We start from the raw sequence: 57,293 nt of genomic DNA, 5'->3' as shown, positions 1-57,293 counted from the left end.
GCAAGGGGGCTGTACCTGCTCAACGGTCTTGGCGATCATCTTTGGCCCAGCCTGGCGCTGGCCGCTTCGGAACACCAGGAAGGCGCCTACAAAACCACTGGGGATGATAGCCATCCCGCCTTCATGAACGTGCGCCAACATTACCGCGCTATCCCCATGGCCGGCGGCGCTGGCACGCTGCCAACCTATTCCTACGTACAGGTGCTGTCCGCGCCGCCGGCTCCCGGACTGTTTGAAGGCAAAACCGTGTTTGTCGGCGCCACGGCTCCCGGCTTTGGCGACATCCTGCCAACCCCGTTCTCTGGTCTCAATCGCCCCATGCCCGGGGTGGAGTTCCATGCCAACAGTTACTCGGCGCTGGTCAACGGGGATCTGATCAAGCCCCTGCCGACCACTCTGTCCCTGGCCATCGCAGTCAGCACTATTGCGATGCTGGCACTGCTCCTGCCCAGAATGCGCCCGACAAGAACATTATGCCTGTGCATTGCCGTCATAGCCGCACTCATCATCGGGCATATGGGGCTGCTTCTCGGAGCAAGGCTGTGGCTGCCCATTTCCCACGCGGTTCTGATGCCCTTATTTGCCTTCCCGGTCTCCAGCGCCCTGCGACTGGCGATGACCAACCGCTTCCTCAACAGGCAACTGGACGATCTGGCCCGGGGGCCGCAGGTGGCCCTGCCAGAACCCTCACGGCGACACCCCACCCAGTTACTGGAGCATTTCCAGGCGCTGCTGCAACCGCAAGGCTGGTGGCTGTCAGAGGGCAAAGAGGTCCACTCCGCCCGGCAGCTGACGGAAAGCGACATCCCCCCTCTGGAACAGGGACGCTGGATTCACACCGACAACCAGAGCTGGATCAGCCTCCGGCGCAGTGGCAGGGACTACACCCTCGGCCTGTTGCTGCCCAACGACCTCAGCCGGGAAGCCATACAGCGCTATCTGCGCAGACTCACCCTGGACTCGGAAGGCAAGGGCCTGAAGCCGGAGAAACCGAGGGAAAACATATCGGCGCGAATCGAGCGGGTCAGGCTTGCAACGGACCGCATGAACAACATCCAGCAGTTTATCCGCCGCAGCTTCGAGCGGATGCCCGACGGCATCATTGTGACCGACGAACTCGGCGTGATCCGATTCGCCAACGGCCATATTGAGGAGTGGTTCCAGGAGCCCATGCCAAGCCTGAGCGGGCTTCCCCTCGCTCGACTGCTGGAGGGGCATGATCCGCGGGAAACCCCACCCTGGCACGAAACCGTCTCGGAAACCCTCACAATGAGCCAGAGCCGAACTGTCGACCTGCACATCCGGAACAAGGATTTCCTGATCCATTTTGCCCCTTTTGCGCTGCCCGAAAGCCAGCAGAATGGCATCATCGCCAACATTTCAGACATTTCCGAGTTACGGGAACAGCAACGACAACACCGCGAGGCCATCGACTTCATCTCCCACGACGTCAGATCACCCCTGGTTTCACAACTGGCGCTCATCGAACAACTGAAACGCAACCCGGGGCACATTGAACCGGCGCAGCTTGAGCAATTGGGCCGGTTGGCACGCCGCAGCTATCACCTGGCGGAAGAGTTTGTGCAACTGGCGCGGGCCGAGCAGCTCACCGAAACCCGCTTCTACGAATGCGAATTCCTGGCTATCGTCGAGAACGCCCGGGACAGCGTCAGCGAGCAGGCTGCGGAAAAAGGCATCCAGTTAATATTACAGGGAACCGAAGATCTCTGGCTAAGGGGCAATGCCGAGCTCCTGGAGCGGGCCGTAATCAACCTGCTGACCAATGCGGTTCAGTACAGCCCCAGAGGCTCTACAGTCAACATTCAGGTTTTCCTTGCCGGTCACCAGGCGTGCCTGACAGTGAGCGATGAGGGCAGCGGTATCGCCCCGGAAGAGCTGCCACACCTGTTTGACCGGTATCGCCGGCAAAAAAGCAGCGAACTGTCCGGAAATCACGGCACCGGGCTTGGGCTGTCTTTCGTCAATGTGGTGGTGGAAAAGCATCGGGGGGAAATCGCGGTATTCTCGGAAGTCGGGGAAGGCTCGGCATTCACACTCAAATTGCCGGTAGCCAATCCCCTTGAACATTCCTGAGACTTCAAAACGCCGGAATCAGCCCTGGATCTTCTTGCTGACGGGCTGGGAGGGCGCGCTGACAAGCCCTTCAACATCCTCTACCTGAATACTGAAATACCAGGTGCCATTGTCCAGGTTGGTGACCGTGTACTCCATGGTGTCGGCACTGTCGATACGTACCGTTTCGGTCAGGTTGGCGGGGTCCTGCCCATAGCGGATGATGTAACCGCTCAGCTCACCCATGGCAAGAGAGTCGTTATTAACACGGGTCATCGGGGCATTCCAGCTCAAATCAGCGGTTCTGTCCCCATATTCACCGACCACATTAGCGGCGGTACTACCATCTGAACCCTGGGAGTCGTTTTTCACCGAATCACCACCCCCACCGGAAGAGCTGCCCCCACAACCTGTCAGGATAACTCCAATACATAACGCGGCAATCCATGCCTTTGACATTTTAATGACGCGCTTCATAAGCTATTCACACCAATATTTTGTCGAATAAGTGAAATTGTATAAAACGCGTGCAAGTATCAATGCGAAGGGTGTCAACTCCCTAATTACGAAATTGTCAATTTTTCGACAGAATTTGGTAATGACTTGAGGAAAGGCACTGATATTTCGGGCAATTTTTTGCCTGATCAGCGAAAATCTGATGGGCGGGTGGTGGAAAAAAGTATTAGAAAATGTGACAGGGAGTAATCAAAACAACGACAGGAAAGTTACACCTGCTCATACTCCCGAACCAGCTCCTGCAGAAAATAAAGACCGGCGGAACTCAGAAAGCAGCGACCAGCACCGGAACGAAACAGCAGATTGCGTTTATCGAGATAATCCAACGCTTCGGGAAAGCCTTTTTCAAAGCGCGCGGCCCTCAGAATTTCCTGATATTCCTCATCGCCCGCCAATGCGGTGAGGTCTTGCTCGTTCAATCCGGCATCGGGGCGACCGAGGTATTCCAGATCCCGACCGCTGCGCGCGAAATAACGCCCGATCAGCAGCAGTATCACCTGCACCCGGAAGGCGTTTTCGTCGTGCTCCTCACTCTCGTCGTCGCTGCTTTCCTTGAGAAAGAAGAACGCACCGGTTTCATTGAACACCAGCTCGCTGCCGAGATGCTCATAAAAGGTGCGGAAGTGGGCAAGATGGTTGTACAGCAGATTGTATAGCGGATTGGCCCGCAGCTCGGAGCGGTTGCTGTCCCAGACATCACGCACAATCACCCGGCCAGCCTGGAATTCGCGGTAGATAGCGGTGCTTTGAGCAGGCAGGATCTGGTCGAACGTGCTCGAAGCTTGTGTAGTGTCTAAAGATTCGGTGGTTTCCATGGCGTCAGAGAATTCAGGCATGGTGTTGCTCTTCTTGGTTGACGGGCTCATCTGTTTCCAGACGACGCCTGCGGTAGACAAACTGTTCGCTGCCAGATGATTGATCCAGGGTTCGGAAACGGTTGGTGGTGACCACCTGCAGGCCGTTCGGTGGCGAGTTTACCAGCCGGTTCAGAGCCGCCAGCAAATCCGGAAAGCGGTAGCCGGGGATAAAGCCGTCCAGGCGGCCGTGCAGCTCCCGCACCAGATCGGTGGTGGGCCGCAGTTCCAGGGTTTCCAGCCATTGATACAGCTGGTTGATACGCTGAACATCAATGCGTGTGTGGCGACCGCTGCCATCCACTTCCTGCAGAACCGGCACCTCGGCCTTACGGCGAAGATCGCTCAGTCGCAGTTCCAGTTCGCTGAACAGCAACTGGTAGTAGCTGGACGAATTACCGAAGGCGTAGTGTTTCGGGCTCTGCTGGGCCCGCAGGCCCACCAGGAAGCCGGTACTGCGGGCAAAATCCCCGCCTTCCAGCCACTTTCGGCGCAGGCTGAGGGTCTCGGTTTCGCCCTTGAGTTCCTGCAGCTTGCCGTAGAAATGCTCCATGGCATTGTACTGGACCATGCCCTGGCGAGTCTTGCGCAGAAAGTGCTCCACTTCCTGGGCCACCGCCTGAATGGGTTTGTACAGGGCATTCAGGCTGATGGAGGAACGGAACAACTGGTCCGCCAGGCTGTGGTCGCCATGGTTTTCCAACAGCCGGACCATGGCTTCCAGGGTCTCAAACAGGTTGCTGCCATCGGGCAATCGCGTGTCGGGGTTCAGGAACACCAGGGTCGGTTTGATGTGGCGCTCGTAAAGCGTAACGATCTGCTCAAACAGATTCTGGCGGAATTCCAGGTATTTCTCCGGCGCCCGGCTGGCGTCGCCGGACAGGTCTGCAAGCTGGGCGCTGATGGTCTGCATACGCAGGACATTCTGGCGCAACAGGCCGATGAGCTGGCTGACCCGCTCGTTCAGGTCGTCCCGCAGTTCGGTGTAATCCGGGTCGGCGTCGCTGAAGCTGCTGGTTTCCAGCCGATTGCGCACATCCCGCAGGGTAACCAGATGGCCCCGTAGGCGGGCATCGGTCAGTTCCTGGTACAGCGACGCATTACAGGCCCGCATCAGGTTGATCAGGGCATCCTGGAACACCAGCCGACGCTCGCCTTCGGCCTTGATGATGTCGATCACCAGACCGCTGCGGAACAGATTGTCGGTGTTCAACGCCAGACGCACCCTGTCCCGGTCCGCTTTGCCAAGGGCGCTGGTGTAGTCCATCACCTCGGCCACCAGGTCGCTTTCCCGGATATATCGGCTCTCGTTCCGGTCCATCCGTTCGATCATCCTGAACAGGATCTTCGGGTGCTCGAACAGAAGCCGGGTGGTGTCCAGGGTGCTGAAGCGTTTACTCATCCACCGGCTCCAGCAGACTATTCTGGGTCTGATCGCCCCAATGGCTCACGGCTTCACCATTGGTAAAACCCTCGGCGCCACCCCAGAACACCAGGGTGCGCTGCGGGCTGTAGGGGCGTGCCGTGCGCATCTGCCCCACCTCCAGGTGCCGGCCGATCAGATAGATCACCTCCGCGCTGGCACTGTGGGTGGCGGCGGAGAACAGATTGAAGCCCTGCCTGCGCAACCGATCCAGCAGCGATGGCATCTGGCTGATGTCCACGCTTGCCAGCTCGTCCAGCACCATGGGAAACGACAGATGCACGCCCGGATACAACACCCGTTTTAGCAGCCGGTATACCAGTTCCAGATTAATAAGCGCCGTGGTGGAGGTGGACTGGCCCTTCTTATCCAGGTTAGCGGCGTTTTCCTTGCGGGTACGGTAGGAAATACCGGTGATCACCTTGTCCATGGTCAGGTGCTTGCTACCGCCCTGCTCCCCGAAAAAGTCCGCCACAAACACCCGCAAACGATCATAGAACGCGTCCGACTGCAGCTGGTTGCCATAAGGGTCAATGTTGTTGGCTTCTTCCACCAGATTGCGAAATTTCGGATCGGTATGGATATCCACGCGGATTTCCACCAGATCGTTGATGCGCACGCCATCCAGCTCTCGGTTGAGCTGTGCTTCAAAACGGGCAATGTGCTCGTGGTTGGATTTCAGGGCCTGTCGGTAGCTGGCGACTGTCTCGTTATGAATCCCAACCTGCTGCTCCAGCACATTCCAGCGCTCAACCATGCCAGCAAACAGGTCCGACAGACTTTTGAAAGTCTCACGAATAACCGATGACGCCGGACTGTCCTTCTGCAACTCGCCCTCGGCATCTTCATGGATGCCCAGGTAGACGAACTGGCGCAGGTGGTCGAGGATACTGCGACGGCGATCTTCCAGGTCGTCCAGCTGGGTTTGCAGGTCGTCAAAGGCGGCGGCGGAGACCTGTTCAATGGCCAGTGACTGCTCGACCTCCACCACTTTCAGGTGCGGGAAACGGTGTTCCACGGTGCCCACGCTACGGCTAAGGCCCGCCAGTTCCCGCTCCCGTTCTTCGATACGCTCTTTCTCGGTTTTGGCCCTGGCGGCTTTCTGCTGCACGGCATCCTGCTTCTCCTGCTCCAACCGGGCCTGCTCTTCCAGTTTGGCCAGTTGCTCTTCCGCCGCCTGTTTTTCCTCGGTGGCATCCCGCAGGGTGGTGGCCGCCGCCGGGTATCGGCTCAGGGTGTCCAGGTCTTTCTCGATGGCGCGGATTTCCTTTTCCGTGCGCTCGATCAGTCGGGGCCGGTCATGTTCCTGGTTCGCGGTGTCCGCCAGCTCGGACCGTTCCTTTTCCAGGCCGTGAAGTTCGCCTTCAATATACTGGCGCTGTTCGGCGAAGTTGGTCTGCCGGGGCGGCTGGGCCGGGTATTCGGCATCGAACCAGTCAAAGCCTTTATCATTGGGCACAAACAGCCGGGCAAACGCTTCAATGGCCGCCTTGCTATCGGCGTCCAGATCCTGGCCCGGGCTGGCCATGATCAAACGGGGGTCCACCGAGCGCAGCGGCGCGGCGGTGGCTTCGTCCAACTGGTTTTGCAGTTGCCAATGCTGCTTGCTTTCCCGATCTTTCAGGGATTCGAGTTTGCGTTCAAGTTCCTGCTTCTTCTTCTGGATCCGTTCCAGCCGGATCTCCGCCTGAGCGGCACTTTTCAGGGCAGCCAGATGCTCTTTCTTGCCTTCCAGTTCCTCTTTCTGGATGTCCTCGATTTCCTGCAGGGTCATCTCACCGTACTGGGACACCAACAGTTTGCCGTCTTTCTGGTTTTGCTCCGCCTGCTTGATGCGCCGCTCTGCCGAACGGATCTCGCCTTTCAGGCCACTGGCGTCCTGCTCCAGTTTTTTCAGGGTCTGCAGTACATGGCGCAGCGTGTCGTTCTGTTCATTGAACGCATCCACCGCGCCTTTGCGCCTGGCGCCAATGTCCTGCAAGGCATTCGTCACGCCATCCCGGAAAGCTGCAAAATCGTGCTGACTGCGAAGCAGAGTCTGGTACGCCTGATAATCCCGGTATAGCTTTTCAAACCGCGGGCGCTCTTTCTCGATTCGCGTCAGCTGGATTTGTTGCTGCTTTAACTGATCATGCCTATTGAGGAAGTCGTCGATGTTGAAATCGAAGGCATCGTCCGCAAACTTCTTGTCCGCTTCAATGATACTGGCGACCGCATTGGCCATGGCCTGATCGTCCGCCTTCATTTCGAACAACAGCAGGATCAGCGTGCGCAGAGACTGCACCCGACGCTCGTCAGACTCCCCCAGGGGCAATACGGAATAGCGCACCGCATCCGCGTTCATCAGCTCGCTGCTGTAGAGCATGTGCTTGAGCCTGGCCGGGTCGCTCACCAGCCGGGTTTCTTTGGAGAGCTTTTTCAGAGCCTCTGACAGGCGGCTGAACGACAGCTCCGGCACTGCCTGGCCAATGCCGTCCTCATCCTCGCCATTCCAGAACAAAGGCCGCAGCTGGTCGTAGCCTACCGGCACAAAAGCCCGTCCGTAACTGAGCTGGCTGGCGTTGTCCCGGTAGAGAATCTGGCAATGCACACCGGCCGGATTCTCGGCTTCCATAATCAGAAAACTGAACTGGCTGGGAAAGTAATGCTGGTAGCTTTCTTCGTTGGTATAAAAGCTGCCGGCACTGGCATTGCGGAAAGCAAATTTCTTGCGGCTGTTCTTGAAATTGTTCTCCGGTAACAGGAACAGACGCAGGGAATTCAACAGGCTGGACTTGCCCAGGTTGCCCGGACCCAGAATCAGGCCGTGGTTGTCTACCGGAATTTCCACGTAGCAGAAGCCGGCGGAATCCACCAGCACAAGACGGCGGATGCCGAAAGTAAAATTGCTTGGGCTCGCCTGGAGTTCACTCATCCAGAACCATCTCCTGTTCCATGAATTTTCCGGTGGCTCGAAAAGCCTCTGCCAGGGACACAAATCCAAGTGCTTCAGCCAGTGACAGCGCCCTGGTAAACCGCTCAGTGCTGTCCGGCACCTTGCAGAAACGGTCTAGCCAGGGCTGCCAGTCGGTCGGCTGCACGAACCAGGCTTTGTCATTAAGAGAGGCAGCCATCGTCGAGAACATTTGCAGACCACCCGCATCATAATCGAATGCGCAGAATACGTCTTCGTAGCCCCTCAACCAATCAAGAACCGCACCCCGGGTAATCCGGTTGCCACCACCCAACACCACATCACACTCCGCCAACGCCAGACGCTTGCCCAGCGCCTCACTGGCAAATTTCAGCATCTGTCGATATTGATAGAAATTACGCTCGTTCTCCACCACCAGCACAGAGCGTGCGCGGTGAAAACCAATGTCGACGGAATCGTTTCCGATGACCACCACATCTGGCCGGCTGGACGTCAATCCCTGATGGTAAGCCAGAAGAAAGCTGACGTCGGTGCCATGGCGGTGGGAGTTGCCCTTTTTCGCGGCATCCACCCGGCTTGCCGGGGCCTCCGCCGTATTCTGCAACTGCGCGAAAGCAGTTTCATCGAGGACGGTGACAACCCACCGGTTTGTTTGCACCTTTTCCGTCGCAAATATTTCCCGATGCCGGTGGCGAAACTGGTCCGGGAGTTTCTTCAGGAAGGCTTCGTAGTTAATGGGCTGGCCATGGAGGATTTTTTGGAGGTAGTTGTTCAAGGGGACACCAGAATCACTCTGAATATTGTTTTTCGACACATGTTTTGGGGTTAGTGTACCGTTATCAGGCGCCTATTGTACCGGGGCTTGCCCGACCGACGCAGCATCCATCTTCTGGCTTCTTCTGGTTAGTGATTTCGGTCCTATCAAAACCGCGCTCGGTAGTTTTGGGGCAACAACTGCACATGCTGTTCAATCGCCCCAGGCAAGATGAAAAATTTCGGGGCCGTGGTAAATTCGTAAACCCGGTACAGGCGGAATGCGTCTGAGAAGTCATTGGAAAATGCCCGCTCGTTCTCGCTGATGAAAAACGGCAGATACTTGCCAGAGTTGGTCGCCTTAACCTCCAAGAAGCGCTCTTGATCCCTCGAGGCATCAAAAGACCGGATATCGAAACCCAACCCATCACCCCGGTCCTTGCTCGACCACTCAACCTCTGCCGCCAAGTCAGGCCGACCTTGTGCGGTAAGCCTCTGCCGCTCCATACGAAGAACGAATTCCTCGGCGCGCTCCCCCAACTGGCGATTGCGTCGCTCACGCTCTGAGAAGTCGATACGTGTCGCCAAGTAATTGGGCCGGCCCTCGGCGACATGAGGAATGCGCTCTGGCGGTTCTGGATCAAACACCGCATCCCAGGCCCAATCCTGATTTTCGGGTTCATCGACAACCTTATCAGCAACGAGATTTACGTCGTCGACGACCTCCTGATGGCCAGCAAGATAAGACAGAACCACCTGTTTGAGCTGGTGCTGATAGTTGAAAGCGGGCTTATAGCCGGGGATGTATGGGAGCCCCAACTCCAATAACACAGCACTGACGTTCTGGTGTTTGTATTCGATCGATCCCTCGGAGCGGTTATTCAATCGCGGCTGCAGCGCCCTGCGATGCGACGCTTTGCTGTAAGGCGCTCCGACGAGATGTTTCTCCAGCATCGTCACGTAATCATTGACTAAAAACTCGCATTCCAACCAGTCCCAACCACCACGTTCCGGTAGTGGGGATTGTTCCGATCCGAAGGAGACGCCAATGACTGAAAACGCTCGCTGAAATGGCGCTTGAGATCATCGTCAAAATAAAACCGGTTGTTCGTAACTTCGCCCGACTCTACGAGATCCATGACCGCCTGCAACATGGCCACTTTGTGAGGGCTCTTATTAGCACCACCACTGTTCACTCGAAGCGTTGAAAAACGCTTCTCGTAATCAAGCAAACTCACCGGCCACTCCAGTAATCTGCCTTCTCCGGGATGACCCATCGCACGCCACCACGAGGATCTTGCTGGTCGCCGGCATATCTCGGTATCAAATGACAATGCATGTGCATTACCGTCTGCCCCGCCGCAGCTCCACAGTTCATTCCAATATTGTAGCCATCCGGCTGATAACGCTCTTCAAGCCACTGCTTGCCTTGCTCGACCAACTTCATAATGGCTTGTTGTTCAGCCGAGGTAAGGTCAAACCAGTCCGCGGCATGCCGGTTGGGGACAATTAACAAATGACCTTGGGAAACTGGAAAGCCATCCAGGCGGATATGAGCCAACGCATTGGACGGCATTGAACCTTGTTCTGATGCTTCATTGGCGGCGCAAAATGGGCAGTTCTGTTTCATCGGGAACTTCCAGTTACAGATTACGAGGGGGAAGCATGGGGCTGAGGTAGGCTCTGGCCAGCTCAAAGGTTAGCGCTGCCGGTAAATCCGGGGCTGGAATTATGTCCATGGCGGCCTCTCGGTCGAAGGACCATTGGAACGGCCTCTTGTTTTCATCCACCAGCAGCGGGAAGTCTGTACTTAGCTTTTCCAGATCTCTCTGGATGGATCGCATAGTGACTGAGAAGCCGTGGTCTTCGAGCAGTTCTGCCAGTTCAGTGGTGGTGATGGACTTGGGGAAGCGTGGCACCATTCGGAGCATGGTGAGGTAACGGACGGCAGTGTTGGACATAGGTAATCGGCAGCCAAGCAAACATGTAAAAGGAAATGTAGCAACAAACCGTCAATTTACGTCGCAAAACAGGCAAACACAAAAAGAAGGAAATCCGAGTCAACTTAAATCAGAACAGACCCTCGTTCTTACCCGCCACCAGATTCGGTACATGGCCATCGCTCAGCTCAAAACGAGCCGGCCCACGGCAGCGAAAATGCACCCAGGCCGGTTCCCACATCAAAAGTCGGAGAAGCATCATGGCTTTCAAAGTAAGGGTAATTAACGGGCGGAACGGTTCCCAACAACTCCTTGAAGAATCCGCGAGACAAACTGTTGGGGGAACAGCGAGGAAACGGGAACCAGTTTATTCAATCCGGGCAGCGCCACCCGCTGCTTTTTCTCAATGGCCCGAATTCCGCACTCGGCAACTTGCGCTGCGTCCATCGCAACTAGGTCGGCGAGAGAGCTGATGGAGCCACGGCTGTGCTGTTCTGACGATAAACCCATGGCATCGTATATCTTGGTGCGGGTTATTCCGGGACACAGCATTCCTACATAGATCCCATGAGGCGCCAGTTCATCGGCCAAGGCATGAGTAAAGGCGATCACATAGTGTTTACTACCGGCGTAGGCCGCCAGTTTCGGGACGGGCACATAACCACCAATGGAGGCGACATTAAGGATGTGCCCCTGCACCCCTGCCTCTATCATCCGCCTGGCAATCACTGCCACCAATTCAGTGACAACCTGAATGTTGAGAGTCAGGGCTTTGCGCACGCTCTTTGTGTCGAGTTCCGTGTGGTTGCCCAACAAGCCAGTACCGGCATTGTTCACCAGCACTTCTACGCTGAATCCCTGGTCATCAAGTTGCTGCATCAACGTTTCAACGGCGTCGTCAGCCGTAAGGTCCATCTGGATGGGAATGAATTCACCAGGGCCATTACCCAATTCTGCCTTCAATGACTCAAGTTCATCCGGGTCCAGGGTCGCGGTTGCAACTCTTGCCCCCATCGCGTGGAGCAAAACGACCATTTCACGCCCGATGCCACTGCCACCGCCGGTTACCAATACCTGCCTTTGATTCCAGTCCATACCTTTCGTTACCTCTCTTCATTGCCTTGATTGGCTGCTTGCTGTCTGAACTGGGAAGGAGTCATCCCGTGGCAGGCCTTGAACCACCTTATAAAAGACTGGCTTTCGGTGTACTGCAGACGATGCGCAATAGCTTCGATGCTCTCATTGCTTTCCAGAAGAAGCTTCCTCGCCATCTCCTCACGTAATTCACCCAACAATGCTCGATAGCTGCCACCCTCATCGTTCAACCGGCGCAGGAGATGACGACTGCTCATACCCAGGGCATCTGCCAACGCAGATCGGGAAGGCTTCCCACGCATCACCATCGTTTTCAGAATTGCGCGGGCATTCCCGAGAAAATCAGGTTCTGTTTGTTTACTTTCGAGGGAACGGGCATGACTCTCCAGGACATCCCGCATTGCACTATTGGAATGCAGCAACGGTGCGTCCAGAGCCGCCAGTGGAAATACCAGCGCATTTGTTGGCTGACCAAAATGCACGGGACAACGAAATACCCGCTCATATTCCCTGAGTTGGTCAGCGATTTCTGGTGCCCTGCGCTGGAGGAGCACGCAATCAAAATCCCAGTGGGTTATGTTTGGCAGGTGCACCCTCACCGTGGCGAGACTACCCAGCATGTAATCCACCGCTTGCGACCGAAACACTGGGTTGGTTGTGGCCAAATTCCAGGCCCAGGCAACTTGTCCGGGCCTGAATTCAAACGAGGTGCTTCCGACACTGCTTACCAGGTGCTCATACCGCATGCACATCTCAATCACTTCGCGAAGCGTTCCACAGGCCCGCACTATATAGCCGGCCACGCCGAAACTTTCGGGCTGGGTGAACTCCGCCAGATGAAGGCCGAGGAGATCATCACCGGTATCCTTAACACCCGCATTGAGTACGTGTTCAAGGTACCGCATTGGTACCATCTGGTTTGGGTCAGTCAGGGTCTCAGGACTCAGCCCGGCCTCCATTAACAGGGCGTTGTAGGATAATCCGAACTGCTCGGCGAGGATCAGAAGATTCCTCAAGAGACCCGCCAGCACTAGCCCCCCGTCGTCGTTGACGCCACCATCCTCGATGTCTGATTGCATGCCGTGACCGCTCTTCCCAATCATTGGAACCCGGATTAGAGTCAGATCCATCAAGCCAATGTTGTGTACATTCCGTGCACAATACTGGACACGCGGGCAAACTGACCATCACATCTTGGGACCACCAATAAACATTTTAGGACATGCTCGGGATCACATCTGTCCAGGCTGAAGGCCAGAGGAACAACCTTCCTATCCCAGCAACGGATCTCGAAGCCACCTTTGGTGCTGCGTCGAAAAGAATTTCTGCCACCCCAAACGCAAAAAAGGCAGACCAGTAAGTACTGATCTGCCTTTCTTTTATGTGGTAGCGGGGAGCAGGCGCGAAAGAGCGCCTGCGGCGGCAGCATCTCTGCGCGAAGCGCAAAAAAGAGTGCCGACTCAAAAAGCCCCCGCTTGAAAGCAATAAGGCCAGCGTAAGCTGGCCTTATTTCAATAGTGGTAGCGGGGGCTGGATTCGAACCAACGACCTTCGGGTTATGAGCCCGACGAGCTACCAGACTGCTCCACCCCGCATCAAACTGGTTGTTTATCGGGGAACCCCCGAATCAACGTGCGCGTATCTTAAGGATTAGCCCCGTACCTGTCAATCGATATTTTCAAACAGATCGCCTGGATAAGTGAGACTCTCCTGCGGTGCCTGCTCAAACATGCCCACCTTATCGATTGCCTCCTGCACGGGCCGGAACGAGCGTCGATGGTGAACAGTGGCGCCGAGGCGATTCAACGCCTCCAGGTGAACCGGTGTGGGATAGCCTTTGTGCCTGGCAAGTTCGTAACCGGGGAACTGTTTGTCCAGTTCGGCCATCTCGCGGTCGCGTACCACCTTTGCGATGATGGATGCCGCGCTGATGGCCTCGACACGGCTATCCCCTTTAACGACCGGCTCAGACGGCCAGCGCCATTTCGGGCAGCGGTTTCCATCAACAAGTACATACTCCGGCTCAACAGCCAGGCCAGCGACCGCCCTTTCCATCGCCACCATGGTGGCCTGGTAGATGTTCAGGCGATCGATCTCATCCGCCTCGGCACGCCCGAGACTCCATGCGGCCGCCTTCTCAACAATTTCTTCGTACAGAGCTTCTCTGCGCTTCTCTGTCAGCTTTTTGGAGTCCGCGAGCCCCGCTATCGGGCGTTCCGGATCCAGGATCACCGCTGCAGTTACAACCGCTCCAATCAATGGCCCCCGCCCGACTTCATCGACACCCGCAAGACGCGAGCCGGAGTAATGACACTGGAACGGGGGTAATGGGGGTTTACTCAAGATGATTGCTCCAGCAGTTCGGAGATGGCGTCCGCCGCTTTTTCATCCGCATTCTGGCGGAGTTGCAGATGCAGCTCAGTGAATGCCTCGGTCAGGCGGGTTCGTTCATCCTCGTTCTCGAGGCGCTCCAGCACTGCGGCTCCCAGAGCCTCGGGGGTGGCGTCGTCCTGAAGCAGCTCCGGCACCAGCGGCTCACGGGCCAACAGATTGGGGAGGGCGACATGGGGCACCTTGACCAGGTGGGATAGCAGCTTGTAACTGAGGTTGCTCAGCCGGTAGCCGACCACCATCGGCTTCTTCAGCAACATGGCTTCGAGGGTCGCGGTGCCCGATGCCAGTAGAACCACATCGGACGCCGCCATCACTTCTCTGGACCGCCCACGGACAATGGTCACCGGCAAGGCAACCTCGAGGGATTCAACCAAGCCCTGAACCTGACGTTCGCGGTCACGGTTGATGCAGGGAATGACCAGTTGGAGATCCGGGCGGGAGGTCTGTATCCAGCGGGCGGCCGCGAGAAACAGACTGCCGAGGCGCTCAACCTCGCCGCCACGACTGCCCGGCAATATCGCCAGGACCGGTTTGTTTTCATCCAGTCCGAGAGAGCGGCGGGCTCCCGCGGTGTCCGGCTCCATCGGAATGCGGTTTGCCAGCGGGTGCCCCACAAAAGCGACCGGCACATCGTGCTCTTCGTAGAATCGGGCTTCGAAGGGAAACAGGGTCAGCATCAGGTTCACGGATTTTGCGATCTTGAAGATGCGCTTCTGCCGCCATGCCCAGACTGAGGGACTGACGTAGTGAACCGTGGGGATGCCTGCATCGCGGCAGCGGCGCTCAACACCGAGGGTAAAATCCGGAGAATCGATACCGATGACCACATCCGGCGGCGTGGTCAGGAAATAGTCCATCAGGCGTGCGCGAATACTGAACAGTTCGCGAATGCGACCAAGGACTTCCACCAACCCCATCACCGACAACCGCTCCATCGGCACCAGGGAGTGAAAACCGGCGGCCTCCATCTCTTCCCCGCCGATACCGACAAAACGGGCCCGGGGGTAACGGGTACGGAGGGCACGGATCAGCCCGGCACCGAGTATGTCCCCCGATGCCTCGCCAGCAACGATGCCAAATGTGATTGGTCGGTCGCTAATGACCCTGGAAGGGGGATGGTCCATCACCTGTCCAGGCCCGACTATCGGATAATGCCGCGGTGTGCACCACGAAGAGAGTCAATAAGCGGACGTATTTCGTCCATATCCGGGTAGGATTTTTCCAGATCTTCAACGGCCTGCTCGGTGGTCAGACCTTGGCGGTAGATAACCTTGTAGGCCCTGCGCAGGGTCAGCAGCACTTCCTTGCTGAACCCACGGCGGCGAAGACCTTCCACGTTCATGCCATGGGGCTGGGCAGACTGACCGCTAGCCATGACATAAGCCGGAATATCCTTGAGTACGATGCTGCCCCCGGCCGCCATGCTATGCGGACCGATGTGACAGAACTGGTGGACCATGGTGCCACCGCCGAGAATAGCCCAGTCGCCAACGGTGACGTGCCCTGCCAGGGTCGCGCAGTTGGCGAGTATGGTGTTGTCACCAACCGTGCAATCGTGGGCCACGTGGACGTATGCCATCAGCAGGTTGCCGCTGCCAATGCGGGTTTCGCCGCGATCCTGAACCGTGCCGCGGTGAATAGTGCAGTTTTCCCGGATCACGTTGTCATCACCGATCACCAGGGTGGTCGGCTCGCCGGCGTATTTCTTGTCCTGACACTCTTCTCCGATACTGGAGAACTGGAAAATGCGGTTGTTCCGGCCAATAACCGTAGGCCCTTTGACCACCACATGGGAGAGGATTTCGGTACCCTCTCCTATTTCCACATCGGGGCCGATGTAGCTCCACGGACCAACGGTTACGTTATCCGCCAGCCTGGCTGATGGGTCTACAATCGCTTGAGGATGGACACCCGACCAGTCATTTGTCGCCATCAAACTTCTCTCTCAGCGGTCAATATGTCGGCCACGCAGACGACTTCACCATCGACCAGTGCCCGGCACTCAAATTTCCAGATTCCGCGCTTGCCAGAGATGAAGGTCGATTCCATGCAGAGTCGGTCTCCTGGCACCACGGGGCGCTTGAAGCGCACCTTACTGGACCCAGCCAGATATTGTACCACGCCATCCGACGGTTTCCGTTCAACCGTCACAAATCCAAGCACCCCCGAAAGCTGCGCCATCGCCTCTATTATCAGCACTCCGGGCATGATCGGCTTGTTCGGAAAATGGCCTGTAAAGAATGGTTCGTTGAAGGAAATGTTCTTATATCCCTTAATGGATTTACCCTTCTCGATTTCAGTAACCCGATCAACCAGCAAAAACGGGTATCTGTGGGGCAAATATTCCCGAATTTCTTCAATATACATCATCTTTAACGGCCTCAGCCTTCTGATTTCTTTTCCAGTTCTTTAAGCCTTCGCGCCATGGCGTCCAGCTGTCGAAAGCGAACTGCGTTTTTGCGCCACTGGCGATTCTTGTCGGCACTGGTGCCGGAAGAATACACCCCCGGCTCCCGGATATCACCGGTAACCAGTGTCATCCCTGTGAGATGCACCTGATCGGCAATCTCAAGGTGTCCGGCCACCCCGGACGCGCCGCCAAACACACAATGACTGCCGATGCGGGTACTGCCTGCGATCCCGACCATGGCCGCCATGGCACTGTGATCGCCGATGCGTACGTTGTGGGCGATCTGGATCAGGTTATCCAGTTTGACGCCGTTGCCAATCACGGTGTCGTCCAGAGCACCGCGATCAATCGTGGTATTGGCGCCAACCTCCACATCGTCACCCAGAACAACCTTGCCGATCTGGGCGATTCGGTGCCAGGCGCCTTTTTCATTGGCAAAACCAAAGCCGTCGGACCCGACCACCGCCCCACTAAGGATATGGCAACGCTGCCCCACGATGATGTCGTGAGCCAGGGTTACCCGGGGGCGTAATACAGTCTGACTTCCGATGCGGCATCGGGCGCCAACAATGGAGCCGGCTCCGATAATCACATGATCTCCGATCTCCGCTTCCGCTTCGATCACCACCTGGGGGCCAATGGCCGCGGTGTCTGAAATCCTTGCAGACGGATCCACAACCGCAGACGGATGAATGCCGGGCTGCTGGCGAGGCGCAGGATCAAACCAGTGACTGAGGCGAGCGTACCCGAGATAGGGATTGTCCAGTAACAGGACATTGGTCGGAGAATCGCCAGCCGCCGCCGGCGACAGGATGACGGCCGAGGCCTGGGTTTCTTTCAGGTATCGACCGTAGGAAGGATTGGCCAGAAAGGATATCTGTCCTGGCGTAGCCGCCTGCAGCGTGGCGACACCATGAATCTGTGTATCCGGATCTCCCCTGAGCTCCGCCCCCAGTTCGGCAGCAATGTCCCCCAGCCGGTAACAACGTTCTGTCATCACTTACTCCACAAGGTAAGACGGCCTGGCGCCGAATGGCACACCAGGCCGGCGCCGGGTCTGATCAGCGGTTCAGCTTGTCCAGCAATTCGTCTGTCAGGTTCATTTCCGGCTTCACGTAGACCACGGCTTCGCTGGGGAGAATCAGGTCCAGATCGTGTTCCTCAAGAAGCTCCTGAACGGCGTTATCGACATTCGGGCGGGCGTTTTCCAGGAAGGACTGTTTACGACTGGCCACGGTGGAATCCAGGCGTTGCTTGAGGAAGTTGAATTCCTTCACTTTTTCCTGAAACTCGGTGGTCAGTTGGCTACGCTCGGATTCGTTCATCATTGCGCCATCTTTTTCCAGGCGGTCCTTCAGTTTTCTCGCTGCTTCCTGGGCCTGGCGCACTTCGGCCTCGTCATCGGCGAAATCCCTCTGGAGGCTTTCACTGAATGTTTTTGCCTCGTTTGAAGAAAACAGGGCCTGACGGAGATCCACAACACCTATACGGGTCTCGGCCGATGCCGGGAAAGACACGGCCAGCGCCAGCAGGGCGGCCATTGCTGCAAATCGAAACATGGTATTTCTCCTCTGTATCTTTCTTTTTCTACATCGTCCACTGATCAGAAGGTCTGTCCCAGTGAGAACTGGAAGATCTGTGTATCGTCACCACTCTTATCGTTCAGCGGCTTGGCCAGACTGAATGCCAGCGGACCGACGGCGGTGATCCACTGGAATCCGACACCCGCTGACACCCGTAATTCGTTCGCAGCAGGCTCAAAATCCCGGTCCGGATCAAACACCTGACCGGCATCCACAAAGAATGCCGAGCGCATGGAACGGCTATCCCCCGCAAACGGAGTCGGGAAGATCAGCTCCAGACTGCCCTCGGTCAGGACGTTACCACCAAACGGGTCCGGGTCTGACAAATCATTGGGGCTGTTTGTCGCCTTCGGCCCGAGGGAATTCGCTTCGAACCCACGGACAGAACCATAGCCGCCGGCATAGAAATGCTCATAAAACGGCATGACGTCACGGCCACTGTAGCCATCACCATACCCCACTTCCGTGCGCGCCCGCACGACCCAGGTCTGGTTTTCGTTCAGAGGCTGGTAGAAGTCGGTCTTATGGGTGAGCTTATAGAAGGTCAGATCACTCCCGGGAACGGCCACATCACCGGACAGGGAATGACTGTATCCATCGCTGGGCAGCACGCCACGGTTCAGAGTGCTGCGGCGCCAGGAACCAAACAGGAAGTAGTTGTGGAAATCGTTCCCTTCCTCGGCAATGAAATCCCGCACTTCCTGGGAAGTAAACCTGCCGCTTTTGACCTTGGACAGCGTGTACCCAACCCCGAAGTTCAGGCGGGTAATGCTGTCGGTCGGATACCCGAAGGTAAGCCGGCCACCGTACTCATCCAGCAGGTAGGAGGAAATATCCTGTTCTTCGAAATCCGTTTCCCGGGCAAATATACTGAAGCCACGGCTGACGCCATCGACCGTGTAGTAGGGATCGGAATAGGAGAAATTGGCACTCTTGATGGAATCACTGACGTTGACGCCAAACGAAACCCGCTTGCCACTGCCGAAGAAATTGTTCTCTGAGACATTCGCACCCAGGATCACGCCGGACGCCTGGGAGAAACCAACCGATGCAGAGAGGCTACCCGTAGGCTGTTCAACAACGGAGTAGTTCACATCCACCATGTCATCCGTGCCGGGCACCGGAGTGGTTTCGACGTCTACGGTCTGGAAGAACCCCAGCCGCTCCAGCTTGGTCTTGGAGTATTCGATTCGATCCGTGGAAGCCACGCCGCCTTCCATCTGGGTCATTTCCTGGCGCAGGACTTCGTCCCGGGTAGACACGTTGCCCTCGAAGTTAACCCGGCGGACATAGGCGCGTTTTCCGGGTTCAACGTAGAACGTGACCGAGGCGGTATTGTCATCGCTCGGTTCCGGAACCGCATTAACGTTGGCAAAGGCATAGCCTTCGCGACCCAGGCGCCGCGACAGACGCTCAGACACGGCCGTCATCATCGAGCGGGAGAACACATCCCCTTCCTCGATCGTGATGAGTTCGCGCAACTCTTCCTCATCGACGATCAGTTCGCCCCGAAGCTGGACGTCAGACACTGTGTACTGAGGCCCCTCGTTCAGCGCAATCGCAATGAAGACCTGTTTCTTGTCGGGTGAGATTGATACCTGACTGGACTCCACGTTGAAGTCCAGATAACCGCGGTCCAGGTAGAACGATCTCAGGGTCTCCAGGTCACCGCTGAGCCGCTCCCGCGCATATTTGTCGGCATTGGTGATGGAGTTCCACCAGCTGCTGGTCCGGAGTTCAAACAGATCCAGCAACTCCTCATCATTGAAGTTTTCGTTGCCAATGATATTCATGTGCTGAATGGCCGCCACATCGCCTTCGTTGATATCGAGCTTGATGGCGACCCGGTTGCGGGGTAACTCTTCGGCGGTTGCCTTCACCCGGGCGTTGTAACGGCCCTGACTGATGTAAGAGCGCAGAATCTCAAGCTCAAGGCGTTCCAGCGTGGCACGACGGAATACCTGGCCCTCTTCAAGACCGGCTCCGGACAATGCATCCAGGAGCATATCCGTTTCAATATTCTTGTTGCCGTCGATTTCAATGGAGGTGATGGAAGGCCGTTCCAGGACCGTCAGGATCAGAACGCCACCGTCCCGGCTTGCTTCAATATCCGTGAACAGCCCCGTCCGGAACAGATCCTTGATCGCCCCGGCAAGTTCGGCTTCGTCCACCGGCTCCCCAATGTCGACCGGGAAGGCGGAGAAAACGGTACCTGCGGATACCCGTTGTAATCCCTCTACCTCAATATCGGAAACCGTAAATTCGTCAGCATGCGCTGAACTCATGCCGGTACCGGCAATTGCCAGACCTATGGCTACACCTAGAAGAGAACGTCTCATTCTGTCATTTCGCCTGTTAATGCGCGTAAGGAGCTCGCAATTCTCACAACCGCATCAGGTCGTTGTAAAGAGCAAACACCATTAATGTGAGAATCAATGCCATACCGATTCGTAATCCAAGCGCCTGAGCCTGCTCGGAAAGCGGCTTACGGCGAATCGCCTCGATGGTGTAATAAATGATATGACCACCATCCAGAACCGGTATCGGCAGAAGGTTGAGCACCCCCAGGCTTACGCTCAGGTAAGCCAGGAAGCGGATAAAGTCCTCGAAGCCGGAACTGACACTGGCTTCCGCAACCCGGGCAATCGTAATAGGGCCGCTGAGGTTGGTGGGCGACAGCAGCCCGGTAACCATCTTCTTGATGGCCACCAGCGTCAACCGGGTATCCGCCCAGGTTTCACTGACCGCATTGGGCACGGCCGCAACAGGCCCGAACCGTACGTCCCGCAGCACTTCGTCCGGCCAGCTTACCTGGGCCACACCGGCGCCCACAAAGCCAATTTTTTCGCCGCTTTCCGTGGTTTTCGATTCCGGCCTTACCTGCAAGTCCAGGCGTTCACCCTGACGCTCAACGGTTACCGCCAGGGTTGAGGCCGGTGAGGCGCGGATGATGTCCACCAACTCAAACCAGCCCGCAACGGGCTGCCCTTCCACGGCAACCACGCGATCTCCGGGTTGCAGGCCAGCGGCTTCGGCGGCACCGCCACTGACTATTTCATCCAGTACAGCGGGAATGGCCGGTCGCCAGGGTTCTATGCCGAACGCCCCCAGAGGATCGGGCCTGCTGTCCTGCAAGCGCCAGCCATCGAGGGATGTGGATAGTTCGCCACGACTGCCATTACGACTGACTACCAGAGCAACGCTGCTGTGCTCCCCGGCTCGCTCCAGCAGGCGCATGTTAATATCTCGCCAGGACGTCACCCTGTGACCATCCACCTCGTGGATTTCCATTCCCTCGACCAGACCCATGCGTTCCGCAATACTATCCGGCTTCACGTCGCCTACGATGGGCGCCACGGCGGTAAAGCCGACCACGCTCAACAACCAGTATGCGGCGATGGCGAAGAGAAAATTCGCTATCGGTCCGGCGGCTGCGATCGCAATACGCTTTGACGGCGGCTTGGAGGTGAACGCCTGGTCACGCAGCTCCTCGGGGACGGGCCCTTCCCGCTCATCGAGCATTTTGACGTAGCCACCCAGCGGAATCGCGGCTATCGCAAATTCAGTGCCATGGCGGTCGTACCAGGAAAACATGGGCTTCCCGAAACCGACGGAGAAACGAAGCACCTTGACCCCACAGCGTCTGGCCACCCAGAAATGGCCAAACTCATGAAGGGTCACCAGTATGCCCAGCGTTAAAGCGAGTGCAAGGACGGTTTGAACTATGTGCATAGTGCTCTCGATAGTTGGCGATTATCCCGACGGACCGGCCCGGTAGCGATAACTCAGACCGTCAGCAAGCGTATCTGTTCCCGGGCAAACCCACGGGCTTCAGCATCTTTTGCAAAGATGATATCGAAACTGTCGGCGGAGACCACCTCGGTCGCCGTCAGGGTGCGCTCTATAATAACGGGGATATCGGTAAAGCAAAGGTCGCCCGCCAAAAATGCCGCCACCGCCTCTTCGTTGGCGGCATTCAGCACTGCCGGAGCAGTCCCGCCGGATTGAAAGGCCTCCGCAGCCAGGCGTAGACAGGGAAACCGGATCATGTCCGGACGCTCGAAATGGAACCGACCGATGGCAAACAGGTCCAGCGGCGCTACGCCGGCATCAATGCGTTCAGGCCATGCCAGGCCGTTGGCAATCGGCGTACGCATATCGGGGCTGCCCAGCTGGGCCAGAACCGATCCATCGGCATACTCCACCATCGAATGGATGATACTTTCCGGGTGGACGTGCACTTCAATCCGCGTCGGATCGGTATTGAACAGCCAGCACGCTTCGATCAGCTCCAGCCCCTTATTCATCAGGGTGGCGGAGTCCACGGAGATTTTCCGCCCCATGGACCAGTTGGGGTGGGCGCAGGCCTGTGACGGAGACACGCTCTTCAGCTCGTCTTCGGAATGCTGCCGGAAGGGCCCGCCGGACGCCGTGAGCAGTATACGGGTGATACCGGCGCCATCGGGATCACGAACCCTGTCCGCTGGCATGCACTGGAAGATCGCGTTGTGCTCACTGTCGATTGGCAGCAACTCAGCACCGGACTCGGCCACCGCGTCCATAAACAGCCGGCCGGACATGACCAGGGCTTCCTTGTTGGCCAGCAGGACGCGCTTTCCAGCCCGTACGGCGGAAAGCGTTGGCGGGAGGCCGGCAGCGCCTACAATAGCCGCCATGACCGTATCCACATCATCCGAACAGGCAACCTGGCACAACCCCGACTCTCCGCCGAGAACGGTTGTCGGAAGTTCCGATATGGCATCTGCCAACTGGCTGGCGGCGTCGTTGTCGGCCATGACGGCATAGGCCGGCCGGAACTCACGACACAGAATCACCATATCCTCAACCCGGGTGCTGGCCGTGAGGGCGTGAATCCGGAAGCGGTCCGGGTGGCGACGAATCACATCCAGCGTGCTCCGGCCAATCGACCCGGTGGCTCCAAGGATGGTTACATGGCGCATAATTTCACTCACCAGTGGCCAGCCGTCAGCCAGCCAAGCTGGGTAATAATCAGGGCAAACACAGGAATGGCAGCCGTAAGGCTGTCAATCCGGTCCATAATACCACCATGGCCAGGAAGCAGTTGGCTGCTGTCCTTTATGCCACGAAAACGCTTGAGCATGCTCTCCAGGAGATCTCCCAACACTGAAACCAGCCCCGTCACCAGGCTGGCGATCACCAGCAGCAGCGTCTGGTCCATGGGCGCGGAAGCCAGCTGACTTACGATGACCGCGAATACCGCAACCGCCACCAGGCCGCCCCAGACACCGGCCCAGGATTTTCCGGGGCTGACTCGTGGAGCCAGCTTGGCCTTGCCGAACGCCCGGCCCGCGAAATAGGCGCCGATATCGGCAACCCAGACAACGCAGAAAACAAACAATATGACCAATAAATTGTTGGCAACATCACCGAACTGAAACGATCCGGTGCGCAAATGGTTCAACCCCACCCAGGCCGGAACCAGCACCAGCAGCCCCATCACGGCGCGAACAGGCAACCCGCCCCAGCGCTCGGATCCGGCCGGGTAACTGCGAACCATCAGGAAACAGATAAACCACCAGATAACGGCCAGCCAGAGCACGGCAACAGCGGATACATTGAGCAACCCGTACATCACGGCGGCAGCCACCGCCGCGTAGACCACGCGAGCCAACTGGGAGGTCATGCCCGACATGTTGGCCCATTCCCAGGCACCGATGGTGATAATGGCACCGGTAAACAGGGCAAAGCCGAGCGGTGGCAGAAAGAAGATGCCGCCAATGGCAATCGGGGCAAGGATAAGCGCAGTTATGATTCTGGTTTTTAGCACAATAGAGTTCGCTGTCTTGTCGTTATTTTTCCGGCTGGCGACTGGCAATCTGGTCATCGGTCTGGCCAAACCGCCGCTGCCGACCGGCATAGGCCTTCAGCGCTTCCCTCATTTCGTCCTCAAGGAAGTCGGGCCAGTAAACCGGTGAGAAGTACAGTTCGGCGTACGCCAGGTGCCAGAGCATGAAATTGCTGATGCGCTGCTCGCCCGCCGTGCGGATCATCAGGTCCGGCATGGGCAGGTCGCCAATGGAGAGATGCTGCTGAATCAGGCCATCGGTCACATCCGACGGTTCCAGCCCCCCTGCCCGGACCTTTTCCGCAACCTGCCTGGTTGCCTGCGTGATATCCCAGTGACCGCCATAGTTGGCGGCAATGACCAGGGTCATCAGGGTGTTATTGCGGGTCAACGCTTCCGCCTTTTCCATATGTTCCTGCAACGCAGGACTGAAGGCGGTCCGGTCACCGATGATCCGGAGCCGGATGTTGTTCCGATGAAGCTTTTTGACTTCCCGCTCCAGTGCAAACAGGAACAGGCGCATCAAGGCAGAGACCTCATCTTTGGGGCGCCGCCAGTTCTCGCTTGAGAAGGCAAACAGGGTCAGTACCTCCACCCCCTCGCGGGCGCAGGTCTCCACGACAGCTTTCACCGCATTCACGCCCGCCTTGTGGCCGGCCACCCCCGTCAGCTGGCGCGCTTTCGCCCAGCGGTTATTACCATCCATGATAATGGCCACATGCCGGGGCCGACTGTCAGCCGACACCGGAATCTCTGCGGATACAGTTTCCGTCATGAAGTCCCCTGCTCAGCCAGCGGGTGGACGCTGGCTGATCGTTGTGTCCGAATAAGACCCGACTGAATCAGACAGCCATCAAGTCTTCTTCTTTTCCTTTGAGCATTTTTTCAATGTCGGCGATGTAGCGATCCGTCAGCTTCTGAATCTCTTCCTCGCCCTTACGCTCCTCGTCTTCGTTGATTTCCTTCTCTTTGAGCAGTTCTTTCAACATGGAGTTGGCGTCACGACGAGCGTTACGGATAGAGACCCGACCGTGCTCGGCATCGGCTTTTGCCTGCTTGACCATTTCCTTACGGGTTTCTTCGGTCAGCATCGGCATCGGAACGCGGATGGTGTCGCCGCTGGTGGCAGGGTTCAAACCCAGATCCGACGTCATGATGGCTTTTTCAATCGTCGGCACGAGGTTCTTTTCCCAGGGCGATATCGTCAGTGTACGGTTGTCTTCAACGTTCACGCTCGCAACCTGCTTCAGCGGCGTTTCCTGGCCATAGTAGTTCACCATGACGCTGTCGAGAATGGCAGGATGGGCACGGCCTGTGCGGATTTTGTTGAAGGCTGAGTGGAGAGCATCAACGCTCTTTTTCATTTTCTTCTCAGCTTCGGATTTGATGTCGTTGATCACTAGAGCATCCTCAATTCGTTATTCATGTCAGTCCGTTTTCCGGCCAGTCTGATGCGGGCCGGATCAACCACGTTATTCGATCAGTGTACCTTCTTTTTCGCCGGTCACGATGCGCGTCAGCGCACCCGGGCGATTCATATCGAACACCCGCAGCGGCATACCGTGATCCCGGGCCAGGCAGATCGCTGTCAGGTCCATCACGCCCAGCTTTTTATCCAGCACTTCGTCATAGGTCAGATGGTCGTATTTTTCTGCTGACGAGTCGAGATAGGGGTCCGCCGAATAGACACCATCCACCTTGGTCGCCTTCAGGACCGCATCCGCCTCGATCTCGATACCACGCAGACAGGCAGCGGAGTCAGTGGTAAAGAAGGGGTTACCCGTGCCGGCGCAGAAAATCACCACATCACCGTCTTTCAGGTCGCGCACTGCGCGACGGCGATCATAGTGCTCAACGATGCCGCTCATGGGAATGGCCGACATGACACGGGTACGGATATTCGAGCGCTCAAGCGCGTCGCGCATAGCCAACCCGTTCATCACGGTTGCCAGCATACCCATGTGGTCGCCGGTTACCCGATCCATGCCCGCGGCATTCAGGGCAGCGCCACGGAACAGGTTACCGCCACCGATAACCAGGCCTACCTGAACACCAATACCGATCAGGGCGCCGATTTCCAGTGCCATGCGGTCAAGAACTTTGGGATCAATACCGAAATCGTGCTCGCCCATCAGGGCTTCGCCACTGAGCTTGAGCAGAACACGCTTGTATCTGGGCTGGGTTTTCGATGATGTCGGCATGGTGATCCCCTTTTCGTCTGTTGGCTGCTATCTGGCGCGACAAGCTTCGCAGGCTTGTATCTGACATACTCCTCAATAAAAAGGGGTATCTCAGATACAAGCCCGCCACGAGAGCCAGGTCACCCCAGCCAACGTGGCAGACTCAGGTGGCGCTGCAACCACTGGGGTCGCAGCGCCAAACAGAAGGATCAGGCCTTGCCTGTGCCGGCTGCAGCAGCAACCTCGGCAGCAAAGTCCACTTCTTCCTTCTCAATACCTTCACCGACTTCCAGGCGAACAAAACCAACCAGCTCACCGCCGGCGGACTTGATCAGCTCACCCACGGTCTGGTCAGGGTTCTTGACGAAAGGCTGCTCAACAAGGCTGTTTTCCTTGAGGAACTTCTTGATGCGGCCGCCCATCATCTTCTCGACGATTTCGGCAGGCTTGCCTTCCATATCCGGCTGGGCCTTGATGACGTCTTTTTCTTTCTCGAGTTCATCGGCAGGCATGTCTTCCGGCTTGCCAACCCGCGGGTTAACAGCGGCAGCGTGCATGGCGATGTCACGGGCAACCTCGGAGTCACCAGCGGTCAGGGCCACAACTGATGCGATCTTGTTGTTGCTGTGGACATAGCCGCCCACAACCGGACCTTCGACCTTAACGATGCGACGTACAGTGATGTTCTCGCCAATCTTCTGAACCAGCGCTTCACGCTTGGCTTCCAGATCGCCGTCCATCAGCTTGGCTACGTCGGTTTCACCCTTTTCGAAGGCAACGTCCAGAACGTCGTTGGCGAAGCTGATGAAGTTGTCATCACGGGCAACGAAGTCGGTCTCGGAGTTGACTTCCAGGATGAAGGCAACGGTGTTGTCGTCAGAAATCTTGATCAGAGATACGCCTTCAGCGGCAGTACGGCCGGCCTTTTTGGCGGCTTTCAGGCCGGAAGACTTGCGCAGCTCTTCAATCGCAGTATCAACACTGCCATCAGCTTCGACCAGTGCTTTCTTGCACTCCATCATGCCGAGGCCGGTACGCTCACGCAGCTCTTTAACCATTGCAGCGGTAATTGCAGCCATGTTCAATCCTCTTGTTCCGAATTCGGTGGGAAGGTGTGCCCGGGGTTAATCACGGGCACACCCGACATCTCAAATCTGAAGGGAAAACATTACTCAGCGGCTGGAGCAGCACCTTCAGCATCTTCGCTGACTTCAACAAACTCGTCAGCGCCGGCACCGGCAGACTGGGTCGCATCGATGCAGGTATCGGCAACGGCCTTCACGTAAATCTGGATAGCGCGAATGGCGTCATCGTTGCCCGGGATTACGTAATCAACACCGTCAGGATCGCTGTTGGTATCAACAACACCGATAACAGGAATGCCCAACTTGTTGGCTTCCTTGATGGCGATGCGCTCGTGGTCCACGTCGATTACGAACATGGCATCCGGCAGGCCACCCATGTCCTTGATACCGCCGATAGAACGCTCAAGGCGGTCCATTTCGCGGGTGCGATCAAGGGCTTCTTTCTTGGTCAGCTTGTCGAAAGTACCATCCTGGCTCTGAGCTTCCAGGTCACGGTAGCGACGGATAGACTGACGGATGGTCTTGTAGTTGGTCAGCATGCCACCCAACCAGCGGTGGTTTACGAAAGGCTGACCAGCGCGCTCGGCTTCTTCCTTCACGATTTTCGCTGCGGCACGCTTGGTACCTACGAACAGAACCTTGTTCTTGTTCTCTGCCAGTTGCTGAACGAACTTGAGTGCGTCGTTCATGGCAGGAACAGTCTGTTCCAGGTTGATGATATGAATCTTGTTGCGGGCGCCGAAGATGAACTTCGACATTTTCGGGTTCCAGTAACGGGTCTGGTGACCGAAGTGAGCACCTGCCTTGAGCAGGTCACGCATATTTACCTGAGCCATGATATTTACCTTTTTAGCTTCGGGTTAGTCCTCCACGCGTCCGATTGACCCAACCATGCTCCTTAAAACAGGAGACGGCACCCTGGGACAACGTGTCGACACGTGTGTGAATTTGCCGGATTTGTTTCCAGCGGGCGCGTTTATACCATAAAAACGCACCCTGGTGCCATCTATTTCAGCATGCCGATGACTCTCCGCCAAGGCTTCATATCAATCCTGTTATAGCGGCTATATCACCCCAGCTATTACTTGCCTCCCTTCTATGACGAATAATTCCAAACACACCGCACCAAGCAGACCAGGACAAAAAAGACACAACAGGGAAACCACGAAAGGAGGCAACGGTGTTCAAACTGGCAACCACATTCACACTTGCGGCAGCAGCCCTGGGTACCGCCCAGGCGGCGGAGGTCCGCATCGATCGCACACTCAACGCCCCGATTGAGCAGATCTGGGAGTCATTCAGCACATTCTGCTCTATCCAGAACTGGCAGTCGCTGGTCAACACCTGCGACGTCTACGAGAACCGCCACGGCATTCATCGCACCATCGTCATGAATGACGGCGGCGTGTTTGTAGAGCGGCTCAGCGAGTTCTCGGACAGCCAGCACTCGTACACCTACACCATTGTTGCCGGCCCGCTTGGCCTTAAAAACTACCAGGCAAGCCTGGACTTTGATGCCACGCAAGCCAGACGCACTCACCTCACCTGGCGGGCCAGCTTCGACATCGAGCCGGAACTGGAACAGGAAATGACCGAAACCCTGACCCTCCTGTTCAACAACGGCATCGACGGCATGGAAGACATGCTGAACGAGGCCCGGCGCGGCAACCCTCATCACACACATTCACAGCACCGGTAAACCCGGCGCACTTTGCAAACCAAACCGTAAAGGAGTAACGCAATGATTCTAGTAATTGGAGCCACAGGCAACACCGGCAGCCAGGTCTGCCAGGAACTCAGCGCCCAGGGCATCGCCTACCGCGCCCTGACCCGCAACGCCGACGACGCACGCGGCAAGCTGCCCACTGAGGCTGAGATTGTTGAGGCTGACCTCGGCAATGCCGATCAGGTTCTGAAAGCGCTTCAGGGTGTCACCGGCGTATACCTGGCCACACCGCCAAACGCCGAAATGGTCGACTGGCAGATTGGCGTGATCGACGCGGCCAAACAGGCCGGCGTCAGCAAGGTGGTGAAACTCTCGGGCCTGGGCGCCTCGCCGGACGCCGGACCGCGGCTTCCACGGCTTCACGCTCAAGTCGAGGAGCACCTGCGCACCTCCGGACTGGACTACTGCATCCTGCAACCCAATCTGTTCATGCAGAACCTTCTGGGGCACGGCGACAGCGTCAAGTCCGACGGACTAATCTACGCGCCCGCAGCCAATGGCCAGATCAGCTTTACCGACATCGGCGACATTGCCCGGACCGCGGTGCGTTGCCTCACTGATGACAACCTGAAACAGGAAGTCATCGCCCTTACCGGGCGCAGCGCCGAAACGTTCCACAGCGTTGCCGAGGAGTTGTCCCACCTGACCGGTAAGCAGGTTCAGTACCAACCGGTCTCCTTCTCGGACGCCCGCGCCTCCATGGTTGATGCAGGCTATGGTGAGTGGCTCTCGGATGCGCTGATCGAGTTGTTTGAGCTCTACGCCGACAACCAGGGCAGCTATGTCAGTGATGATTACAAGAAAGTGATGGGGCGCCAACCCACGCAGGTTAACGAATTCCTCAAGCAGCATCAGTCAGCCTTTATGTCGTAACCCACCAGCAGGCCACAATTCGTGGCCTGCTTTATTTCAAGGAGAGAAACGTCATGGATATGAACTACCTGATCGTTGTCGGCGACAAGTTTTCCGGGTTCGCCAGAAATGAAAACATCGTCAAACAATCGCAACTGGACGTCGAACTCAAACAGCGCACCCATCAGCCCACCTCACTGATAGCCGGCCAGGGATTGACCCGGGAAACGATTGAGGAAATCGACCGCCTGATCGCACGATTCCCGCGAACCCAGTGGCTTGAAGCCGAAGGCACCGGACTAGAGACAGCCCCCGAACGCCTGTGCCACAAGAGTCGGGCAGAGAATCGCCTGGTCAGCCTTCCGACCCGCCTGAGTGAGCGGCATATGCAGATGGACCTGCTGGTGCACAATGACAATGAGTTGATGCTCGACCATATAACTGGCCAACACATTCAGGGCATGGTTCTGATAGAAGCCGCGCGGCAAAGCTTCCTGACCGTAACGGAGCAGTTCCACGCCAAGAAGGATCAGCAGTACTATTTTGTCATCAACCGTATGGACACGCGCTTCCACAGTTTCGTGTTCCCTCTGGGCGCTACCATTGACTACCAGATTCATTCGCTCAGAGCCAGCAAGCGGGGCACCATTTCCAGCGCCGCCACCATCAATTTCCATCAATGCAACGACACTCCCGCCACAACCTGCGAGGTTGAATTCACCGCATACCCTGCGGAATTCCTGGCCGGAAAGGAGCAGAACCTGGCCGCTAACATGGTCACACGCTTTGTCAGCGAATTCGCTGAAGAGGGTTCTCAACTGTCAGCTTGATGTGCAATGCCCGCCCTGCCCACCACGCGCTGGACAATTTCTCTTATCCAGCGCTGGGCAGGGTCGCGGTCCAGACGCCTCAACCAGATAAGAAAAAAGGTGTGAACGTGACTCTTCAAAGGCAACTCATGAAGCACCAGTGGATACCGCCTCGCGTAATAACGGGCAAACTGACGGGGAAGTGTGCAAATCAGGTCGCTGTCGGCAACCAGTTGCAGCGCGTTGGTAAAGAACGGCAGGCGCAGCCGAATCCTTCGGTGCATCGACAACTTGGCCAGCTCATCGTCAATCCATCCACTGCGTGCGTCTTCATAGGTGACGAGGATATGCTCGAGCCGGCTGAACGCATCCAGCGTCAGAGGACCGCCTCCGACCAGAGGGTGATGCTCCCGGGCCACGGTCACGTAATCGTCCTGAAACAGCGGTTCATAGCAATACAGCGAACTGCTACTGAAGTGCGACACGATCGCCACATCGATGGCGCTCTTTTCGAGCAGGGACAAGGCATCAAGGTAGTTGGCACTGAGAAAGGAAAGACTCACCCCCGCGCTCTCTCTCATTACTGCCTGAATCAACGGGTTGGCGTGAAGGCTGAGCACCAGGTCATTCACTCCGAGCCGAAAGTTCACATCGGACCGGTTTGGCTGAAACTCCCTGAAACAATCGATTCCCGCATGAAGGCTGTCCAGTGCCTGCTCCACATAACTGGCCATGAGCATGGCCTTGGGCGTCGGCAGCATACGATTCCGATGCCGGGTGAAGAGCGGGTCGTTGAGACTGTCCCGCATCCGGGCCAGGCAGCGGCTGATCGAAGGCTGGCTGGTATCCAGCTGATCAGCGGCAGCAGAAAGGTTTTTGGTCTTGTAGATGGCATCAAACACCATCAACGATTTGATATCCATATCCCTGATATCCATTCGAACAATCCCTTTAAATTTGAGTCCCTGGGCAAAACAGGAGGTTAAAATGAGACAGCAAGACAGCGTGCTGATCGTCGGGGCCGGCCCCGTGGGTATGGCCACGGCGGCGACCCTTGCCAAGCACGGTATTCGCCCAATCATTATTGAACGCAATGCCAGTCCGACGTCGTTGTCGAAAGCCATTGGCATTCACGCTATCACACTGGAACTGATGCAAACACTGGGACTATCAGAGCAATTCGTTGCTCACGGTGTCCCTCACCGATACGCTACTCTGAACGCCGGTTCGCGCGAGATTCTGCGGGTTGATTTCGAGCAGATCCAGTCATCCTACCCTATGGTGCTCGCACTGCCCCAAAGCTCAACCGAAAGATTACTCCGTCAGACACTCAACTGCCATGACATTGAGATTAAATGGAATACCGAACTCACCCAGCTGAAAACGCTGGCCGACGGCAGCTGTGAAGTGGCACTGGTAAACGGTAAGGTCCGGGAAACACGCCAGGTTCAGTGGGTGCTCGCTTGCGACGGTAGCCACAGCACGGTGCGGCGCCTGCAGGACATTCCCTTCCCGGGCGGCGAGTACGAACGGGCGTTCATACTTGGCGACGTCATGATGGACTGGCCGGATGGCAACCCGGAGCAACTACAGTTCTTCCTGTCCCGCCAGGGCTATATTCTGATTGTTCCACTCCCCGAGGGGCGGCACCGGATAATCTGCCAGACAGACGCCGAGTTCATTGCCGGTGATAAGACCGGGGAGCGACGCGCCATCACCCTGGACGATCTGCAGCGCATCGTCGACCGCAATGGCCCCGGCGGCATCAAGGTACACAGCCCTCAATGGCTGACTTCTGCACCGTTTTATCATCGCATGGCCGACAACCCGATTCAGGGCAACATCATTCTGCTGGGCGATGCATTTCACCTGTTCAGTCCGCTGGGCGGCCAGGGGCTGAATACCGGTTTTCAGGATGCGTTCAACCTGGGCTGGAAGCTGGCCTGGCACCTGAAAGGATGGGCGGACCGATCCCTGGTTGAGACCTACGCCACGGAGCGCACCCAGGTGGCCCAGCGTATCCAGCAGGTCACGGCCAAGACCACAAGCTTCATCACCGGCACATCCCTCCCCCTGGATCTGATCCGCCGCTACCTGGTTCCCCTCTACGGCAGCCGGCAGAGCGTGCAAAACTCCCTGCCCTGGCTGTATTCCGGGCTACGTCAGTGCTACACCAACTCTCCGCTGGTTAACCAGCAGCCACTGGGCCAGCTTCAAAGCGGACACCGTTTACCGTACCTGACCCTATCGCAACCAGGCTCAACCCGGGAGCAACCCATCGACCAGCTGATCCACGGTCAGGCGTTCACGCTATTCCTTGTTAACCGTAAGCTGTCATCGGCTGATATTGAGCCAGGCGTAAGAGAACTGGCAAATTTCACCCGACATCTGCCGGTTCTGGGTATCAGCATCAATCACGAGAGTTCCGGTTTCGACACCTACCGGGTGGAGCAGAACGCTCTCAAAGCATGGCTCGGCAAGGAGCGCGGTGGCTGGGTATTGGTACGACCCGACGGCCACGTGGCTACGGTCGCTGCCATAGGTGAGGAGCAACGAATCAGTGGCTACTTGAAGGACTTGCTGCCGGGGCTTATAGATAAACAGCGTACAGAACAGGAGGAAGCCGCATGAAGGCCGCTTTCTTTGACGTCGATGAAACCCTGATCCGCCTCAAATCCATGGTGAGCTTCCAGCAATACTACTTCTCCCAGGCCAGTGCGCAGGGCTGGCTCATGGACGAGCCCTTCAGCACGTTTGAGGCATTCATGGCGCATTTCCGCCAGCTTTCGGAAACCGTGCCCCGGGAAAACCTCAACCGCGCCTATTACCAGTCCTTCGCCGGGCGCCCCGTTGACCGAATAACGAGATGCGGCCAGGAATGGTTCCAGGCTCGCTTGCAGGATACGGCAGTTCCGTTCTGGTACGAGCCCGGAGTCGCGGAACTGCGTCGCTGCCAGCGGTCCGGCTACCGAATCGTGCTGGTCTCAGGCTCATTCAATGAGCTGCTTGCTCCCATCGCCACCGATTTGAAGGTCGACGGCGTCATTGCCACCCACATCGTCCGGGAGGGCAACGTTTTTACCGGTGAGATTACCGGCACACCCTGTATCGGCGAAGGCAAGGCCGCCCGCATTCAGGACTACGCATTGCGTCATCGCATAGACCTTGCCAGGAGCCTGGCCGTGGGAGATCACCAGTCGGACATCCCTATGCTTGAGTCAACGGGATCCGCTTGTTACGTTCCTGGCGACACAGTTCTGGAAAAAGCCGCCGAGGCCTCGGGATGGAGGCCTCTTAGCGCGACATCCAATGGGCAACAGCCCCTGCCAGTTAACCTCTAGGTCATAAACCGGCTACTAAAAAGCCGCAACGTGCTCACGCACGCTGCGGCTCTTGTTTTTTGCCGGACCTCAGGGCAACTGAACAGCCCGCACCTCGCCATCGAACATGTACGGCAGATAGAGCACATCGCCCGCGGCGCCAATGTCCGCCACGCCCGGTGCCAGTTCGGCGGCGACAGTGCCCTGGCCGTCAGCGGTGATCCGGAACAGGCGACCGTTCATCCAGTCGTTGGCCAGCAACTCATCCCCAATCCTGGCCACACCATCCAGGTTACCCAACTGTTCGCCACCAGCCACCTGTGTCAGCGCCTTGTCCTGAAAACCAATACGCAACAGGCTTCCGGCCTCCTCCGTACTGAAGTCGGCGGCAATCGGCGTTCCCCAGCCTGCGACCAAAAGGGAATCTTCATCGGCCAACACGCCGTTGGGATGCATCAGGCGCTCATCCTCAAGCCAAAGGGTCAAGTCCTGGCCGTCGTAGCGGTAGATGGCATTCCCCATCATGTCGGACACGTAGACGTCACCATCGTCGCTGACGGACACATCATTAAGGAACTGGGCCTGGGGCGGGGAAAACTGCTCCAGAACCTCGCCGCTGACCAAGTCGATAATCAGGAAACGATCAATATCGGTGACAAACAGCTGTCCTCCCTGAATCCCCATGCCTTTGGGGGCGTTCAGTCCGTTGACCCAGTGCTTCTCAACAACCTTGCCATCGTTCGACAGTTTGGAGATGTAGCCCTGGGCGTTCTTTTCACCAGGCTGGCCATGGATACTGGATACGTAGAGATGCGCGCCCTCGGCGTCTGATACCACCGATTCCGGCTGGTCGAATCCGGATTGCACCCACATCACTTCGGGATCCCCATGCGCCAGGCCGGGTATCGCCAGTGCCAGGGTTAAAACGGGTAGGGTTTTCTTCATCATATAAGCCTCCATTGCTTTCAAGTGCCTCTGAAACCCTAGCGCCAACCATCCGACCTTGATACCAAAAATATATAAGGTATCTTTATTTGATACCCATCATTCCAAGCCGGTATCAGATCATGTCAAAAGAATTGTTCACCCGCCTGAAGACCGCGCTCAAGGCCCGCGGGTTAACCTATGCCGACATCGCCGAACGGTTAGACGTGTCGGAAATCACCGTCAAGCGCCTGTTTGCAGAGCAGGACTGCAAACTCAGCCGACTCAATGCCATCTGTCGCGCCGCTGGCCTGCAACTGCATGAACTGGTTGAGGCGACAGGGCAAAACCCGGCGCCTCCCAACCAGTTAAGCGGAAAGCAGTCCCGCGCCTTGTCTGCCAATCGCTCGCTGCTTTCAGTATTCCTTTTACTCCTGAACCGGTATGAGCCAGCCCGGATCCAGGCGATCTACCAGCTCACCGATCAAACCCTGTATCAATACCTGCGATCCCTTGAGCAGTTGCAATTGATCCAACTGACCGACAACCGCGACGTGAAGCTGCTGATCGAACCGCCCGTCGACTTCCTGGCCGACAAGAGCCTGGACCAGGAGATTCGCAAGATTAATGCGGACTTCCTTAACTGGGTGTTTAACCACCGCCACCGTACCGGCTACCAGTTTGAATCAGTGACCCGTCATATGAGCCGGGCCAGTGCGGAAGAGATACACCGGGACATTTCTGAACTGAATGACAAAATCAAACACCTGGCCCGGAGGGACCATCTGCTCATGCCTGAAATGGAGCTGACCGGCTACAAACTCTCCTGCGCCTTTGGCCTGACGCCCTTCGACCAGCTTTTTTCTGTTCGGGCGCAGGATGTCCCCGAGCTTGTCCCCTCGGTCCAGCATCCCTAGAATAACGGTTTGGTATTGATTAACAGGAAGCCCAATGCAGGTATCAATCAAAACTCCGGAAGAAATCGAGAAGATGCGCGTAGCAGGCCGTCTGGCCGCTGAAGTTCTTGAAATGATCGGGGAGCACATCAAACCCGGCGTTTCCACCGAAGAACTGGACCGCATCTGTCACGACTATATTGTCAATGTGCAAAAAGCGATTCCGGCCCCTCTGAACTACAAGGGTTTCCCAAAATCTGTTTGCACCTCCGTCAATCACGTTATCTGTCATGGCATCCCCTCAGAGAAAAAGGTGCTGAAGGACGGGGACATCATGAACATTGATGTGACCGTTATAAAAGACGAGTACCACGGTGACACCAGCAAGATGTTTATTGTCGGCAAGCCCAAGCCGGGCACCGAACGGCTGATAAACATTACCCAGGAATGCCTCTATAAAGGCATTGAGCTGGTCAAGCCGGGCACTCGACTGGGCGATATTGGCCATGTGATCCAGCAGCACGCGGAGAAGCACCGCTACTCGGTGGTTCGGGATTATTGCGGACACGGCATTGGCAAGGTCTTCCATGAAGATCCCCAGGTCATGCATTACGGCAAGCCCGGTACCGGCATGGAGCTGCAGGAAGGTATGACCTTTACCATTGAACCGATGATCAATCAGGGCAAGTACCACACAAAACTGTTGCCGGATGGCTGGACCGTGGTCACCAAGGACCACAAACTGTCGGCCCAGTGGGAACACACCCTCCTGGTCACGGCCGACGGTTGCGACGTCCTGACAAAACGTACGGAAGAGTCTTTCTAGGTGGACCGAAGCGAACTCGAAACCCGCATCAGCAACGATGACTCGCCCGTCGTCGCCGCCCGCGAATTATTGCGGGGTCGATACAACGCCGATGCGGAGGCGTTCCGCCAGGGGGCCGATGTCAGGGCCCTGGTCCATTCCCGGGCCGACACGGTGGATACCACCCTGCGGCTGATCTGGAACCGCTATCCATTCTCAACTTCCACCGACATCTCCCTGGTTGCGGTTGGAGGCTATGGTCGCGGCGAGCTCCACCCTCACTCAGACGTCGATTTGCTGATACTGACTCGCAACGGCATCCGCAAGGAGTGGCAGGAGGACCTCGGAGCCTTTATTACCCTGCTCTGGGATCTGAAGCTGGACATCGGCCACAGTGTTCGCAGTATCGAGGAGAGCAAGGCCGCTGCCCGGGAAGACATCACCATCCTCACCAACCTGCTGGAAACCCGCACCATTGCAGGCCCCGACGAGCTCCGGGAAACCCTGAGCGAGCAGGTATATGCCGATGATGTCAGTTCTGATCGTGAGTATTTCATTGCCAAACGGGAAGAGCAGCAGCAACGCCACAAAAAGTACGGTGATACCGAATACAACCTGGAACCCAACGTCAAAGGCTCGCCAGGCGCCCTTCGCGACATCCAGACCATTGGCTGGATCACCAAGCGCCATTTCGGACTGCAGAACATCGCCGACCTGACCCGTTTCAGCATCCTGACCGAGGAGGAGCACCAGATCCTGTTCCAGGGTGAGACTTTCCTCTGGCGCCTGCGGTATGGCCTGCAACTGATCGCCGACCGCAATGAAAACCGCCTGCTGTTCGATCATCAGCGAGCCCTGGCGGAAATGCTGGGCTACCAGGACGAGGGCAAGCGACTGGGCGTCGAATTGATGATGCAGTCGTACTACCGCACCGTGCTGGCCCTGGCGGAGCTCGCCGATGTCATTCTTCAGTACTACGACGAGGCAATTCTTGGCGCCGGCGATGCCGATGACATACAACCCCTGAACAAACGCTTCCAGATTCGCAACCGATATATCGAAGCAGTAAACAATCAGGTTTTCGCCTACGCGCCCTACTCCATCATGGAGATTTTCGTGCTGATGGCGCAGCACCCGGAAATCAAGGGCATACGGGCCACCACCATTCGCTCCCTGCGGGCGCACCGCCACTTGATAGACGATGCCTTCCGCTCGGACCTTGCGGTCACCTCCCTGTTCATGGAGTTACTGAGGACGCCCCACGCGCTGGACCAGACGCTGTCCGCCATGAAGAAATACAACGTGCTGGGCCGCTATCTACCGGAATTCGGTCAGATCATCGGGCAGATGCAGCACGACCTGTTCCATATCTACACCGTGGATGCCCATACCATGAGGGTCATCCGCAATATGGCTCGGCTGACCAGCCCGGAGGCGCGAACAGAGTATCCGCTGGCTTCCCGACTGATTCACCGCCTGCCGAAACTGGAAACCCTGTTTATCTCAGGCCTCTATCACGATATTGCAAAGGGCCGGGGCGGCGACCATTCGGATCTGGGCGCGATTGATGCCGAAGACTTCTGCGCGCGACATCACCTCAGTGAGCGTGACACCCAGTTGGTCTCCTGGCTGGTGGAGAATCACCTGCTAATGTCCATGACTGCACAGCGCAAGGACATTTCCGATCCCGACATCATCCACGCCTTTGCCCAGTCGGTTCCCAGCCAGGCGCATCTGGACTATCTGTACGTGCTCACAGTTTGCGACATCAGCGCCACCAACCCCAAGCTCTGGAATACCTGGCGCGCCTCACTCTTGCGTCAGCTCTACATCGAGACCAAACGAGCACTGCGCCGGGGCTCGGAAACCCCGGTGGATCGTCAGGAGTGGGTGCGGGCAACACAGTCCGAGGCCCGGGAGATTCTCCATGCCCAGAACATGACTGACGAGCAGATCGACAGCATCTGGGACACCCTGGACGAGGACTACTTCCTCCAGGACTCCACCGTGGATATTGCCTGGCAGACCGCGGCCATCATTCGCCACGGCGACAACCCCGATCCACTGGTGCTGATTCGTGATACCCGTGGCGGCCCGACAGACGGCTACTCCCAGATCATCATCTACATGCGGGACCGTGTTGCTCTTTTCGCCGCGACCACGGCTGTGCTGGAACAACTCAACCTCAACATCGTCGACGCACGGATCAGCTCCAGTGAAAGCCCTTACTCCATAAGCTCATACGTGGTACTGGATGAAAAGGGCCAACCCCTGGGCATTGACCCGGCCCGCAAGAGCCGCGTACGCCAACGGCTTATCGAGGAGCTGGACGATCCCGAGGATTACCCCGACATCATCCATCGCCGCACTCCCCGACAGCTCAAGCACTTCGCCTTCCCCACCGAAGTCACCCTGTCCAATGACACCGTCAATCAGCGCACGGTGATTGAAGTTATCACTCCGGACCGGCCCGGGCTGCTGGCACGGGTGGGTCAGGTTCTGCTTGAGCATCGTGTCAGACTGACCAACGCCAAAATCGCCACCCTGGGGGAGCGCGTGGAAGACGCCTTCTTCGTTACCAACGAGCAGGGCGAGCAAATCAGTGACCCTGCCATCTGTCAGGCCCTGCAGGAAGACCTTCGTACAATGCTGGACGACACTCAATGAATCCCAATCTGGACCGATTACACCCTTACCCGTTTGAGAAGCTGACGAAACTGAAAGCTGGCATTTCCGTGCCCGAGCACCTGGCGCCTATTTCGCTGGGAATTGGCGAGCCCAAACACCCGTCACCGGCCTTCGTAAAACAGGTCATTGCTGACAATCTGGACAAGCTCGCCAATTATCCCACGACCAAAGGTACCGACGAACTGCGGCAAGCCATCAGCCAATGGGCAACCCGCCGTTTCGACCTGCAGCCCGGCAGCCTGTCCGCCAGCGACAACATTGTTCCGGTCAACGGCACCCGTGAGGCCATTTTTTCCCTGGTTCAGGCCGTGGTCGATGGCAGTAAACCAGCCACTGTGGTCAGCCCGAACCCGTTTTACCAGGTCTACGAGGGGGCGGCTTTTCTCGCCGGCGCGACGCCCGTCTACCTGCCTTGCGACAGCAGCAACGGCTTCATCCCGGATTTCGACCAGGTACCCGATGACGTCTGGCAGGACTGTCAGGTGCTGTTTCTCTGCTCACCGGGCAATCCCAGTGGCGCCGTGGTACCCCGCGAAACACTGATCAAAGTGATCGAACTGGCGGACCGCCACGACTTCATCGTTGCCTCGGACGAATGCTATTCCGAACTCTACCCGGACGAATCCCAGCCGCCGGAAGGCCTGCTGCAAACCTGCGCGGCGATCGGTCGACACGACTTTTCCCGCTGTGTGGTTTTCCATAGCCTGTCCAAGCGCAGCAACCTGCCCGGACTGCGCTCAGGCTTTGTCGCGGGTGACGCGGAGATCCTGAAAGGCTACCTGAAGTACCGCACCTATCACGGCTGCGCCATGCCCATCCACAATCAGCTGGCCAGCATCGCTGCCTGGCAGGATGAAGATCATGTGCGGGAAAACCGCGCCGCCTACCGTGCGAAGTTCGAAGCCGTGGTGCCCATCCTCCGGGAAGTCATGTCCGTCGATTTTCCGGATGCTGGCTTCTACCTCTGGCCCGAAACGCCGATGGATGACGAGACCTTCGCCAGGGACCTTTCCGCCCAGCAGAACGTTCATGTACTGCCGGGGCGCTATTTGTCCCGCACGGTTGATGGCCACAACCCCGGCGAAAACCGGGTGCGCATGGCGCTGGTCGCGCCATTGGAAGAGTGTGTCGAGGCTGCAAAACGCATCGTAGAATTTGTAAAGGCAAACAAGGCATGAAAATTTACGGCATCAAGAACTGTGATACGGTCAAGAAAGCCCGCAAATGGCTGGACGAACAAGGCGTCCCCTATGATTTTCACGACTTCAAAAAAGACGGACTGGATGACACCCTGCTCTCACGCCTGGAACAGTCTGTAGGCTGGGAAACCCTGCTGAACCGCCGGGGAACCACCTGGCGCAAACTTCCCGAGGACGTTCGTGATACCATTGATGCCCAATCCGCCCATGACGTCATGTTAGAGAACCCTTCCATCATTAAACGACCGGTGGTCGAGCACGAAGGGAACGTCAGCGTCGGCTTCAGTGCCGACGTATGGGCCACCCGTTTTTCCCAAGAATGAACCTGAGACAATAGGAGCAACCACCTGATGAGTTTTGCATTCGGTATCGGTATCGGCACCCAGAACAACCAGGGCGAATGGCTGGAAGTGTTTTATCAGCAGCCGGTGATGACACCCGATAACAGCCTGATAGAGGTGGCGGGCAACTCGCTCGGTTACAAGGGCGGCAATCAGGCACTTCAAGTCACTGGTGACGATCTGAATGCGCTGTCTGAAGCACTGCGTCAGGTGGGGAACACCGATCAGGCGAGCCTGGCTGAAAAGGCCTCAAAGAGCACCCGTCCGGTGGTGGTCACCATCCTGGAAACCGATGACACCGCCTCCAGCACGCCGGAGGTGTACCTGAAGCTGCACCTGATTTCCCACCGCATGGCCAAACCCCATGGCGTGAAACTGGATGGCATCTTTGGCCTGCTGCCCAACCTGGCGTGGACCAACGAAGGCGCGATCGACCTGAACGAACTGTCCGAGCGCCAGCTGAAAGCCCGCCTGGAGGATCGCATCCTCGAAGTGAAATCCGTGGACAAGTTCCCGCAGATGACCGACTACGTGGTTCCCAAGGGTGTACGCATCGCCGACACTGCACGGGTTCGCCTGGGCGCCTATGTGGGCGAAGGTACCACCGTCATGCACGAAGGCTTCATCAACTTCAACGCCGGCACCGAAGGCACCAGCATGATCGAAGGCCGCATTTCTGCTGGCGTCATGGTCGGCCAGGGCTCGGATCTCGGTGGCGGCTGCTCCACCATGGGTACCCTGTCCGGTGGTGGCAACATCATCATTTCCGTGGGCGAGAACTGCCTGATCGGCGCCAACTCCGGCATCGGCATTCCGCTGGGAGACCGCTGCAAAGTGGAAGCCGGCCTGTACATCACCGCCGGTACCAAGGTGGCACTGCTGGATGACAACAACGAGCTGGTGGAAGTGATCAAGGCCCGTGATCTGGCCAACAAGCCTGACCTGTTGTTCCGCCGTAACAGCCAGACCGGCGCAGTAGAGTGCAAGTCCAACAAAACCGCGATCGAGCTGAACGAAGAACTGCATGCAAACAACTAATTCCCCAACGCTCGATCTGGCCATCGACCTGATCCGCCGGCGATCCGTCACACCGGATGACGCCGGCTGCCAGGAACTGATGATGTCCCGCCTGGCCGCGCTCGGCTTTGAGGGCGAATCACTCCGGTTTGGCGAGACCGACAACCTCTGGGCCCGCAAGGGCTCAGAGGGGCCGGTGCTGGCATTCGCCGGTCATACCGATGTGGTCCCCACCGGTCCCGAGAAGAACTGGGCCCACCCACCGTTTGAGCCGGTGATACAGGACGGATACCTGTACGGCCGTGGGGCGGCAGACATGAAAGGCAGCCTGGCTGCGTTCGTGACGGCCTGCGAACGGTTCGTGGCAAACCACCCGGACCATCGCGGTTCCATCGCCCTGCTCATCACCAGCGATGAAGAAGGCCCGGCCCAGGACGGCACCGTCAAGGTGGTGGAAACCCTGGAAGCCAGGAACGAGAAGATCGACTGGTGCCTGATCGGTGAACCGTCCAGTACCCAGGAAGTGGGGGATGTCATCAAGAACGGTCGGCGCGGCTCACTGCACGGCTATCTGACCGTCCACGGTGTTCAGGGCCATGTCGCCTATCCCCATCTGGCAGAGAACCCGGTGCATTCCGTTGCGCCGGCACTGGACGCTCTGGCCCGCGAATTCTGGGATAACGGCAATGACTTTTTCCCGCCCACCACCTTCCAGATCACCAAGGTGGAATCCGGTACCGGCAGTAACATTATCCCCGGTGAATGCCTGGTGCACTTCAATTTCCGCTATTGCACGGAAAACACGGCGGAAAGCCTGGAAGAGCGCGTGGTTGCGGTTCTGGACCGGTTCGGTTTCAAGTATGACCTGCAGTGGCACCTGAGCGGTCGCCCGTTCCTGACGGATCGCGGCGCGCTGGTCTCCGCCAGCCAGAATGCCATTCGCACGGTCACCGGTCGGGAAACGGAACTCTCCACGTCCGGCGGCACCTCCGATGGCCGCTTCATCGCGCCCACTGGCGCGCAGGTGGTTGAGCTTGGCCCGATCAACGCCACCATCCATAAAGTGGACGAGTGCGTGAAAGCCGCTGATCTGGATACCCTGTCGGACATCTACGAACAGGTCCTGATCGAACTGCTGGCGTGAGATCAGTAATGCGGGGGCGGGGTTTCCTCCTCCTCCCGCTTGATGTTCGACGGTGAGACTTCTTTCAACTGCTTGTTCAGAAGCCGTTTGGCTTCCCACAGCTCCCGAATATCCATTTCCTGCCTGGCCACCTGATCACTCAGGGTGTTGATGAGGTCATCCTGAAACGCCAGCCGGGTTTCAAGCTCATCCAGTCGTGCTTCCAGATCGATATGTGCCATTGGTCGTGACTGCTCTCCGCAAACCTTGTGATCGATGTATCTGACTGACCACTTGCTTGGTCAGCGCTCCCCGTTATCTGGTATCATGCCGCTTTTGCCCGCCAAGGCCCGTCTTTATTCGGTCACTTTGGCGGTTATCACCGGCCGGATAGACGATTTTACCCGATATCCGGCTCTTTATCGTTAGCGTTAACAAAGTAATGGAGAAATCTCAGTCAATGCGTAATCCAGCCAAAGCGATCCTTGTTGCTTTCCTGATCGCCATTCCGTCACCGTTTATCCTCGGCTTTCTGTTGGTCAGCTTTACTCCGGAAGTGTTCCAGATTATGTCGAAATCCGGGTCCAGCGAACTGGCAACCAACACCCCGTTCATCCTTGGCAGCGCCCAGGGCATCGCAGCCTACATCATTGCCGTTGTACTTTTTGGCATTGCCGGCTTCCTGACCGTAGCTTTTGCCGCCAGACAAGGCGCCAAACGCTCCCGCCCTGCTCAGTCCCGTCCGTCCGGCCAGAACGATGACGAAGGCGACGACTTTGACGACACCAGCCCGGAAGGCGATGAGGAAGGCACTGTTAAGTGGTTCAACGTGAAGAAAGGTTTTGGCTTCATCGTTCGCGACAGTGGTGACGAAGTATTCGTTCACTTCCGTGCCATTCGTGGCCGTGGCCGTCGCGTGCTGCGCCAGGGCCAGCTTGTTCGTTTCAACGTTGTTGAAGCCGACAAGGGCCTGCAGGCCGATAACGTCTCCATCCTGAGCGACTGATCACGCCGGATGTAGCGAAAAGGGGCAGCCAGACGGCTGCCCCTTTTTTTAGCTCCCTCAGTTCCAGACCACCAGGTGTTCACCCCGGGCATCCAGACGCCACCATTTTTCATCCTCAACCGGTTCACCCTCTTTCCAGTCACCGGGACTGCAGCGAACTTCCGTATCCATGGCATCCCAGGCACTGCGTGCGAACTCCAGATCAGAATTCCAGGGCAACGACGCACCTTCCAGCACCAGGCAGGTATAGCGTTTACCGGAAGCACCCGGATACAGGCTGATGTTGACGGTCACATCTTCGTAGTGAGCCCGGCCCTTGATGGCCTTTGCGTCGACCTGTTGGTCATCCAGTTCAAGTTTATCCAGATGACTGGATAACCACTGTGAAGCCGCCAGAGGCTTCAGGTCACGAATGTATATTTCGAGGTCCTGCACCCGTTGTTTCTCCCCCATCATGATCACAATGGACAACATAGTGAACCGGGCCGGGACGGGCTGCAACCCAACGCTCAAGTTCCTGCTGCAAATCCTCCACCGTCAGGGTGCGCAAGGTGCCAGCCGCCTCCCGCTCATGCCAGGCCACTTCGACGGCCGTTCGCTCAATTTCCAGCTGCGCCAGGCTGGCTTCCAGTTCATCCAGTGGTTCGTGGCGGGCAATCGCCACCAGGCATTGCCGGCGCAATGTGTCCATCTGGCCGGCCAGCGCCACTGCATCCACCGGACCGCGGCTGGCAAACAGGTTCAGCCTGGCCGCAGCCCGCTCCACCCACCGAAGCATGCCGCCGGGAGACCCCACAGCCCGGCTCCGGCACCCGGCCGCAAAGCTCATAACCGGTTCGGAGAGGCGCACATTCCACTGCCTCTCAATGGCTGGCTGATGGGCTGTCAGAATGGATTTTTTCTGGGTATAGCCGGACTCCGCCATGTCGAAAACCTCCATGGAACGGCCGAGCCAGTGCTCAAGCTTCGCGACATCGTCAGAAGATTCCCGGACGGACGGCCCCAGCAATAACAGCGGGCCCTGCCAGGACTGCACCAGCTGTGCCGCAAGGCTGTCCCAGCGACCGGCCAGTATGATGGCATCGGCAGGGGATACGTTATCAAGGATAAGCGCTGGCCAATCCCGCTGGGGCACGTTGCTGCCAGGAACCGCGGGATGATCACTGGCGACCAGTTCCGACTCCCGCCGCAAATCCAGCTCTACATAGCCGTTTTCAAGGCACGGCAACAGTGATTTCAACCAGGAGGATTTACCGGCACCGCGATCCCCCCGGAGCCAGATCAGTGCATCGGGGGAAGCCGCGATGGTCACCGCAACCTCTTCCGCCAGGGACAGCCAGCCAAGGTCACTGACCACAACAGGAATACCATCCGGGCTTTCGCTGCCTTCAGCATCTTCAGCCCAGCCCGACAGCGGCCACTCCCCCACCAGTTCCAGAACCGAGACGTACGCTTTCTCCTGCAGCCGCTCTGCGTTGGAGGCCAGGGTCGACAGCAGAACCGGCCAGTCAAGCCAGGGTGCGTCAGATATTTCGCGGGCGGATGAGAGCCAGTACAGGAGTTGGGATGAGAGGCGACCTTCCCCACCAACTTCCGTGACGATGGGCTGTTCACACTGGACGGTTCTTACCAGCTCGTCGAGGTCGACGCCCCGCGCTCTCAGAAAACCGGACACCACTGGCTCCCCTTCAACCAGCGCCAGAAGAAAATCCTCAACAGTGATCGCAAAACCACCACGGTGGGTAACACTGTCCCGCGCCCGTTGCAGGGCGGTTTGACATAAGGGGCTCAGGCATCCTTGCCAGTCTTCCATTCAGCATCTCCTTTGCTTGAGGCCGCCCATCCCGGGCAGCCAGATTCATAAATCGGCTCAATCAAACGCGGTTATAGGTGTCCTCGAAGCGGACAATGTCATCTTCCCCCAGATAGCTCCCGGTCTGGACTTCGATCAGCTCCAGCGGAATCACACCGGGGTTGGTCAGCCTGTGGGTGACACCCAGAGGAATATAGGTGGACTGGTCTTCAGTCAGCAACAGGGTTTCCTCTCCCCGATTCACCGTGGCGGTGCCCTTGACCACGACCCAGTGCTCTGCCCGGTGATGGTGCTTCTGGAGCGAGAGGGACGCACCGGGATTCACCGTAATCCGCTTGACCTGAAAGCGCTCACCCATGGCAATCCCCTCATAGGTGCCCCAGGGCCGATGCACTTTCTTGTGAAAACGGTGCTCCAGGCGTCCCTGGGCCTTCACCTGCGCCACCAGCTTCTTGACATCCTGAACGCGGTTGCGATCGGCCACCAGAACAACGTCATCGGTTTCCACAATGACATGATCACTGACCCCCAGCGCCGCGATCAGCCGGCCTTCGGAATGAATATAGGAGCCGGAGACATCCTCGGTAATCACATCGCCGCGACACACGTTGCCCTGACTGTCCTGCGGCTGGATTTCCCAGAGTGCAGACCAGGAGCCAACATCCGACCAGCCGGCATCCAGCGGGACAACCACGGCGTCGTCGGTTTTTTCCATCACGGCATAGTCAATGGAATCATCCGGGCAACTCTCGAAGGCTGCCTTACCGACGCGAGTAAAATCCATATCGATCTGTTTTTGCTGCCAGGCTTCGCGACAGGCCTTCAGCATCTCGGGCTTGTGGGTTCCGAGCTCCTGCAGATACCGGTCCGCCCTGAACAGGAACATGCCACTGTTCCAGAAGTAATCGCCTTCGGCTAGGTAGCGCTCGGCTGTTGTCTCGTCCGGCTTCTCAACGAAGGCGGCAACCTCCTGATAACCATTCTTCCGTGCGCCAGCTTTGATGTAACCATAACCGGTGTGCGGTGAGGCAGGAACGACACCAAAAGTCACCAGCTTGCCGGAACGGGCTGCATCGGCGCCTTTCTGCACCGCCTCACGGAACGCCGTAAGATTTTTCAGCACGTGATCGGAGGGCATCACCAACAACAACTCTTCCGGATTGTCCTCGGCGGCGGCCAGGGCTGCCAACGCAATCGCAGGCGCTGTGTTGCGGCCTACCGGCTCAAGAATGATGCCTGCGGTGCGATCAGCCGCCTGGGCATGGAGCTGGGCCGCCACCACAAAACGGTGGTCCTCATTGGTGATCGCCATCACCCGGGCGCGGTTATCCAGCATCAGCCCCCGCTCAATGGTCTCCGCCAGCAGGGAATCATCAGACACTACCGGCAAAAACTGCTTGGGGTACGCTTCACGGGAAAGCGGCCAGAGCCGGGTTCCTGAGCCACCGGAAAGAATCACTGCAAGCATGTGTCATCCTTGGTTGAATGTTTCGCGAATTCTAGCGTAAAGCCGCCTGGTTTCCCATTGCGGCCCCGTCATCTCTACTGACCTGCCGCCCTCACCATGTCCCGGTATTTTCCATGCTGGCCCAGGGCTCCCTGGGCTCCAGCGCTTCACCTTGCTGCAGCAATTCGATGGAAATGCCATCCGGCGAACGCACAAACGCCATGTGTCCATCCCGGGGTGGCCGATTAATGGTGACGCCATTGGCCTGTAGGTGCTCACACAGGGCATAGATATCGTCCACCCGATAGGCAAGATGCCCAAAATTGCGACCGCCGCTGTATTCCTCGGGATCCCAGTTGTACGTCAACTCGATCATCGGTGCCTTGTCCTCCCCTGCGCGGGCTTCGTCTTCAGGCGCAGCCAGGAAGACCAGGGTAAAACGCCCCTTCTCGCTGCTCTTGCGGTTCATTTCCTTCAAACCGAGCAGATCACAGAAAAAATGCAGGGATTCGTCGAGGTTACTGACACGAATCATGGTATGGAGATATTGCATGGTGATTCTCCTGATTAAATTCACTTGAGCGTATGTGCGGTAACGCCTACCCTTCATACGCGGATATAGGGAAGTTATCCGCTGTTGTACATCAACCACAACCCATGAATCCAGGGAAAGGAGCAGACATTATGTCCGACCAACCCATTACTTCCATCATGATTATCGCCTCCACCGCCCGCATGAAGTACGCCGGGTCCGACATGTACGCAGAGATCATGATTCCGGGTGTTGCAGCCACAGAGGCCGCCCTGCCTGGCAATAAGGGCGAGACCAGAGTGTTCACCATCGGTGCCAGTGGCACCAAAAAAGCCAGCGAAATATCCCCGGCGGATATTTCCATCAGCACCGAGCCACCCAACGAAGGCAATGCCTGGCTCCCCTCGGCCCTCTATATTCTCGGCAAAGGGGACTCCAGCGATTACCAGGTGATCTGTGCCATTCCGGAGTGGCCGGAGCAGGTGTGGCTGAGCCAGGATCCGAACGACCACTACCTCCCCGACGCTGTCCCGGGCATAAGCCTGGACCTGGTACTGAAAGCCCTCAACCCGGCCTGACCTCACAGCTGTTCCGTCGTCAGGATTAGCGTATGCTTTGGGGATGACTGCTTCTGCACGATCCCCGATGATCTTCAAAACGCCTGCGGTTCGCCATCTGGCCTGGATGATGGCGGCACCGCAGTTACTATTCGATGAGCGTGTGTTTTGCCCGGCACACTACGCGACTGCCGAAGCCTTTCAGCGGCTACGGGAATGGGATCTGAGTCCGTCAGACGGACCGGAAATACTGTCCGAACAACCCAACCCCAGACTGGGATATCACTTCGAAAGACTGTACGAATGCCTGCTGACCGACCTGCTGGGCTGGACCGTATTGCTGAAGAACCAACAAATACGGCGGGAAAACCGAACCATCGGTGAGCTGGATTTTGTCGTACACAACCCCCACGAACTCCGTACCGAACATCATGAAATTGCGGTGAAATACTACTTGGGTTTTCCATCCGCCAACGGGCAGAACCGCTGGTATGGTCCCAATGCCAGAGACCGGCTGGACCTGAAAACCGACCATATGCTGCACCGCCAGAGCCATCTCACCAGTCAACCGGAAACCATACAGGTACTGAACGACCAGGGCATCAAAGGGCCGGTCACCACACGCATCTTTATGCCCGGCTATCTGTTCTACCCCGGCACTACCCACATTCAGGCGCCAGATACCGTGCCGGAAAACCACCTCCGGGGCCGCTGGATGTATCTGAGTGAGGTACAGCCCGACATCACCAAACACTGGGTTCCGCTGAACAAACCGCATTGGCTTGGGCCCTGGCTGCAGCAGGAAGCGCCTGTCGCGTCCCACGTACAACAGGCGCTGAATACCGTCTCCGCCAACAGGATGCCGCGTCTGTTCGCAGAACTGGAACACTGCGAACAGGACGGTGACTGGCAGGAAACCTCTCGCATATTTGTGGTGCCCGACACCTGGCCGACACCCGGCGCCCTGATTCAGTAACCGGTTTGTGGCAGAATGTTCCTCGCCAACTAAACGACGATGGATACACATCATGGATGATCACAGCCAGTTCCGGCTACTTTCCGAGCGACGATTTCTGCCGTTCTTCCTGACACAGTTCTCCGGGGCGTTTAACGACAACCTGTTCCGCAATGTCCTGTTGCTGCTGATCACCTACACCGCCGGTGGCCTGCTAGGCCTGCCCATTGATGTGGTGGTGAATGTCGCGGCCTTCCTGTTTATCCTGCCCTTTTTCCTGTTTTCCGGCATCGCTGGTCAACTGGCGGACAAGTACGAAAAATCCCGGGTGATTCGCTGGGTAAAACTCGCGGAAATCGCCATCATGGCACTGGCTGCCGCCGGGCTCTGGCACGGCTGGTACGAATCGCTCCTGCTGCTGTTGTTCCTGATGGGGGTGCAATCCACGTTCTTCGGCCCGGTGAAGTACGCCATCCTGCCCCAGGTGCTAAAGGACGATGAACTGGTGGGCGGGAACGCCCTGGTGGAAATGGGAACCTTCGTGGCCATTCTGGTGGGCACGCTGGCTGCGGGCCTGTTAATGGGCAGCAATCAGCCGGAGAAACTCGCCGCCATCGGGGTTGTGGTTCTGGCGGTGTTTGGCTACCTGGCGGCACGACAGGTACCGGTTACCGGAGCAACCAATCCCGGAATGACCATTCACCTTCGCCCCCTCCGGGAAACCTGGAACCTGATGCGCCTGGCCGCGGAAAACCATTCCGTGCTGCTGTGCATCATGGCGATCTCCTGGTTCTGGTTCCTGGGCGCCGCCTATCTCACCCAGTTCCCCAGCTTTGCACAGACCGACCTGATGGGCGACGAGACCGTCGTCACCCTGCTGCTGGCGATTTTCACCATAGGTATTGCACTGGGCTCAGTGGCTTGTGAGCGGCTTTCCGGCCATCGGATCGAACTGGGCATCGTACCCATTGGCTCCCTCGGCATCAGCCTGTTCGGCCTTGACCTCTTCTTCAACATGCCCGCCAACCCGGTGCCGACCGACTGGTGGATGATGATCAGCGACAGCCAGCACCGACAAGTGGCTATTGATCTGCTGGGTATCGGCTTCTTTGGCGGTCTGTTCATCGTGCCACTTTACGCCTTCGTGCAGCGGGAAACCCCAGAGGCCCGGCGGGCCCGCGTGATTGCAGCGCTGAACGTCTTCAACGCCCTGTTCATGGTGGTCAGCGCCATTATGGGCATCCTGATGCTGGGCGTTATCGGGCTCAGTATTCCCGAGTTCTTCCTGGTGCTATCCATCATGAACCTGGTGGTGGCGGGATTTGTGTACCAGCAGGTGCCGGAATTCGCGCTCCGGTTTATCGTATGGGTGCTCTCTCACACCATCTATCGGGTTCGCCACGAAGGCTTGCACCGCATACCTGAGGAAGGCCCGGTGTTACTGGTCTGCAACCACGTCACCTACATGGACGCACTGGTCATCGCTGGTGCAGTAAGGCGGCCAGTCCGGTTCGTGATGGACTACCAGATCTTCAAAACGCCGATACTCGGCGCCATTTTCAGGCTCGCCAAGACCATTCCCATCGGCTCCCGCAACCGGGTGCCGGAGATCTATGACGCCGCTTTCGAGCGCATTGACGAAGAGCTGGACGCAGGAAACGTGGTTTGCATCTTCCCCGAGGGGCGACTGACCTCCGATGGCGAAGTGGCCACCTTCCGCAGTGGAGTCGAAATTATCCTGGAGCGCAGGCCCGTACCTGTTGTGCCCATGGCATTACGCGGCTTGTGGGGGAGCTTCTTCAGCCACTGCGGCGGACCGGCTCTGAGACACTTCCCCAGGCGGTTCTGGTCGCGGATTGAATTGCTGGCAGGAGATCCCTTACCGGCAGAGCAGGCAAGCGCTGAACGACTGGAAGAAACCGTGAAAAATCTGAAGGGAAACAGCCGCTAAACACTGCCTCTGCAACAGAGTTGTAAAGAGCCGGCGCCATGCTACTCTTTGGATAGAACCAATTGACGCTCTCTCTTCACGGTGGTGCCTCGCACGCAGGACGGTATTGTCCAGCCAGCACCGCCATGCCTGGATGGAAAAATGCATTTGCAAGGACTGCTCAGTAGCAACCGGTTCGTGAATCGACTTCGCAACCTGCTTTTGGCTGGGGCGCTACTCTGCACCCTGGCGCCGAACCTGAAAGCCGACGAGCCCGTCCCGGGCGTGCGACTCACCAACGGGCACTGGCCCCCATACATGGAGAACACCCCTCCACATTACGGGGTGATTTCACACATCGTCACTTTGGCCTTTGCCAAACACGATACACCAGTAACCTATGGCTTCTTCCCCTGGTCCCGGGCCCGCATGCTGGCAGCAAAAGGCGTGTGGGACGGCTCGGTAGCCTGGACCTGCCGCCCGGAAATGCTCAAGCAATTCCACTTCAGCGACCCCATCGTGGCTCACAACTATGCCCTGTTCCACCGCACGAGCATGGACTTTGACTGGGACAACGTAAAAGACCTGGAAAGCTATCGTATGGGCCTGACCCAAGACTACAACTACGGTGAAGAATTCGAGGAAGCCGTGGCCGCCGGCACCATCAGTGCGGATGTAACCACCTCGGACCGGGCCAACCTCCGCAAACTGGCCGCTGGACGAATCGACCTGTTCCCCATGGAACCGGCCGTGGGCATGGGAATGCTCAAGAAATTAAACCTGAGCGACAAAATCACCTTCCACACCACCCCGCTGCAGTCGGACTACCTTTACCTGATCCTGTCGCGGCGAGTGCCAGACAGCGAGCGGTATCTGGAGGCATTCAACGAAGGGTTGAACGAGCTGCGGGAGTCCGGCCGGCTTGAAGAGTTGATTACGACCTCGCTGCCGGATTTGCCGGTTCGGTATTTGGTGGTGGAGGATGGGGATAAAGTGCAGTGTGTAGAGTGAGAGTCTCCAGCAGGTTCAGGTGTTCCTTGTGCTGCGCCTCAATAGAATCATAATTCCAGAGGCGCAGCAGGTGTCAATTCGATGGCAATTTAGCGACTACGTCACTTAACCGGTGTGGGATAGTTCACCGATGCAATATCCCCCCAAAAACGGACCACGGCACCACCGCCCTCAAGCCGTTCAAGCGGCTCACCGTTACGATCATGCCAGAAGGGTACCAACGCCCCGCCATCCTGATCGTATGCGACCAGGGGAAGGTGCTTGAGATCGAAGGTCGACTGCACGTTCAGCAGATCCTCCAACAGTTCTTCACTGATCTGCAGTGTGCCTCTGGCAACTTGCTCCAGCTGATACGCATCACCGGACGACGTAACTGGCAGAGCAGCGCGCTCCATCCGATAAGAGGGGGCGTTACTGCTATCAGGCTTTAAATCAAAACGTGGCACATTCCCCCGATACAACGTTCGCTGCCCCACTACCTCACCGCCATTCATCGTTGTCCTGGCAGCGGGGGCAGAGAAGGTCATTTCCTCTGTTCGAGTGCTGTAGTAATGAAATTTGAGACGCTCTATCGGGTCGGCTTCCGTCCCGGTAAATTCAAATATAATCTCGCCGTCTTTTTCATGGGGAGGCATCATCGAGAGGCTCCGCATTAACGCCTCTGCCATAGCTTTCTTCCCGCCGCGTGGATCCATCGAGCCCAGGATTGACTCGAGCGTAGAATGCGTCATCCGCAGGCCAAACTGGGGCACAGGTTCGCCCGCTTTATCAACCGGATACCCCATGATGCGGGGCAGCTCGCCTAACGAAATCCCGCCAGTCTCAGACACACGAATACGCACCGTCCTAGAGTTCCACTCATCAATAGACAGCTTCAGGCCAGCCTCTTTCAACTCCTTCACTGTCTCGTTCTGATCCAGGAAGGCTGAATACATCTGATCTGGCGTGGTCACCGGTACATCGAGTTCGATCACATCGATCAACGCCAACTGGTCATCCGTCAAGTCCTGACGAAGGAAGGGCACCCGGTCAGAGTCAGGCCGCCCCCGGCTACTAGCCGGCTTAAGCAACGTGAAGTCGGGATTCGGCAATATATCTTCCTGTATCGGCTTTCCTTCAGCATCAAACAACCGGACGCTTGCCACAGGATGAAACGTCGCCCGCTGCAGTTCAACGGAACTGAGTTGTGGCTCTAACCCCTTCCCTCGTCCGTATCCGTAATCTACCTGCTCAGGGCCGAACCACAACAACGTCCTCTCCAGCTTAGCGAGGGATTCCTCAGCGGTAGCTGGACCAAAGGGAGGTACGAAGTAGTCGTCAAAGATCGAACTTGATGTATCAACAGGTCGGGCTCGCAATGACATCTGCGCCATGGAAAGCAGCTTCTGGGTGTCCGGATCCTGTTCGACATTGGTCTGCCTGACAGTCAACTGGCTTGTCACCTGAAAGGTTGATCCTTTGTGATTCTGTCCGGCCACGATCTGCACACTGGCCCGCCGGGGCCAGCCGGTGTCACGCTCGAGTTCAAGATAGCCCGCCACTCGATAGGCATTTGCAGTTAAGTCCTCACCTGCCGACTCGGCGTCCGTGTCAGCAGGGCCAAACGTCAGGGTAACCGTTTGCTCATCCAGATGACTCACTTCAAATTGCAGCCCCGTCAAGGTTGAGCCACCCAGTTCCTGGTCCGGTGTCTGCCAGGACAATCCCGACGTCAGCTCTTCATCAGGGACCTGAGCTGGATACCATGAGAAAAGACCGAGGCTCCTGAGCAGGATGGTCTGCAATACCTCTGGCCGGTCTTTGACGCTATCGAGCGAATCGAGTGCGTCCTGGTTCCGGTAGGAAATATCGATGGGCACCGCTTGAGTGCTGACCCGCTCAACCACTCCGGACTGCAGGAAACCCGCCAGCAGCTTCATGTCCGCGCTTTGGCGCTCACCCCGCTCGGTATCCACAAGGGCTCGGCCCCGCGACCTCTCCACCGCCTTGACGGCGCCGGTTTGCAGTTCAACAACGCCATCCCGGACATTCAGGACTTCACTGCGCAGAACGCTGCTCATCCTGGTGGAGGCTCCGCGCCTGCCAGCCTTACCCGGCAAACCAATCTCCGTGGTCTGTTCAATCGAGAAGTAGCGAACATCCCCAACCGGGGGATTGAAGGCAGGGTTATCTACGGCAGGGGTACTTTCAGAAAACACCCAAAAAACGGCAATACCCAGTATAAGAGCGCAGGTCAGCGCACCAATGATTCTCATCGTTAAATTCCTCTCCTTGGATTATTGAATCCCTCCGGATCCTCGTTTCAAATCAGTTTTCAGTCCGCTTTGGGCGGTAGTGTGAGCTCGAATGTACCAGCTATTCCACTCTGTAGCCGAATAGCGAGCTCGACCTGCTGTCGAGTGAGGACTGTAAGGCCTATTAACACAGATTTCTTTACAGGTTTTCAGCAGGGCATATTCATCAGGGTTTCTCTCAGGAATTCAACTCCGGCATCACTTTGAAGGCACCCCCTCGGGGTTTTATCGTTTAACGCTGGTACAGACTTATCTAGCCAATTAATTGCTTTAGTCCCAAAGTGAAAATGTATTACCCTAACCAGGTCTTCGTCCTCGATGATAGAAAGAAGGTGTTTTACCGTTGGACTATCTGAATCAATGTCAGGCATCACGTCAACATAACTTTCCCACTGAGCCTTGTTCATTGGAGAGCCTCCTCGATTCCCTCAAACGCAACTAGATTCGAACCATTGGCTCCTCTTCGGGTGCGAGATGAAAGAGCTCCGTTCTCTCATGGTCAAAGGGCAAGATCTGACCTGTTATTTCTTCTTTCTCATAGCTGATCGGGATAGCTCACTTCTCTCTTAATTGGGGAAAGGAGTAGGGTTTTCCCGCTATCTGTATATACCGATTGTAAATATTTTACATTAATTACTAGTCAACTTTTCAAAGAATCAAGCCATGATTTATAGAAACTCTCCTGCTCTTCAGGGGATGCTATCCGGCTATCATCACATCTATCAAATATATTAACCATATCAGTTCGCCTTGCTGGCTCCCCTACGGTGAGCTGATAAGCCATCACACCACCTCCCATATTTCTGGACATAGCGGAAGGGTATACATCTCGTCTTGCGCCATGACACATTATAAGCGCCCCCTTTTTTTCCAGCTTATTTCTCAAATTTATTAGCGCATCAAAGAGGTCATCTCCATCTGACCTTACGACCACACCTTCTTCGTCATACAAAACCACAGACCATGGAGGCGAATCCGTATAGCTTATATTTGCCGGGGTAATTTTATCTTCGAACTTAATATCAACAGACTTTTCCATAAATTAGTTACGACCATTCAAGTTTATCATAATGTGATATTTCGAAGGGTTGTATAGGTATTGAGGCCAGCTCTCTAGTTGAGCAACGCCCAGCACCAGATCACAATGGACGCCATTAAAATGTTAGAAATAGACAAGAAGAAATCTATTAGCTCGCCCAGCTCTTAGCAAATGAAAACCTATTACCTAGTGATCTTCAATTAAAAATTCATACTAATTCTTCCATGCAATAGTTTTATATGAGCCTTTCACTAATCCAATTTCATGGTAGTACTCAATTAGCTCAGAAGGGCTCCAATCACGTCCCTTTGAAAAAAGGGCTCCCTGTCAGTAAGATCTTCAATTAATTTTATTCTATCTTTATCATCAGTTATGGGCCTACGAAAACAACAACCGTCTTCTGTAAATCCGAGTCTCACCAAGCTTTTCCCAATAGACTCATCCTCGACATGAAGAACTGCTGTATTTCCCGCAATATCCTTAACAATGACCCTATCACTTGGAACTAGCATTAAATCTACTGACCTCTAATATCAGCGCATGCCGTAGTGTGCGCCATTAAAACTAACTGCTCAGCAAGAATTCTTCAAAATCAACAAGAGACACAGTTTTATAGTCCACGAAGTTTACTCTATTCCACGCTTCGCCAACTCCAGCAGCCGACAGAGCATTAACTTTTTCAGGAATATTTGGAAACACCTCAATAAGAGGGTAGTCGTTTCTCATATCAACTACCTTCGCAAAGGTTTTTTCACATTCTTCCGCCCCACATCTGAAAAACTGCATCCATAAATCATGCTTGATTGTTACCGGACTTAGTTTCGCTCCACAGTTCGGACAATAATAACTCATTAGAAACTCCTCACTGGCGCCCAACCACTCCCTGGGATGAACTTCATTATCATGCTGCCTTTAGGCATTTCCCCTCCTCCCGGCACTGTCACTTCAGTTATATGTGGATTAAGTATCCAGAAATCGTCACCACGGACAGCGGTATGCCCTGCACCTTCAAGAAAATGCACATTTGCACCACCGTCCGTTGCTTGTGGTACAGATGTTTCAAGCCCTTTCATCGGAACAACAGTAGCGTAGATATCACCGCCATTGTTAGCAGCCTTTACAACACTTGGAGCCAATCCAGATTCCATCGCCAATTGACTCTTAGAAGTGGCGTTGAATGCTTGGTCAGCCGGTGATAACCAAGCTTTACCTCCTGGCGGGCCTAGAGTCATTTCTTTTAAGCCAGATAAAAATTGATATACATCCTCGTCATACATCGAGATTCCGTAACCCCTCATTTGCTTTGCGGCAAAAGCAGGGTCATAGAGCGCCAGCTGACTACCATTTGAATCCGGCCCATTTTTCGGCTCCGACGCCAACCCCAACGGATCCACCCACCCCGTGGGATTTGGAACATACTGGTAGTTATTCAACCCACCCGCAAGCCCAATCGGGTCCGGGGTCAGGAAACGTCCGGTGTTGGGATTGTAGTACCGGTGGCGGTTGTAGTGCAGGCCGGTTTCCGGGTCGTGGTATTGACCCTGGAAACGGATCGGGTTGTCGATTTCATTGACCAGGGCGCGGACGACATTGCCGTAGGCGCGGTAAGTCACCGACCAGACCAGATCTCCCTGTGCATTGGTGATTTCCTGGGGTGTACCCAAGTGGTCCAGGTGGTAGTAATAAATGATGGCCTGTTCCGGGCCGTAGCCGTCCACCAGTGCCAAGGGCTTGAAGGTGTCTGGCTCGTAGATGTAGGTGCGGTACTGGTCGCCGGTTTCTTCGGCGATCAGGCGGTCGCCCTGCCAGAGGAATTCGGTCCGGGTCAGGCCGTTGGTTTTGGCGATGCGGCGGCCGAAGGCGTCGTATTCGTAGTGCCAGGTGCTGCCGTCCGGTTTGGTGACGCTGATCAGTCTGTGTTCGCAGTCGTAGGTGTAGCGGGTAACCAGTTTGTGGTCTTTG

General features: G+C 56.8%; 56 protein-coding genes and 1 tRNA gene (2 of these 57 cut by a window edge). 18 read left to right on the top strand and 39 right to left on the bottom strand.

Going from position 1 to position 57,293, the window contains the following annotated elements; all coding sequences use genetic code 11:
• Positions 1-2,094 carry the 3' portion of a CHASE2 domain-containing protein gene (locus ACJO3M_RS15875; protein WP_407002363.1) on the top strand. 486 nt of this gene lie to the left of the window's left edge, so only the last 2,094 of its 2,580 coding nucleotides appear in the window; the start codon falls outside the window, past its left edge; its stop codon occupies positions 2,092-2,094.
• A gap of 18 nt (positions 2,095-2,112) precedes the next feature.
• Here ACJO3M_RS15875 and ACJO3M_RS15870 read toward each other — a convergent pair whose 3' ends face one another.
• The 27 genes from ACJO3M_RS15870 to rpsB all read right to left on the bottom strand — a co-directional run bounded on the left by ACJO3M_RS15870 (position 2,113) and on the right by rpsB (position 27,883).
• Positions 2,113-2,349 (bottom strand): fibronectin type III domain-containing protein, encoded by a 237-nt coding sequence (locus ACJO3M_RS15870; RefSeq protein ID WP_407002362.1) that lies wholly within the window; start codon positions 2,347-2,349, stop codon positions 2,113-2,115.
• A 449-nt stretch (positions 2,350-2,798) separates the two neighbouring features.
• The gene (locus tag ACJO3M_RS15865) at positions 2,799-3,425 is read right to left on the bottom strand and encodes a condensin complex protein MksE (RefSeq protein WP_407002361.1); all 627 of its coding nucleotides are present in this window, start codon (positions 3,423-3,425) and stop codon (positions 2,799-2,801) included.
• The gene (locus ACJO3M_RS15860; RefSeq protein ID WP_407002360.1) at positions 3,418-4,845 is read right to left on the bottom strand and encodes a hypothetical protein; all 1,428 of its coding nucleotides are present in this window, start codon (positions 4,843-4,845) and stop codon (positions 3,418-3,420) included. The genes ACJO3M_RS15865 and ACJO3M_RS15860 overlap by 8 nt, the downstream gene beginning before the upstream one ends.
• Positions 4,838-7,780: a hypothetical protein gene (locus tag ACJO3M_RS15855; RefSeq protein ID WP_407002359.1), complete on the bottom strand. Its 2,943-nt coding sequence runs from the start codon at positions 7,778-7,780 to the stop codon at positions 4,838-4,840. The genes ACJO3M_RS15860 and ACJO3M_RS15855 overlap by 8 nt, the downstream gene beginning before the upstream one ends.
• Positions 7,773-8,555, bottom strand: coding sequence for a hypothetical protein (locus ACJO3M_RS15850; protein ID WP_407002358.1), 783 nt, complete (start codon positions 8,553-8,555; stop codon positions 7,773-7,775). Before ACJO3M_RS15850 ends, ACJO3M_RS15855 begins: the two co-directional genes overlap by 8 nt.
• Positions 8,556-8,701: 146 nt before the next feature.
• Positions 8,702-9,487, bottom strand: a complete 786-nt coding sequence (locus ACJO3M_RS15845) for a protein NO VEIN domain-containing protein (protein WP_407002357.1) — start codon at positions 9,485-9,487, stop codon at positions 8,702-8,704.
• Positions 9,488-9,504: 17 nt separating this feature from the next.
• Positions 9,505-9,771 carry a hypothetical protein gene (locus tag ACJO3M_RS15840; RefSeq protein WP_407002356.1) on the bottom strand — a complete coding sequence of 89 codons (267 nt, stop codon included), beginning with the start codon at positions 9,769-9,771 and terminating at the stop codon, positions 9,505-9,507.
• Entirely contained in the window at positions 9,768-10,163 is a 396-nt protein-coding gene (locus tag ACJO3M_RS15835) for an HIT family protein (RefSeq protein ID WP_407002355.1), read from the bottom strand. The genes ACJO3M_RS15840 and ACJO3M_RS15835 overlap by 4 nt, the downstream gene beginning before the upstream one ends.
• 13 nt (positions 10,164-10,176) lie before the next feature.
• Positions 10,177-10,494 carry an arginine repressor gene (locus ACJO3M_RS15830; protein WP_407002354.1) on the bottom strand — a complete coding sequence of 106 codons (318 nt, stop codon included), beginning with the start codon at positions 10,492-10,494 and terminating at the stop codon, positions 10,177-10,179.
• Between the two features lie 261 nt (positions 10,495-10,755).
• Positions 10,756-11,568, bottom strand: coding sequence for an SDR family NAD(P)-dependent oxidoreductase (locus ACJO3M_RS15825; RefSeq protein WP_407002353.1), 813 nt, complete (start codon positions 11,566-11,568; stop codon positions 10,756-10,758).
• An 8-nt stretch (positions 11,569-11,576) separates the two neighbouring features.
• Entirely contained in the window at positions 11,577-12,647 is a 1,071-nt protein-coding gene (locus ACJO3M_RS15820; protein WP_407002352.1) for an AraC family transcriptional regulator, read from the bottom strand.
• Between the two features lie 439 nt (positions 12,648-13,086).
• Positions 13,087-13,163: transfer RNA gene (locus tag ACJO3M_RS15815), tRNA-Met, on the bottom strand.
• A 70-nt stretch (positions 13,164-13,233) separates the two neighbouring features.
• Positions 13,234-13,911, bottom strand: a complete 678-nt coding sequence (gene rnhB / locus ACJO3M_RS15810; RefSeq protein WP_407002351.1) for a ribonuclease HII — start codon at positions 13,909-13,911, stop codon at positions 13,234-13,236.
• On the bottom strand, positions 13,908-15,086 hold the full coding sequence (lpxB, locus tag ACJO3M_RS15805; RefSeq protein ID WP_407002350.1) for a lipid-A-disaccharide synthase: 1,179 nt from the start codon (positions 15,084-15,086) through the stop codon (positions 13,908-13,910). Before lpxB ends, rnhB begins: the two co-directional genes overlap by 4 nt.
• Positions 15,087-15,103: 17 nt before the next feature.
• Positions 15,104-15,895, bottom strand: a complete 792-nt coding sequence (gene lpxA, locus ACJO3M_RS15800) for an acyl-ACP--UDP-N-acetylglucosamine O-acyltransferase (RefSeq protein WP_407002349.1) — start codon at positions 15,893-15,895, stop codon at positions 15,104-15,106.
• Complete coding sequence (gene fabZ / locus ACJO3M_RS15795) at positions 15,895-16,332, bottom strand: 3-hydroxyacyl-ACP dehydratase FabZ (RefSeq protein ID WP_407002348.1); 438 nt, start codon at positions 16,330-16,332, stop codon at positions 15,895-15,897. Before fabZ ends, lpxA begins: the two co-directional genes overlap by 1 nt.
• 11 nt (positions 16,333-16,343) lie before the next feature.
• Positions 16,344-17,369, bottom strand: a complete 1,026-nt coding sequence (gene lpxD / locus ACJO3M_RS15790; protein WP_407002347.1) for a UDP-3-O-(3-hydroxymyristoyl)glucosamine N-acyltransferase — start codon at positions 17,367-17,369, stop codon at positions 16,344-16,346.
• A gap of 64 nt (positions 17,370-17,433) precedes the next feature.
• Positions 17,434-17,931, bottom strand: a complete 498-nt coding sequence (locus ACJO3M_RS15785) for an OmpH/Skp family outer membrane protein (protein ID WP_407002346.1) — start codon at positions 17,929-17,931, stop codon at positions 17,434-17,436.
• A 44-nt stretch (positions 17,932-17,975) separates the two neighbouring features.
• On the bottom strand, positions 17,976-20,294 hold the full coding sequence (gene bamA, locus ACJO3M_RS15780; RefSeq protein WP_407002345.1) for an outer membrane protein assembly factor BamA: 2,319 nt from the start codon (positions 20,292-20,294) through the stop codon (positions 17,976-17,978).
• Positions 20,295-20,337: 43 nt separating this feature from the next.
• Positions 20,338-21,687: an RIP metalloprotease RseP gene (gene rseP / locus ACJO3M_RS15775; protein ID WP_407002344.1), complete on the bottom strand. Its 1,350-nt coding sequence runs from the start codon at positions 21,685-21,687 to the stop codon at positions 20,338-20,340.
• Between the two features lie 53 nt (positions 21,688-21,740).
• Positions 21,741-22,916 (bottom strand): 1-deoxy-D-xylulose-5-phosphate reductoisomerase, encoded by a 1,176-nt coding sequence (gene ispC / locus ACJO3M_RS15770; protein WP_407002343.1) that lies wholly within the window; start codon positions 22,914-22,916, stop codon positions 21,741-21,743.
• Between the two features lie 8 nt (positions 22,917-22,924).
• Entirely contained in the window at positions 22,925-23,764 is an 840-nt protein-coding gene (locus ACJO3M_RS15765) for a phosphatidate cytidylyltransferase (protein WP_407002342.1), read from the bottom strand.
• Between the two features lie 22 nt (positions 23,765-23,786).
• Positions 23,787-24,557, bottom strand: a complete 771-nt coding sequence (uppS, locus tag ACJO3M_RS15760) for a polyprenyl diphosphate synthase (RefSeq protein ID WP_407002341.1) — start codon at positions 24,555-24,557, stop codon at positions 23,787-23,789.
• Between the two features lie 67 nt (positions 24,558-24,624).
• On the bottom strand, positions 24,625-25,182 hold the full coding sequence (frr, locus tag ACJO3M_RS15755; protein ID WP_407002340.1) for a ribosome recycling factor: 558 nt from the start codon (positions 25,180-25,182) through the stop codon (positions 24,625-24,627).
• Between the two features lie 72 nt (positions 25,183-25,254).
• The gene (pyrH, locus tag ACJO3M_RS15750; RefSeq protein ID WP_406987859.1) at positions 25,255-25,983 is read right to left on the bottom strand and encodes a UMP kinase; all 729 of its coding nucleotides are present in this window, start codon (positions 25,981-25,983) and stop codon (positions 25,255-25,257) included.
• 188 nt (positions 25,984-26,171) lie between these two features.
• Positions 26,172-27,041, bottom strand: coding sequence for a translation elongation factor Ts (tsf, locus tag ACJO3M_RS15745; RefSeq protein WP_407002339.1), 870 nt, complete (start codon positions 27,039-27,041; stop codon positions 26,172-26,174).
• A gap of 89 nt (positions 27,042-27,130) precedes the next feature.
• Positions 27,131-27,883, bottom strand: a complete 753-nt coding sequence (gene rpsB, locus ACJO3M_RS15740; protein WP_407002338.1) for a 30S ribosomal protein S2 — start codon at positions 27,881-27,883, stop codon at positions 27,131-27,133.
• Between the two features lie 344 nt (positions 27,884-28,227).
• Between rpsB and ACJO3M_RS15735 the strand changes: the two genes are divergently transcribed.
• From ACJO3M_RS15735 to ACJO3M_RS15725, 3 genes are read left to right on the top strand one after another with little or no spacing between them, the layout of a single operon-like run.
• Complete coding sequence (locus ACJO3M_RS15735; protein WP_407002337.1) at positions 28,228-28,746, top strand: SRPBCC family protein; 519 nt, start codon at positions 28,228-28,230, stop codon at positions 28,744-28,746.
• Between the two features lie 42 nt (positions 28,747-28,788).
• Positions 28,789-29,646 (top strand): SDR family oxidoreductase, encoded by an 858-nt coding sequence (locus ACJO3M_RS15730; RefSeq protein ID WP_407002335.1) that lies wholly within the window; start codon positions 28,789-28,791, stop codon positions 29,644-29,646.
• Positions 29,647-29,699: 53 nt separating this feature from the next.
• On the top strand, positions 29,700-30,455 hold the full coding sequence (locus tag ACJO3M_RS15725; protein WP_407002334.1) for an AfsA-related hotdog domain-containing protein: 756 nt from the start codon (positions 29,700-29,702) through the stop codon (positions 30,453-30,455).
• On the opposite strand, the gene ACJO3M_RS15720 is transcribed toward ACJO3M_RS15725, so the two are convergent.
• Positions 30,440-31,372 (bottom strand): LysR family transcriptional regulator, encoded by a 933-nt coding sequence (locus tag ACJO3M_RS15720; RefSeq protein ID WP_407002333.1) that lies wholly within the window; start codon positions 31,370-31,372, stop codon positions 30,440-30,442. The genes ACJO3M_RS15725 and ACJO3M_RS15720 overlap by 16 nt on opposite strands.
• Positions 31,373-31,421: 49 nt before the next feature.
• Here ACJO3M_RS15720 and ACJO3M_RS15715 point away from each other — a divergent pair, with 49 nt between their 5' ends.
• Both ACJO3M_RS15715 and ACJO3M_RS15710 read left to right on the top strand, forming a co-directional pair.
• Positions 31,422-33,065, top strand: coding sequence for an FAD-dependent monooxygenase (locus tag ACJO3M_RS15715; protein ID WP_407002332.1), 1,644 nt, complete (start codon positions 31,422-31,424; stop codon positions 33,063-33,065).
• Positions 33,062-33,775: an HAD family hydrolase gene (locus ACJO3M_RS15710; protein ID WP_407002331.1), complete on the top strand. Its 714-nt coding sequence runs from the start codon at positions 33,062-33,064 to the stop codon at positions 33,773-33,775. The genes ACJO3M_RS15715 and ACJO3M_RS15710 overlap by 4 nt, the downstream gene beginning before the upstream one ends.
• A gap of 69 nt (positions 33,776-33,844) precedes the next feature.
• Here ACJO3M_RS15710 and ACJO3M_RS15705 read toward each other — a convergent pair whose 3' ends face one another.
• On the bottom strand, positions 33,845-34,702 hold the full coding sequence (locus ACJO3M_RS15705; protein WP_407002330.1) for an SMP-30/gluconolactonase/LRE family protein: 858 nt from the start codon (positions 34,700-34,702) through the stop codon (positions 33,845-33,847).
• Positions 34,703-34,821: 119 nt separating this feature from the next.
• Here ACJO3M_RS15705 and ACJO3M_RS15700 point away from each other — a divergent pair, with 119 nt between their 5' ends.
• The 7 genes from ACJO3M_RS15700 to dapE are packed head-to-tail and all read left to right on the top strand — an operon-like array spanning position 34,822 to position 42,768.
• Complete coding sequence (locus tag ACJO3M_RS15700; protein ID WP_407002329.1) at positions 34,822-35,595, top strand: helix-turn-helix transcriptional regulator; 774 nt, start codon at positions 34,822-34,824, stop codon at positions 35,593-35,595.
• A 34-nt stretch (positions 35,596-35,629) separates the two neighbouring features.
• Positions 35,630-36,400, top strand: a complete 771-nt coding sequence (map, locus tag ACJO3M_RS15695; RefSeq protein ID WP_406987866.1) for a type I methionyl aminopeptidase — start codon at positions 35,630-35,632, stop codon at positions 36,398-36,400.
• Positions 36,401-39,046: a [protein-PII] uridylyltransferase gene (locus tag ACJO3M_RS15690; RefSeq protein ID WP_407002328.1), complete on the top strand. Its 2,646-nt coding sequence runs from the start codon at positions 36,401-36,403 to the stop codon at positions 39,044-39,046.
• Positions 39,043-40,245, top strand: a complete 1,203-nt coding sequence (gene dapC, locus ACJO3M_RS15685; protein ID WP_407002327.1) for a succinyldiaminopimelate transaminase — start codon at positions 39,043-39,045, stop codon at positions 40,243-40,245. Before ACJO3M_RS15690 ends, dapC begins: the two co-directional genes overlap by 4 nt.
• Positions 40,242-40,589, top strand: coding sequence for an ArsC family reductase (locus ACJO3M_RS15680; RefSeq protein ID WP_407002326.1), 348 nt, complete (start codon positions 40,242-40,244; stop codon positions 40,587-40,589). The genes dapC and ACJO3M_RS15680 overlap by 4 nt, the downstream gene beginning before the upstream one ends.
• A 27-nt stretch (positions 40,590-40,616) precedes the next feature.
• Positions 40,617-41,645, top strand: coding sequence for a 2,3,4,5-tetrahydropyridine-2,6-dicarboxylate N-succinyltransferase (gene dapD, locus ACJO3M_RS15675; protein ID WP_407002324.1), 1,029 nt, complete (start codon positions 40,617-40,619; stop codon positions 41,643-41,645).
• Positions 41,632-42,768, top strand: coding sequence for a succinyl-diaminopimelate desuccinylase (gene dapE, locus ACJO3M_RS15670; RefSeq protein ID WP_407002323.1), 1,137 nt, complete (start codon positions 41,632-41,634; stop codon positions 42,766-42,768). The genes dapD and dapE overlap by 14 nt, the downstream gene beginning before the upstream one ends.
• Before the next feature lie 2 nt (positions 42,769-42,770).
• Here dapE and ACJO3M_RS15665 read toward each other — a convergent pair whose 3' ends face one another.
• Positions 42,771-42,989, bottom strand: a complete 219-nt coding sequence (locus ACJO3M_RS15665; RefSeq protein WP_407002322.1) for a SlyX family protein — start codon at positions 42,987-42,989, stop codon at positions 42,771-42,773.
• A gap of 218 nt (positions 42,990-43,207) precedes the next feature.
• On the opposite strand from ACJO3M_RS15665, the gene ACJO3M_RS15660 reads away from it, so the two are divergent.
• Complete coding sequence (locus ACJO3M_RS15660) at positions 43,208-43,753, top strand: cold-shock protein (protein WP_407002321.1); 546 nt, start codon at positions 43,208-43,210, stop codon at positions 43,751-43,753.
• 57 nt (positions 43,754-43,810) lie between these two features.
• Here the strand turns inward: ACJO3M_RS15660 and ACJO3M_RS15655 are convergent, their stop codons facing one another.
• From ACJO3M_RS15655 to ACJO3M_RS15640, 4 genes are all read right to left on the bottom strand, one after another.
• A complete protein-coding gene (locus ACJO3M_RS15655) occupies positions 43,811-44,188 on the bottom strand; it encodes a hypothetical protein (RefSeq protein WP_407002320.1) in 378 nt (125 codons plus the stop codon).
• Complete coding sequence (locus ACJO3M_RS15650; RefSeq protein ID WP_407002319.1) at positions 44,160-45,566, bottom strand: hypothetical protein; 1,407 nt, start codon at positions 45,564-45,566, stop codon at positions 44,160-44,162. Before ACJO3M_RS15650 ends, ACJO3M_RS15655 begins: the two co-directional genes overlap by 29 nt.
• Positions 45,567-45,627: 61 nt before the next feature.
• Entirely contained in the window at positions 45,628-47,034 is a 1,407-nt protein-coding gene (locus ACJO3M_RS15645) for a mannose-1-phosphate guanylyltransferase/mannose-6-phosphate isomerase (protein WP_407002318.1), read from the bottom strand.
• 91 nt (positions 47,035-47,125) lie between these two features.
• Positions 47,126-47,566: a VOC family protein gene (locus tag ACJO3M_RS15640; protein ID WP_407002317.1), complete on the bottom strand. Its 441-nt coding sequence runs from the start codon at positions 47,564-47,566 to the stop codon at positions 47,126-47,128.
• A 131-nt stretch (positions 47,567-47,697) separates the two neighbouring features.
• Here ACJO3M_RS15640 and ACJO3M_RS15635 point away from each other — a divergent pair, with 131 nt between their 5' ends.
• From ACJO3M_RS15635 to ACJO3M_RS15620, 4 genes are all read left to right on the top strand, one after another.
• On the top strand, positions 47,698-48,123 hold the full coding sequence (locus tag ACJO3M_RS15635) for a hypothetical protein (RefSeq protein ID WP_407002316.1): 426 nt from the start codon (positions 47,698-47,700) through the stop codon (positions 48,121-48,123).
• A gap of 67 nt (positions 48,124-48,190) precedes the next feature.
• Positions 48,191-49,078 carry a DUF1853 family protein gene (locus ACJO3M_RS15630; protein ID WP_407002315.1) on the top strand — a complete coding sequence of 296 codons (888 nt, stop codon included), beginning with the start codon at positions 48,191-48,193 and terminating at the stop codon, positions 49,076-49,078.
• Positions 49,079-49,130: 52 nt separating this feature from the next.
• Positions 49,131-51,008, top strand: a complete 1,878-nt coding sequence (locus ACJO3M_RS15625; RefSeq protein WP_407002314.1) for an MFS transporter — start codon at positions 49,131-49,133, stop codon at positions 51,006-51,008.
• Positions 51,009-51,149: 141 nt separating this feature from the next.
• A complete protein-coding gene (locus ACJO3M_RS15620; protein ID WP_407002313.1) occupies positions 51,150-51,998 on the top strand; it encodes a substrate-binding periplasmic protein in 849 nt (282 codons plus the stop codon).
• A gap of 101 nt (positions 51,999-52,099) precedes the next feature.
• Here the strand turns inward: ACJO3M_RS15620 and ACJO3M_RS15615 are convergent, their stop codons facing one another.
• The 5 genes from ACJO3M_RS15615 to ACJO3M_RS15595 form a co-directional block, all read right to left on the bottom strand.
• Positions 52,100-54,253: a hypothetical protein gene (locus ACJO3M_RS15615; protein WP_407002312.1), complete on the bottom strand. Its 2,154-nt coding sequence runs from the start codon at positions 54,251-54,253 to the stop codon at positions 52,100-52,102.
• Between the two features lie 188 nt (positions 54,254-54,441).
• Complete coding sequence (locus ACJO3M_RS15610) at positions 54,442-54,699, bottom strand: hypothetical protein (RefSeq protein ID WP_407002311.1); 258 nt, start codon at positions 54,697-54,699, stop codon at positions 54,442-54,444.
• Between the two features lie 233 nt (positions 54,700-54,932).
• Positions 54,933-55,331, bottom strand: coding sequence for a hypothetical protein (locus ACJO3M_RS15605; RefSeq protein ID WP_407002310.1), 399 nt, complete (start codon positions 55,329-55,331; stop codon positions 54,933-54,935).
• A 564-nt stretch (positions 55,332-55,895) separates the two neighbouring features.
• Complete coding sequence (locus tag ACJO3M_RS15600) at positions 55,896-56,183, bottom strand: hypothetical protein (RefSeq protein ID WP_407002309.1); 288 nt, start codon at positions 56,181-56,183, stop codon at positions 55,896-55,898.
• Positions 56,183-57,293 carry the final stretch of an RHS repeat-associated core domain-containing protein gene (locus tag ACJO3M_RS15595; RefSeq protein ID WP_407002308.1) on the bottom strand. Its footprint extends 3,797 nt past the window's final position, so the window shows 1,111 of its 4,908 coding nt (coding positions 3,798-4,908); its start codon lies beyond the right edge, outside the window — the gene reads right to left on this strand; its stop codon occupies positions 56,183-56,185. The genes ACJO3M_RS15600 and ACJO3M_RS15595 overlap by 1 nt, the downstream gene beginning before the upstream one ends.

Origin of the sequence: Marinobacter alkalisoli (genome assembly GCF_045449795.1) — a bacterium.
Classification (GTDB): Bacteria; Pseudomonadota; Gammaproteobacteria; order Pseudomonadales; family Oleiphilaceae; genus Marinobacter.
Note: the sequence above shows the minus strand (reverse complement) of the source record. Positions and strands in the feature narration are given on the sequence as shown.

Bases quoted from the DNA above. Each gene is read 5' to 3' on its own strand.
- ACJO3M_RS15630 (WP_407002315.1), top strand. From the start codon at position 48,191: ATGATCTTCAAAACGCCTGCGGTTCGCCATCTGGCCTGGATGATGGCG.
- ACJO3M_RS15605 (WP_407002310.1), bottom strand. From the start codon at position 55,331: ATGGAAAAGTCTGTTGATATTAAGTTCGAAGATAAAATTACCCCGGCA.
- map (WP_406987866.1), top strand. From the start codon at position 35,630: ATGCAGGTATCAATCAAAACTCCGGAAGAAATCGAGAAGATGCGCGTA.
- tsf (WP_407002339.1), bottom strand. From the start codon at position 27,041: ATGGCTGCAATTACCGCTGCAATGGTTAAAGAGCTGCGTGAGCGTACC.
- rseP (WP_407002344.1), bottom strand. From the start codon at position 21,687: ATGCACATAGTTCAAACCGTCCTTGCACTCGCTTTAACGCTGGGCATA.
- ACJO3M_RS15715 (WP_407002332.1), top strand. From the start codon at position 31,422: ATGAGACAGCAAGACAGCGTGCTGATCGTCGGGGCCGGCCCCGTGGGT.
- ACJO3M_RS15845 (WP_407002357.1), bottom strand. From the start codon at position 9,487: ATGCTGGAGAAACATCTCGTCGGAGCGCCTTACAGCAAAGCGTCGCAT.
- lpxD (WP_407002347.1), bottom strand. From the start codon at position 17,369: ATGACAGAACGTTGTTACCGGCTGGGGGACATTGCTGCCGAACTGGGG.
- ACJO3M_RS15600 (WP_407002309.1), bottom strand. From the start codon at position 56,183: ATGAGTTATTATTGTCCGAACTGTGGAGCGAAACTAAGTCCGGTAACA.
- ACJO3M_RS15660 (WP_407002321.1), top strand. From the start codon at position 43,208: ATGCGTAATCCAGCCAAAGCGATCCTTGTTGCTTTCCTGATCGCCATT.
- ACJO3M_RS15645 (WP_407002318.1), bottom strand. From the start codon at position 47,034: ATGCTTGCAGTGATTCTTTCCGGTGGCTCAGGAACCCGGCTCTGGCCG.
- bamA (WP_407002345.1), bottom strand. From the start codon at position 20,294: ATGAGACGTTCTCTTCTAGGTGTAGCCATAGGTCTGGCAATTGCCGGT.
- ACJO3M_RS15865 (WP_407002361.1), bottom strand. From the start codon at position 3,425: ATGCCTGAATTCTCTGACGCCATGGAAACCACCGAATCTTTAGACACT.
- ACJO3M_RS15710 (WP_407002331.1), top strand. From the start codon at position 33,062: ATGAAGGCCGCTTTCTTTGACGTCGATGAAACCCTGATCCGCCTCAAA.
- ACJO3M_RS15650 (WP_407002319.1), bottom strand. From the start codon at position 45,566: ATGGAAGACTGGCAAGGATGCCTGAGCCCCTTATGTCAAACCGCCCTG.
- dapE (WP_407002323.1), top strand. From the start codon at position 41,632: ATGCAAACAACTAATTCCCCAACGCTCGATCTGGCCATCGACCTGATC.
- dapC (WP_407002327.1), top strand. From the start codon at position 39,043: ATGAATCCCAATCTGGACCGATTACACCCTTACCCGTTTGAGAAGCTG.
- lpxB (WP_407002350.1), bottom strand. From the start codon at position 15,086: ATGGACCATCCCCCTTCCAGGGTCATTAGCGACCGACCAATCACATTT.
- ACJO3M_RS15640 (WP_407002317.1), bottom strand. From the start codon at position 47,566: ATGCAATATCTCCATACCATGATTCGTGTCAGTAACCTCGACGAATCC.
- pyrH (WP_406987859.1), bottom strand. From the start codon at position 25,983: ATGCCGACATCATCGAAAACCCAGCCCAGATACAAGCGTGTTCTGCTC.
- fabZ (WP_407002348.1), bottom strand. From the start codon at position 16,332: ATGATGTATATTGAAGAAATTCGGGAATATTTGCCCCACAGATACCCG.
- ACJO3M_RS15615 (WP_407002312.1), bottom strand. From the start codon at position 54,253: ATGAGAATCATTGGTGCGCTGACCTGCGCTCTTATACTGGGTATTGCC.
- ACJO3M_RS15830 (WP_407002354.1), bottom strand. From the start codon at position 10,494: ATGTCCAACACTGCCGTCCGTTACCTCACCATGCTCCGAATGGTGCCA.
- ACJO3M_RS15635 (WP_407002316.1), top strand. From the start codon at position 47,698: ATGTCCGACCAACCCATTACTTCCATCATGATTATCGCCTCCACCGCC.
- ACJO3M_RS15700 (WP_407002329.1), top strand. From the start codon at position 34,822: ATGTCAAAAGAATTGTTCACCCGCCTGAAGACCGCGCTCAAGGCCCGC.
- ACJO3M_RS15730 (WP_407002335.1), top strand. From the start codon at position 28,789: ATGATTCTAGTAATTGGAGCCACAGGCAACACCGGCAGCCAGGTCTGC.
- ACJO3M_RS15860 (WP_407002360.1), bottom strand. From the start codon at position 4,845: ATGAGTAAACGCTTCAGCACCCTGGACACCACCCGGCTTCTGTTCGAG.
- ACJO3M_RS15725 (WP_407002334.1), top strand. From the start codon at position 29,700: ATGGATATGAACTACCTGATCGTTGTCGGCGACAAGTTTTCCGGGTTC.
- ispC (WP_407002343.1), bottom strand. From the start codon at position 22,916: ATGCGCCATGTAACCATCCTTGGAGCCACCGGGTCGATTGGCCGGAGC.
- rpsB (WP_407002338.1), bottom strand. From the start codon at position 27,883: ATGGCTCAGGTAAATATGCGTGACCTGCTCAAGGCAGGTGCTCACTTC.
- ACJO3M_RS15720 (WP_407002333.1), bottom strand. From the start codon at position 31,372: ATGGATATCAGGGATATGGATATCAAATCGTTGATGGTGTTTGATGCC.
- lpxA (WP_407002349.1), bottom strand. From the start codon at position 15,895: ATGGCGACAAATGACTGGTCGGGTGTCCATCCTCAAGCGATTGTAGAC.
- ACJO3M_RS15820 (WP_407002352.1), bottom strand. From the start codon at position 12,647: ATGCAATCAGACATCGAGGATGGTGGCGTCAACGACGACGGGGGGCTA.
- dapD (WP_407002324.1), top strand. From the start codon at position 40,617: ATGAGTTTTGCATTCGGTATCGGTATCGGCACCCAGAACAACCAGGGC.
- ACJO3M_RS15620 (WP_407002313.1), top strand. From the start codon at position 51,150: ATGCATTTGCAAGGACTGCTCAGTAGCAACCGGTTCGTGAATCGACTT.
- ACJO3M_RS15785 (WP_407002346.1), bottom strand. From the start codon at position 17,931: ATGTTTCGATTTGCAGCAATGGCCGCCCTGCTGGCGCTGGCCGTGTCT.
- ACJO3M_RS15665 (WP_407002322.1), bottom strand. From the start codon at position 42,989: ATGGCACATATCGATCTGGAAGCACGACTGGATGAGCTTGAAACCCGG.
- ACJO3M_RS15610 (WP_407002311.1), bottom strand. From the start codon at position 54,699: ATGAACAAGGCTCAGTGGGAAAGTTATGTTGACGTGATGCCTGACATT.
- ACJO3M_RS15825 (WP_407002353.1), bottom strand. From the start codon at position 11,568: ATGGACTGGAATCAAAGGCAGGTATTGGTAACCGGCGGTGGCAGTGGC.
- ACJO3M_RS15680 (WP_407002326.1), top strand. From the start codon at position 40,242: ATGAAAATTTACGGCATCAAGAACTGTGATACGGTCAAGAAAGCCCGC.
- ACJO3M_RS15625 (WP_407002314.1), top strand. From the start codon at position 49,131: ATGGATGATCACAGCCAGTTCCGGCTACTTTCCGAGCGACGATTTCTG.
- uppS (WP_407002341.1), bottom strand. From the start codon at position 24,557: ATGACGGAAACTGTATCCGCAGAGATTCCGGTGTCGGCTGACAGTCGG.
- ACJO3M_RS15855 (WP_407002359.1), bottom strand. From the start codon at position 7,780: ATGAGTGAACTCCAGGCGAGCCCAAGCAATTTTACTTTCGGCATCCGC.
- ACJO3M_RS15835 (WP_407002355.1), bottom strand. From the start codon at position 10,163: ATGAAACAGAACTGCCCATTTTGCGCCGCCAATGAAGCATCAGAACAA.
- ACJO3M_RS15870 (WP_407002362.1), bottom strand. From the start codon at position 2,349: ATGACCCGTGTTAATAACGACTCTCTTGCCATGGGTGAGCTGAGCGGT.
- ACJO3M_RS15705 (WP_407002330.1), bottom strand. From the start codon at position 34,702: ATGATGAAGAAAACCCTACCCGTTTTAACCCTGGCACTGGCGATACCC.